The sequence below is a fragment of the Sphingobium sp. KCTC 72723 genome, assembly GCF_014280435.1.
Lineage (GTDB): Bacteria > Pseudomonadota > Alphaproteobacteria > Sphingomonadales > Sphingomonadaceae > Sphingobium.
The window spans coordinates 2,960,783-3,018,453 of the sequence record NZ_CP060388.1; the positions used below are offsets into that span (position 1 = coordinate 2,960,783).

At 62.1% G+C, this 57,671-nt stretch carries 47 protein-coding genes (2 of these 47 running past the window's edge); 19 read left to right on the forward strand and 28 right to left on the reverse strand.

Annotation, left to right across the window (positions count from 1 at the left end; all coding sequences use genetic code 11):
- On the reverse strand, nt 1-704 hold the 5' portion of the coding sequence (locus SPBM01_RS14595) for a LysR substrate-binding domain-containing protein (RefSeq protein WP_188062341.1). The gene continues 199 nt to the left of window position 1, outside the view; only the first 704 of its 903 coding nucleotides appear in the window; it begins with the start codon at nt 702-704; its stop codon lies off the left edge, out of view.
- A gap of 709 nt (nt 705-1,413) precedes the next feature.
- Here SPBM01_RS14595 and SPBM01_RS14600 point away from each other — a divergent pair.
- The 3 genes from SPBM01_RS14600 to SPBM01_RS14610 are packed head-to-tail and all read left to right on the forward strand — an operon-like array spanning nt 1,414 to nt 3,397.
- Complete coding sequence (locus tag SPBM01_RS14600; protein ID WP_188062343.1) at nt 1,414-2,529, forward strand: PQQ-binding-like beta-propeller repeat protein; 1,116 nt, start codon at nt 1,414-1,416, stop codon at nt 2,527-2,529.
- A gap of 32 nt (nt 2,530-2,561) precedes the next feature.
- Nucleotides 2,562-3,140, forward strand: a complete 579-nt coding sequence (locus tag SPBM01_RS14605; protein ID WP_188062345.1) for a PQQ-binding-like beta-propeller repeat protein — start codon at nt 2,562-2,564, stop codon at nt 3,138-3,140.
- On the forward strand, nt 3,134-3,397 hold the full coding sequence (locus SPBM01_RS14610; protein ID WP_188062346.1) for a c-type cytochrome: 264 nt from the start codon (nt 3,134-3,136) through the stop codon (nt 3,395-3,397). Before SPBM01_RS14605 ends, SPBM01_RS14610 begins: the two co-directional genes overlap by 7 nt.
- A 219-nt stretch (nt 3,398-3,616) precedes the next feature.
- On the opposite strand, the gene SPBM01_RS14615 is transcribed toward SPBM01_RS14610, so the two are convergent.
- The 8 genes from SPBM01_RS14615 to SPBM01_RS14650 all read right to left on the reverse strand — a co-directional run bounded on the left by SPBM01_RS14615 (nt 3,617) and on the right by SPBM01_RS14650 (nt 12,191).
- Complete coding sequence (locus tag SPBM01_RS14615; protein ID WP_188062348.1) at nt 3,617-4,726, reverse strand: Ca2+-dependent phosphoinositide-specific phospholipase C; 1,110 nt, start codon at nt 4,724-4,726, stop codon at nt 3,617-3,619.
- Nucleotides 4,726-7,356: a TonB-dependent receptor gene (locus SPBM01_RS14620; RefSeq protein WP_188062350.1), complete on the reverse strand. Its 2,631-nt coding sequence runs from the start codon at nt 7,354-7,356 to the stop codon at nt 4,726-4,728. The genes SPBM01_RS14615 and SPBM01_RS14620 overlap by 1 nt, the downstream gene beginning before the upstream one ends.
- A gap of 134 nt (nt 7,357-7,490) precedes the next feature.
- Complete coding sequence (locus SPBM01_RS14625; RefSeq protein ID WP_188065730.1) at nt 7,491-8,771, reverse strand: DEAD/DEAH box helicase; 1,281 nt, start codon at nt 8,769-8,771, stop codon at nt 7,491-7,493.
- Between the two features lie 229 nt (nt 8,772-9,000).
- Complete coding sequence (locus SPBM01_RS14630) at nt 9,001-9,750, reverse strand: DNA-binding domain-containing protein (RefSeq protein WP_188062352.1); 750 nt, start codon at nt 9,748-9,750, stop codon at nt 9,001-9,003.
- Nucleotides 9,747-10,586: a DUF692 domain-containing protein gene (locus tag SPBM01_RS14635; RefSeq protein WP_188062354.1), complete on the reverse strand. Its 840-nt coding sequence runs from the start codon at nt 10,584-10,586 to the stop codon at nt 9,747-9,749. The genes SPBM01_RS14630 and SPBM01_RS14635 overlap by 4 nt, the downstream gene beginning before the upstream one ends.
- A 60-nt stretch (nt 10,587-10,646) precedes the next feature.
- Nucleotides 10,647-10,916: a hypothetical protein gene (locus SPBM01_RS14640; RefSeq protein WP_188062356.1), complete on the reverse strand. Its 270-nt coding sequence runs from the start codon at nt 10,914-10,916 to the stop codon at nt 10,647-10,649.
- Between the two features lie 85 nt (nt 10,917-11,001).
- Nucleotides 11,002-11,661 (reverse strand): DUF1109 domain-containing protein, encoded by a 660-nt coding sequence (locus SPBM01_RS14645; RefSeq protein WP_188062357.1) that lies wholly within the window; start codon nt 11,659-11,661, stop codon nt 11,002-11,004.
- Nucleotides 11,652-12,191 carry a sigma-70 family RNA polymerase sigma factor gene (locus tag SPBM01_RS14650; protein ID WP_188062358.1) on the reverse strand — a complete coding sequence of 180 codons (540 nt, stop codon included), beginning with the start codon at nt 12,189-12,191 and terminating at the stop codon, nt 11,652-11,654. Before SPBM01_RS14650 ends, SPBM01_RS14645 begins: the two co-directional genes overlap by 10 nt.
- A gap of 208 nt (nt 12,192-12,399) precedes the next feature.
- On the opposite strand from SPBM01_RS14650, the gene SPBM01_RS14655 reads away from it, so the two are divergent.
- The 3 genes from SPBM01_RS14655 to SPBM01_RS14665 all read left to right on the forward strand — a co-directional run bounded on the left by SPBM01_RS14655 (nt 12,400) and on the right by SPBM01_RS14665 (nt 14,670).
- The gene (locus SPBM01_RS14655) at nt 12,400-12,666 is read left to right on the forward strand and encodes a DUF2282 domain-containing protein (protein ID WP_188062360.1); all 267 of its coding nucleotides are present in this window, start codon (nt 12,400-12,402) and stop codon (nt 12,664-12,666) included.
- 76 nt (nt 12,667-12,742) lie between these two features.
- Nucleotides 12,743-13,249, forward strand: coding sequence for a DoxX family protein (locus SPBM01_RS14660; RefSeq protein WP_188065731.1), 507 nt, complete (start codon nt 12,743-12,745; stop codon nt 13,247-13,249).
- Nucleotides 13,250-13,407: 158 nt separating this feature from the next.
- Complete coding sequence (locus tag SPBM01_RS14665) at nt 13,408-14,670, forward strand: aminotransferase class V-fold PLP-dependent enzyme (RefSeq protein ID WP_188062362.1); 1,263 nt, start codon at nt 13,408-13,410, stop codon at nt 14,668-14,670.
- 65 nt (nt 14,671-14,735) lie between these two features.
- Here SPBM01_RS14665 and SPBM01_RS14670 read toward each other — a convergent pair whose 3' ends face one another.
- Nucleotides 14,736-15,797, reverse strand: a complete 1,062-nt coding sequence (locus SPBM01_RS14670) for a tyrosine-protein phosphatase (protein WP_188062363.1) — start codon at nt 15,795-15,797, stop codon at nt 14,736-14,738.
- Between the two features lie 14 nt (nt 15,798-15,811).
- Entirely contained in the window at nt 15,812-18,376 is a 2,565-nt protein-coding gene (locus SPBM01_RS14675; protein ID WP_188062364.1) for a TonB-dependent receptor, read from the reverse strand.
- 333 nt (nt 18,377-18,709) lie between these two features.
- Here SPBM01_RS14675 and SPBM01_RS14680 point away from each other — a divergent pair, with 333 nt between their 5' ends.
- From SPBM01_RS14680 to SPBM01_RS14690, 3 genes are read left to right on the forward strand one after another with little or no spacing between them, the layout of a single operon-like run.
- Nucleotides 18,710-19,738: a TetR/AcrR family transcriptional regulator gene (locus SPBM01_RS14680; RefSeq protein WP_262504183.1), complete on the forward strand. Its 1,029-nt coding sequence runs from the start codon at nt 18,710-18,712 to the stop codon at nt 19,736-19,738.
- A 47-nt stretch (nt 19,739-19,785) separates the two neighbouring features.
- A complete protein-coding gene (locus SPBM01_RS14685) occupies nt 19,786-21,126 on the forward strand; it encodes an MFS transporter (protein WP_188062367.1) in 1,341 nt (446 codons plus the stop codon).
- A gap of 4 nt (nt 21,127-21,130) precedes the next feature.
- Nucleotides 21,131-22,645: an MFS transporter gene (locus tag SPBM01_RS14690; protein WP_262504184.1), complete on the forward strand. Its 1,515-nt coding sequence runs from the start codon at nt 21,131-21,133 to the stop codon at nt 22,643-22,645.
- Nucleotides 22,646-23,506: 861 nt separating this feature from the next.
- Here SPBM01_RS14690 and SPBM01_RS14695 read toward each other — a convergent pair.
- Together SPBM01_RS14695 and SPBM01_RS14700 are read right to left on the reverse strand one after the other, a co-directional pair.
- Complete coding sequence (locus SPBM01_RS14695) at nt 23,507-24,649, reverse strand: YdcF family protein (protein WP_188062369.1); 1,143 nt, start codon at nt 24,647-24,649, stop codon at nt 23,507-23,509.
- A complete protein-coding gene (locus SPBM01_RS14700; RefSeq protein WP_188062371.1) occupies nt 24,649-27,135 on the reverse strand; it encodes a TonB-dependent receptor in 2,487 nt (828 codons plus the stop codon). The genes SPBM01_RS14695 and SPBM01_RS14700 overlap by 1 nt, the downstream gene beginning before the upstream one ends.
- A 134-nt stretch (nt 27,136-27,269) precedes the next feature.
- On the opposite strand from SPBM01_RS14700, the gene SPBM01_RS14705 reads away from it, so the two are divergent.
- Nucleotides 27,270-28,382 (forward strand): ROK family transcriptional regulator, encoded by a 1,113-nt coding sequence (locus SPBM01_RS14705; protein WP_188062372.1) that lies wholly within the window; start codon nt 27,270-27,272, stop codon nt 28,380-28,382.
- A 7-nt stretch (nt 28,383-28,389) separates the two neighbouring features.
- On the opposite strand, the gene SPBM01_RS14710 is transcribed toward SPBM01_RS14705, so the two are convergent.
- Both SPBM01_RS14710 and SPBM01_RS14715 read right to left on the reverse strand, forming a co-directional pair.
- Nucleotides 28,390-29,205, reverse strand: coding sequence for a transglutaminase-like domain-containing protein (locus SPBM01_RS14710; protein ID WP_188062374.1), 816 nt, complete (start codon nt 29,203-29,205; stop codon nt 28,390-28,392).
- Between the two features lie 5 nt (nt 29,206-29,210).
- The gene (locus tag SPBM01_RS14715; RefSeq protein WP_188062376.1) at nt 29,211-30,149 is read right to left on the reverse strand and encodes a transglutaminase N-terminal domain-containing protein; all 939 of its coding nucleotides are present in this window, start codon (nt 30,147-30,149) and stop codon (nt 29,211-29,213) included.
- A 14-nt stretch (nt 30,150-30,163) separates the two neighbouring features.
- Between SPBM01_RS14715 and SPBM01_RS14720 the strand changes: the two genes are divergently transcribed.
- Nucleotides 30,164-30,937: an N-formylglutamate amidohydrolase gene (locus SPBM01_RS14720; protein ID WP_188062377.1), complete on the forward strand. Its 774-nt coding sequence runs from the start codon at nt 30,164-30,166 to the stop codon at nt 30,935-30,937.
- A 20-nt stretch (nt 30,938-30,957) separates the two neighbouring features.
- Here the strand turns inward: SPBM01_RS14720 and SPBM01_RS14725 are convergent, their stop codons facing one another.
- From SPBM01_RS14725 to SPBM01_RS14735, 3 genes are all read right to left on the reverse strand, one after another.
- Nucleotides 30,958-32,070, reverse strand: coding sequence for an alpha/beta hydrolase family esterase (locus tag SPBM01_RS14725; protein WP_188062379.1), 1,113 nt, complete (start codon nt 32,068-32,070; stop codon nt 30,958-30,960).
- A 174-nt stretch (nt 32,071-32,244) separates the two neighbouring features.
- Nucleotides 32,245-33,174 carry an electron transfer flavoprotein subunit alpha/FixB family protein gene (locus SPBM01_RS14730; protein WP_188062382.1) on the reverse strand — a complete coding sequence of 310 codons (930 nt, stop codon included), beginning with the start codon at nt 33,172-33,174 and terminating at the stop codon, nt 32,245-32,247.
- On the reverse strand, nt 33,171-33,920 hold the full coding sequence (locus tag SPBM01_RS14735; RefSeq protein ID WP_188062383.1) for an electron transfer flavoprotein subunit beta/FixA family protein: 750 nt from the start codon (nt 33,918-33,920) through the stop codon (nt 33,171-33,173). Before SPBM01_RS14735 ends, SPBM01_RS14730 begins: the two co-directional genes overlap by 4 nt.
- Nucleotides 33,921-34,050: 130 nt before the next feature.
- Here SPBM01_RS14735 and SPBM01_RS14740 point away from each other — a divergent pair, with 130 nt between their 5' ends.
- Together SPBM01_RS14740 and SPBM01_RS14745 are read left to right on the forward strand one after the other, a co-directional pair.
- The gene (locus SPBM01_RS14740; protein WP_188062385.1) at nt 34,051-34,785 is read left to right on the forward strand and encodes a FadR/GntR family transcriptional regulator; all 735 of its coding nucleotides are present in this window, start codon (nt 34,051-34,053) and stop codon (nt 34,783-34,785) included.
- A 72-nt stretch (nt 34,786-34,857) separates the two neighbouring features.
- Nucleotides 34,858-36,045 (forward strand): CaiB/BaiF CoA transferase family protein, encoded by a 1,188-nt coding sequence (locus tag SPBM01_RS14745; RefSeq protein WP_188062387.1) that lies wholly within the window; start codon nt 34,858-34,860, stop codon nt 36,043-36,045.
- Nucleotides 36,046-36,449: 404 nt separating this feature from the next.
- Here SPBM01_RS14745 and SPBM01_RS14750 read toward each other — a convergent pair whose 3' ends face one another.
- Both SPBM01_RS14750 and SPBM01_RS14755 read right to left on the reverse strand, forming a co-directional pair.
- Nucleotides 36,450-37,184, reverse strand: coding sequence for a hypothetical protein (locus SPBM01_RS14750; RefSeq protein WP_188062388.1), 735 nt, complete (start codon nt 37,182-37,184; stop codon nt 36,450-36,452).
- Nucleotides 37,185-37,416: 232 nt separating this feature from the next.
- Nucleotides 37,417-38,556, reverse strand: coding sequence for an acyl-CoA dehydrogenase family protein (locus SPBM01_RS14755; protein WP_188062389.1), 1,140 nt, complete (start codon nt 38,554-38,556; stop codon nt 37,417-37,419).
- 203 nt (nt 38,557-38,759) lie between these two features.
- Here SPBM01_RS14755 and SPBM01_RS14760 point away from each other — a divergent pair, with 203 nt between their 5' ends.
- Nucleotides 38,760-39,992, forward strand: a complete 1,233-nt coding sequence (locus SPBM01_RS14760; protein ID WP_188062390.1) for a LysR family transcriptional regulator — start codon at nt 38,760-38,762, stop codon at nt 39,990-39,992.
- Between the two features lie 7 nt (nt 39,993-39,999).
- On the opposite strand, the gene SPBM01_RS14765 is transcribed toward SPBM01_RS14760, so the two are convergent.
- The 6 genes from SPBM01_RS14765 to SPBM01_RS14790 all read right to left on the reverse strand — a co-directional run bounded on the left by SPBM01_RS14765 (nt 40,000) and on the right by SPBM01_RS14790 (nt 47,247).
- Nucleotides 40,000-40,218: a hypothetical protein gene (locus tag SPBM01_RS14765; RefSeq protein WP_188065884.1), complete on the reverse strand. Its 219-nt coding sequence runs from the start codon at nt 40,216-40,218 to the stop codon at nt 40,000-40,002.
- An 11-nt stretch (nt 40,219-40,229) separates the two neighbouring features.
- Complete coding sequence (locus SPBM01_RS14770; RefSeq protein ID WP_188062391.1) at nt 40,230-41,717, reverse strand: aldehyde dehydrogenase family protein; 1,488 nt, start codon at nt 41,715-41,717, stop codon at nt 40,230-40,232.
- 11 nt (nt 41,718-41,728) lie between these two features.
- Nucleotides 41,729-43,357, reverse strand: coding sequence for a GMC family oxidoreductase (locus SPBM01_RS14775; protein ID WP_188062392.1), 1,629 nt, complete (start codon nt 43,355-43,357; stop codon nt 41,729-41,731).
- Nucleotides 43,354-44,709: an MFS transporter gene (locus SPBM01_RS14780; protein WP_262504185.1), complete on the reverse strand. Its 1,356-nt coding sequence runs from the start codon at nt 44,707-44,709 to the stop codon at nt 43,354-43,356. Before SPBM01_RS14780 ends, SPBM01_RS14775 begins: the two co-directional genes overlap by 4 nt.
- 81 nt (nt 44,710-44,790) lie before the next feature.
- Nucleotides 44,791-45,723: a PDR/VanB family oxidoreductase gene (locus SPBM01_RS14785; RefSeq protein WP_188062393.1), complete on the reverse strand. Its 933-nt coding sequence runs from the start codon at nt 45,721-45,723 to the stop codon at nt 44,791-44,793.
- Between the two features lie 147 nt (nt 45,724-45,870).
- The gene (locus tag SPBM01_RS14790; RefSeq protein WP_223177707.1) at nt 45,871-47,247 is read right to left on the reverse strand and encodes a Rieske 2Fe-2S domain-containing protein; all 1,377 of its coding nucleotides are present in this window, start codon (nt 47,245-47,247) and stop codon (nt 45,871-45,873) included.
- A gap of 156 nt (nt 47,248-47,403) precedes the next feature.
- On the opposite strand from SPBM01_RS14790, the gene SPBM01_RS14795 reads away from it, so the two are divergent.
- From SPBM01_RS14795 to SPBM01_RS14805, 3 genes are all read left to right on the forward strand, one after another.
- Nucleotides 47,404-49,668, forward strand: a complete 2,265-nt coding sequence (locus SPBM01_RS14795; protein WP_188062394.1) for a TonB-dependent receptor — start codon at nt 47,404-47,406, stop codon at nt 49,666-49,668.
- Between the two features lie 65 nt (nt 49,669-49,733).
- Nucleotides 49,734-50,513: an SDR family NAD(P)-dependent oxidoreductase gene (locus SPBM01_RS14800; protein ID WP_188062395.1), complete on the forward strand. Its 780-nt coding sequence runs from the start codon at nt 49,734-49,736 to the stop codon at nt 50,511-50,513.
- A gap of 145 nt (nt 50,514-50,658) precedes the next feature.
- The gene (locus tag SPBM01_RS14805; RefSeq protein ID WP_188062396.1) at nt 50,659-51,702 is read left to right on the forward strand and encodes an aromatic ring-hydroxylating dioxygenase subunit alpha; all 1,044 of its coding nucleotides are present in this window, start codon (nt 50,659-50,661) and stop codon (nt 51,700-51,702) included.
- Between the two features lie 62 nt (nt 51,703-51,764).
- Here SPBM01_RS14805 and SPBM01_RS14810 read toward each other — a convergent pair whose 3' ends face one another.
- Nucleotides 51,765-53,255: an aldehyde dehydrogenase family protein gene (locus SPBM01_RS14810; protein WP_188062397.1), complete on the reverse strand. Its 1,491-nt coding sequence runs from the start codon at nt 53,253-53,255 to the stop codon at nt 51,765-51,767.
- Complete coding sequence (locus SPBM01_RS14815; RefSeq protein WP_262504186.1) at nt 53,252-54,874, reverse strand: GMC family oxidoreductase; 1,623 nt, start codon at nt 54,872-54,874, stop codon at nt 53,252-53,254. The genes SPBM01_RS14810 and SPBM01_RS14815 overlap by 4 nt, the downstream gene beginning before the upstream one ends.
- 147 nt (nt 54,875-55,021) lie before the next feature.
- On the opposite strand from SPBM01_RS14815, the gene SPBM01_RS14820 reads away from it, so the two are divergent.
- Nucleotides 55,022-55,672: a TetR/AcrR family transcriptional regulator gene (locus SPBM01_RS14820; protein ID WP_188062398.1), complete on the forward strand. Its 651-nt coding sequence runs from the start codon at nt 55,022-55,024 to the stop codon at nt 55,670-55,672.
- Between the two features lie 128 nt (nt 55,673-55,800).
- On the forward strand, nt 55,801-57,671 hold the 5' portion of the coding sequence (locus SPBM01_RS14825; protein ID WP_188062399.1) for a TonB-dependent receptor. Its footprint extends 550 nt past the window's final position; only the first 1,871 of its 2,421 coding nucleotides appear in the window; it begins with the start codon at nt 55,801-55,803; its stop codon lies beyond the right edge, outside the window.

Sequence of the window (57,671 nt, forward strand, 5' to 3'; positions counted from 1 at the left end):
CCGTTCGCGACGAAGGCGACGGCGGTTTCGGCGAAGCGGATATAGGTGTCCACCTCCAGTTCCTGACCCGACCGCGCAAACATGTCGGCGATGATCCTGCCGTGCGGCGTGTCGGGGCGGAAGGATTGCAGTTGTTCGTCGGCGATATCGGCGACCTCGATCTGTGCCCGGTCGGCCAGGCGATGACTGGCGGGGACAGCGCATACCATACGCCCCGCGCCGATCCGGCTCGACAGGATATTGGGATGGTCGATCGGAAAGACTGTCAGGGCATAATCACCGCGTTGCAGCGCCAGATAGTCGGATGCCTGTTCGACCGAAAGGATATCGAACTGGATGGTGAGGCCAGGATAGTTGGCGGTCAATCGCGCCAGCATCCGTGGGACAACCGAATGGCCAAGAGAGGGCGACGCACCGACACGAAACGTCCGGTCCTCGCCTTTAGCCAGCCGTTTGATGACGTGGCTGAGATCCTCGAATCCTTTGTAGATATGCTCGATCTCATCGAACAGGACGCGTGCTTCATGGGTGGGGACGAGCCGCCCGCGCGTGCGGTCGAACAGGCGGAAATGCAGCTTGTCTTCCATATGGCCGAGCATCCGACTGAGGCCGGGTTGCGCCGTGCCCAGCATCTGCGCGGCGGCACTGACCGTTTTTGCGATCATGATGGCGCGGAATATCTCAATTTGGCGCAGGGTGAGCATGGTTCCTCCCTAGCATCCTCTGTCGGTGTCGGCCACGGTCGCGTGCGAATCAAGCCATCGACGTCGATCGCCGATTGGTACGCCTCGAAAATCTTTGGCTGTAACTCTGCCTTAGACCCCCTGTGATCACGAGCGACAATGACAGTCTGTGGATTCCCAGCTCACGATGCTTGTGCGGTGGCAGACGGGCGGCAGCGCTTTAGATCGTGGACCGGGAGGACGGCGGAGATAGGCGGCAATACGCGCGATGTTGCGTACATAATTGCGCTGCGTCTCGCGGGCTGACCGGATCAAGGCGGTTCAGCTACGATCATCGGCTGAAGGCAGACCCTAACACAAAGCCGAGGTTCGCAGACCCCCCCTATGCCTAGATTACCTCTACATTCGCGCGCGCTGTGCAAGAGCGCTTGGGAAGAGGACAGGTAATGGCAAAAGAGCATTTTCTGGGGTGGACGCTGGCGGATTTCGATCCCCCGGCACGCGGGGATCCGATCACCGGAGAACGCTATTATTCGCAACGCTGGGCGCGCGCATCCGCGACTAACATCTTTGACAGAGGCGTAAACCGCCTATGACGGGCTATCACGCAGGGATAAGCGTGTCGGGAGGATATATGCCGCGTCATCAGGCCCTGGTTGTCGTAGCTTTCGCGGCGGCCACCCTGCTCGTTTCTAGTTGTACGCCCGCGGTCCGCGATACCACTGATGCGGTGCTCAACCCCAATGACTGGACGGGGTTCGGGCGGACCGGCGGGGAACAACATTACAGCCCGCTCGACAGCATCGACAGCGGAAATGTCAGCAAGCTGGGCTTGGTCTGGTCGATGGACCTGCCGCCGCAGAACAGCGTATCCGCGCCGCTGGCAATCGACGGGATCGTCTACACCGCCACGGGCTACACCATGGTCCGCGCGATCGATGCAGTGACGGGCAAGCTGCTCTGGGAATATGACAGCAAGGCGGCCGAAGTATCGGGCCGCAAGTTGCGCCAGGGCTGGGGCATATGCGGCCTTGCCTATGGCGAGGGCAGGATCTTCGTCGGCACTCATGACGGCCGCCTGCTGGCGATCGATGCGAAGACGGGCGGGCTCGCCTGGTCGTCGCGCACGCTGTCGATCGATAATGCCAGCTTCATCAGCGGCCCGCCGCGCTATTTCGCGGGCAAAGTCATCATCGGCTTCGGCGGCGGCGACGTCAGTTCGGTGCGCGGCTATGTGACGACCTATGACGCCAAAACCGGCAAGCAACTCTGGCGCTTCCATACCGTGCCGGGCAATCCCAAGGACGGGTTCGAGAACAAGGCCGTGGAAATGGCGGCGCGGACTTGGGCCGGGGATTGGTGGAAATATGGCGGCGGCGGGACCGTGTGGAACGCGATGACCTATGACGTCAGTACGGACTCCATCATCCTGGGCGTCGGCAACGGTTCACCCTGGAATCATAAGGTGCGCAGCGAAGGCACGGGTGACAATTTGTTCCTGGCATCGGTCGTGGCGCTGGATGCCACGACCGGCACCTATAAATGGCATTATCAGGTCAATCCGGGCGAAAGCTGGGACTATAATGCCTCGATGGACATGGAGTTGGCCGACCTGACCATCGACGGGAAGCTGCGTCAGGTCCTGATGACCGCGCCCAAGAACGGCTTTTTCTACCTCATCGACCGGGTCAACGGAAAGCTGATTTCCGCCAAAGCCTTCGTCAAGGTCAGTTGGGCCAAGCGCACCGACCTGAAGACCGGCCGCCCGGTAGAAGACCCCGACGCACGCTATCCCGACGGCAAGACATTCACCATGTGGCCCGGTCCGGTCGGCGCGCACACCTAGCTGCCGATGGCGTTCAACCCCAAGGCAGGCCAGTGTACATCCCGGCGATCGAGATGGCGACCAGCTACAATGACGTCGGCATCACGAAAGCCAATTGGGTGCGGGCACCCGGCAACGCGGTGGACGGCGCGGCTATCCCTAATTTCGTCGTCAAGGACGCAGGCTCCACCAACGCTACAAGCGCGCTGGTCGCCTGGGGTCCAGTGCGCCAGCGTGCGGCTTGGAAGGTGCCGACGCCGGGGCCATGGAATGGCGGCGTGATGACGACCGCCGGCAATCTAGTCTTTCAGGGGCGGATCGACGGCCAGTTCAACGCCTATGCGGCCGACAGTGGCAAGCCGCTCTGGCGTTTTTCGGCGCAGGCGCCCGTCACTGCGCCGCCGATCAGCTACGCGGTCAATGGCACGCAATATGTGACCGTCATCACCGGCATGGGCACCAGCGGCGCGGCATTTGGCGCGCTGCTGCCGGTCAGCATAGATTATCGCACACAGGCGCGGCGCATCCTGACCTTTGCGCTCAATGGCAAGGCAACTTTGCCCAAGTTCGATGCCGTGCCGCTTACCCCAGTTTCAGACCCAACCCTGCTGTGGAAGCGCGTGGTGTGCTGACCTACGCACGGCATTGCGCCGTCTGTCACGGCGTCGATGTTATCGCAGCCGGTCATGCACCCGATCTGCGGGCATCTGCTGTGCCACTCGATCCTAAGACTTTTGCTACTGTTGTGCGTGACGGCGCGCTGGTGACTAATGGTATGCCGCGTTTCGAGGAATTTGACGATACCGAACTGGTGGCGCTGAGCCAATATATCCGGCGGAACAATGCAGATTGGCTTATCCGTACCGCTCAAAAACCCACAGGGAAATAGCGGTAGCGCAAGGTTGGATTTTGCCAGCAGTCAGGCCGAGCCGGATCGCCTGTCCGCCACTGCGTCGGACATGCTTTGCAAGAGAGGCGTATATGGAAAGCCGCCGTTAGGCATCGACGAAGCGATCAGCGGCGGAGGCAACTTAATGCGCAACTGATGTCTATCGCGAACTTGCCCCGGTGCAACTTCGCTGGCTGGACGTCGGATTCATGAGGTTGCTCAAGGGTGGAGGCTACATCCGGCAGCCAGGCGCACGGGATTGCACCGCGCCATCTTTCCATTGGGTAGTGTAACGGTGAAACCCGTCTTCAACGGATCGGGCGCGCCGGGATAATAGTCGGTGCTGATCGCCTGCGCGCCACTTGCCATCGCCGCCTCCGCCTTGGCGTAGTCATGGGCGCGGGCCTCCAGTGTATTGGCATCCGTTCGGGTGCGCACGATCATGCCCTGTTGCACCCAATGCCGGATTTTCGCTCCGTCAACCAACGGATCCTGCACGATCTGAATGACGGCCTCCGGCGCGCCATCCGGATACCAGCCGAACATCGCCCGTCCTGCAAGCGAGGGGTGGCCGACGCGATAGGCATTCGAAACGGCGTCACGCACGTCGAGCAGAATGTAGATCCGGCCACGCGCTGAATCCAGGCTGGGCCAACCCCGTGTGCGCACTGCATCCCGCAGCGTTGCCGCATTGCCACGGACCTCATCAGGCGTGATGAGCCGCCCGTCCGGTAAAACCGATCGTATCTCTCCGTCCAGGGCGTCGAGCAGCCCGATGTCGTCCAGCGGGAGTGGATTGCTGATACCCTGCCGGTTCGATACCGTGTCCGCTGCGTTAAGCGTGATCATGATCGGCAGATGATCGGGATGCGCACGCGACCAGCTGTCGACTTCCTTCAGGCATTGGACAAGCGTCACGCAGCTGCTGAGATAATCGACATCGGGAATGTGCAAGGTCTTAAAGCCAGGCTTGGCCATCGCGGTATGATCGAAACCGGTCTTTTCGCCTGCGCTGCGTGCCAGTTCCTCACCCTTGGGAAAGGCATAGCGCCCACCTTGCGGATCAGCAAAAATGTCCAGTTCAAGCTGGCATACACCCGCATCAAGCTGCTCAGTAAGGGGGATGTGATAATAATCGAGGCCATCGGCCTGTTTCGGTTCCATCGCCCGGATTTTGGCCATTACCGCGTCGGGGATCTTGGTCTTGAAGCTATTGTGCGACCCCACGACCTGAATGTCGTTCATCGCCATTGGCTTGTCTGCCGGGGCCGCCGCGCCGATCAGAGTCAGCGCGGCGGTGGCAAGGGCAGTCAGGGCAATTCTGCGCATCAGAATTCAGTCCGAATGCCGAACAGGATCGTGCGTCCATAATATTGGATCTCATTATAACGCTGCTTGATCCCGTTATAGGAATAGGCCTTCGCGCCTGCGAGGTTGATGCCCTCCAGACTCACCAGTGTCTTGGGCAAAATGCGCAAGGACAGGTTGCCGTCGAGCGATCCGAACGGAGCGACATAGGCTTCTGTCTGGGTGGTGCTGCCATTGCTCGACAGGTAACGACCGCGCCATACATAGGACAGGCGCGCCGAAACCGCTCCCTTGTCGTAGAAGCCGACGAGGTTGTAGCTGTTCTTGGACAGGCCTATCAATTGGTTGACGATAGGGCGCGCGCCGGCGGTGTAGTTGGAACGCACGGAGGTGTGGGTGTAGGATGCCTGAAAACCCAGACCATCGAACGGTTCGGGCAGGAAGGTGAAGACCTGGTTATAGGCTGCTTCGATGCCATATACCTTGGCGTCGCCGCCATTGACCTGAGTGCTGAGCAAAACCGTGCCGCGCCCCGGAATGTCGATGTTGACATTCTGTGCGGTGATGTAATCGTCCATTTTCTTGTAGAAGACCGCGCCGGTCAGCGACGCATTGGAACGAAAATACCATTCCAAAGAGCTGTCCAGCTGGGTCGCCAGAAACGGCTTTAGATCAGGGTTGCCGCCGCTGGCCGTAGGCGCGTCGGTCGACACGCTGATCTGCGGTGCCGTCTGCGTCATGTTCGGCCGGGTCAGCACGCGGCTGGCGGCAAGGCGGCCGATCAGGTTCGGCGTCAACTCGGCGCGCAGGTTGAAGCTGGGCAACCAGTTGTTGAACGTTTGCGGGAAGCTGGCTGGTGTCGGTGTCGTTCCCAGTGTCAGCGTACCGCTCGCCACCTGATCGGTATGGACATAACGCACGCCCACATTGCCGCTGATGTTGATGTCGCCCAGAGGGAAGGCATAATCGGCGCGCACATAGCCGCCGATAATCTTTTCCGTGACGACATAGGATGCCCGCCGGTCGCCCGCAGTGAGCGGCGCGTTGGCGATCGCGTCGGTGAACAGCGTGTTGTAGAAGGCACTGGTGATGGGGACTGCCCAGCTGCGCGGAATATTGCCAGACACGCCCGACAGGAAATCGTCGAACGGCAACGCTTCATATCCGCCTGGCACGACCTGCGCGATGGGCGGATTGCCCGCGATGTTCACGTTGAAATCCCGACGTCTATAGTCGCGCTTGCGCCAATGATATTCGCCGCCTGCCTGTATCTTGGTAATGAAACCGTCCAGATCGCGGTCAACGTCCAGCCGGGTATAGCTATCCCAGTCCTTACTGTTCTTGGGTGCGATGTTGAACGGATAGAAGATGTAGTTGGCGGGATTGGTCACATTCGCTGGCGGGCTGATTGTCGGTGCGACCTTATATCCGCCCGAAGCATCATAGGTGAGGGGCGCTATGATCTGCATACGGCTGCGGACGGTGCCTTGTGCATAGCTGGGGTGGAAGCTGTGCGCATAGGACCAGTTCATGTTCGCCGCGACATGCCAGTCGCCTGGGTTCCAAAGCTGCTTCAGCCCGATATTTATCAGATCATGGCGGTTGAGGCTATATTCGCGCGAGGCCATGAACCGGACATTGTTGATCGTCGCGCGCGTCACGGTATCACCTACGACCGTGAAGGAGCCAGGGACGATCGTGGTGCCCGGATCGTCTGGATAGATGTCGAGGCCAAATTCGTCATATTCGACGTCGAGGCGAGTGACGGAAACGTCCAGCGTCGTTTCCAGTTCGGGCGATGGGCGCCACTGCGCCGACACTATACCGGACAGGCGCTTGCGTTCTTCGGTTTCTACCGTCGGGCGCGTGCGAGTGGGCGTGTAATAGCTGCCGCCCAGAGTCTGAGCAAAGCGGGGGACGAGGTTCCAGCCGGTGTTGTAGAAGCGGTCGTTGCGGACAGACTTGGCCCAATATTGCGCGCCGACCAATATGCCGAACTGGTCGTCCTTCGTCTTGAAGCTGCTCAGCACCGTGGCGTTTGGCTGCACCTTCTGGGTCATCGTGGTGTAGGTGCCACGCAGGTTCAGCGTCGTCTTGGTGCCGACTTCCAACGGATGGAAGGTCTTGACGTCGATGTTCCCGCCGAGCGCGCCTTCGGTCATGTCTGCCGTGGGCGTCTTGATCACGTCGATCTGCGACACGAATTCGGCAGGCAGCATCTCAAAACGGAACTGGCGGCCTTGGGCGCCGCCATTTTCGATAAGGTCGTTGATTGCGACTGTGCGTCCGTTGACCAATGTGCTCTGAAATTGCGGGCCAAGGCCGCGGACGCTCACATACAAACCTTCACCACGGGGGCGCGTGATGGCAATGCCTGTGACCAGTTGCAGCGCTTCTGCGACATTTTGCGTCGGAAATTTGCCGATGTCCGTGGAATTGATCGAATCCACGCCATAGGCCGCCTTGCGCTTGCTTTCCGTGGCCGCAGCAAGGCTGCGCGCATAAGTGCCGGTGACGATGATTTCACCCTCCGCCGCAGCGTCTGCGGGCGCAACAGCAGTCGGTGTCGCCGACTGGGCAAATGCAGGCTGCGCCAGCGCAAAAATGGCGAGCGGAAGCGGCGCGCAAAATATGCGCGAATGACGTGACATGTGGTGATCTCCCCTGTGGCTCTGAGCCGATAGGGAGCGGTTAGAAACTTGTTATTGCAATATCGTGGCGCGTATATTGCAGAAGCAATTTTCTGAAATAATAAGCATTTCTTCTATTCCCGATGGCCGTCCGCTCAGGCGGCTTTCGCAGCGTCCCGCGCTGCGAGCTTTTCTTCTTCGGTCCAGACTTTGCGCACGCGCTCTTTTTGCGGTTTGACTTGCTTGACCGGTCCACCACCCAGCACAGGCGCGCGCTTGGTCGAATGACGCGCGACTTCGCAATGCCATTGGTGATCGGCCTGAACCGTTAGGGGCCGACCGATTTCCCGTTCCACATCATGCAACCAGGCACGCTGCTCGGCATCGCACAGTGTGATGGCAAAGCCGCTGCGCCCTGCGCGACCTGTGCGGCCGATCCTGTGGACATAGCTTTCCGGCAGGCTGGGCAGGTCATGATTGAAAACATGTGTTACCGTATCGACATCAATGCCGCGCGCGGCGATATCCGTCGCAACCAGAACCTGCACGGTCCCGGCACGGAAGGCATCCAGCGCACGTTCGCGCTGACCCTGCGACTTGTTGCCGTGCAGCGCTTCGGCAGGAATGCCCGCTTCGCTGATGAAGGCACAGACTTCGTTGGCGATATTCTTTTGCAGCGTGAAGACGACGGCCTGGCCGATTTCCGGTGTTTGCAGCAGCGCCAGCAGTGCGGCCTTCTTGTCTGCGGCGTCGAGGAACATGACGGACTGTTCGATCCGATCGACGGTGGTCGATGGCGGGGCGATTTCCACACTGGCCGGATCGTTCAGCAGGCTTTCGGCAAGCGCGGCGATGGATTTCGGCATCGTTGCCGAAAACAGCAGGGTATGGCGATCCTTCGGCAGCGTTGCGACAATGCGCTCGATCGGCTTGGCAAAGCCCATGTCGAGCATCTGGTCGGCCTCGTCCAGCACCAGCGCCTCCAGCCCGGACAAGTCGCAAAGCCCCTGGTCGATCAGATCCAGCAAGCGCCCCGGTGCTGCCACGATAATGTCTACGCCATCCCTGAGCGCATTGACCTGATGGAACTGGCTTACCCCGCCGAAGATCGTTGTCACGCGCGGCCTGAGATGGCGGCCGAAACTCTCAAAGCCAGCGGCGATCTGGGATACCAGTTCGCGCGTGGGCGCCAGCACCAGAATGCGGGCGCCACCCTTGGGTGCGGGGCGAGGATCTGCGGCAAGGCGATGCAGCAGCGGCAGCGCAAAAGCTGCGGTCTTACCCGTGCCAGTTTGTGCCATGCCCAGCATGTCGCGGCCCTGCAACAGCATGGGGATGGATTGCGCCTGGATAGGCGTGGGGCTGGCATAGCCTTCCTCGGCGAGTGCCTGTAACAAAAACGGTGCCAGAGCAAGGTCGGCGAAAGTCATGGTCATCGTCACGCGGCGCCTCCAGCGCTGAGCAAGGCTGCGCCTGATCGGGCTTAGCATAATATAGAGAGGGCGCGCTGTTAGGTGCGATGCTGCACCGCGTCAATATGGAAAGCCGGAACGGTAGCAGTTTTAGGCGCGGTTTCTCGCCCCTGCGCCTAAAACGGGTCGACTGATTTCAACTTGGGACGATCGCATGATCGTCGCCTACGCCATCAGGGCTGGCACCGAAACTCTAACATGTTGCGCCTGTGACCAGCCCGTCGCTGAACCATTGTCCCAGAAATGCTGCCGCGCGCGCCAGGCCATCGGTTTCGTCCAATGCCAGCATCTGGGTCTGGCACAGGTCTGCGAACGTGGCACCGGCGCGGATTTGCCTGATCGCGTCTCTTTCCGGCGCGTCGATGGTGCGGAAACAGGGCGTGAAGTCCTGTCGCCATACGAGCAGGGTCTGGGGGACGGGCAATTGCTGCGCGACTGGTGGCATTTCGCCTGCCGCCAGCGCGGACCAGATCGCCGCGGCATTGCTGTGGGCCGGTGCCATGGTCAGCGTGGGGGTCAGGGTCAGCACGACATGATCCCAGTTGATTTGCGCGATAGCACGAGCCGTCAGCGGAGGAGCATCGGGCGCAGTGAAGGCCTGGGCCAGCGCTTGGTCCAACCATGCGATTTCGGCGACCTCTTGATCCTGTGGATAGAGGCGCGCCAGCGTATCGGCAAAACCTGCCCCATAGGCATCAAGCGTCCAGCTCGATGGCGGGGTGGCGTCGATATGCGCTGCCGCTGCCGCCACAAACGCTTCGTCGCCGAGCCAGAGATGTACCCGCTCATATCGTTCGGTGAGGCATTCGATCAGCGCTGCACGATAATTATTCTGGTAAATCAGCAGGCCCGGTTGCGCGCTCGCCGCGAAACGGGTCGCGGCTGCATCCGATCCGTCGATCAGCCAGTGGCGAAAATCGCTCTGAAGCGTGGCGAGTGTCATGCTGCCTGCCGGTGTGCGGCGGCACCGATCGAACGGGCGATCGCCAGTTCGGTCAGCAGTTCGTTCAGCGGCGGAATGGCGTCGTCTCGCTCGATCATGGTGGCGACCGGGCCGATCCGTTCGATCGCCTGCGCATAAAGCGCCCATACCGATGGCGGCACGGGCTGGTCATGGGTGTCGATCAGCATGTCCGCACCCCGACTATGCCCGGCCAGATGCACCTGACGAACGCGGTCGGCGGGGATGCCCGCCAGATAGGCTAAAGGATCGAACCCATGATTGGCGGCGCTGACGAAGATATTGTTGACGTCCAGCAACAGGTAACAGCCGGTTCGCGCGCACATGGCGTCGATGAAGGCCCATTCGGTCATTACCGAACCGTCGAAGGCGATATAGCTGGACGGGTTTTCGATCAGCATGGGCCGCTGCAATATATCCTGCGCATGGCCGATATTGGTGCAGACGATATCGAGTGCTTCAGGCGTGCAGGGCAGGGGCAGCAGGTCGTGGGAATTGAAACTGCCATGGCGCGACCAGCTGAGATGGTCGGACACGAAAAGCGGCTCCACCGCATCGACCAGCGCCTTGAGGCGAGCAAGGTAGGCCGGGTCCAGACCGTCGGCCGATCCGATCGACATTGACACGCCATGCAGCGCGACGGGGTGGCGTTCGCGCACACGGCGCAACGTGTCGGTGGGTCGCCCGCCATCGATCATGAAATTTTCCGAAATCACTTCGACGAAATCGACCGGAACCGTGGTTTCGAGGAAGTCGCGATAATGGTCCTTGCGCAGGCCAAGGCCATAGCCGGAAAAGGGCGGATCGGTGGCTGGCATGGGGGAGCCTTCGTGCAGGAGAATGCCCGGCCGCTGAATGAGCGGCCGGGCGGGGAAGGCTTATTTGGTTTCGGTCAGGCTACCGCCCGCCGTGGTGCAGGCCTTGGCAGTCATTTCCTTGAAACCATGACCCTTGCAGACGTTCATGCCCTTGCACTCGTTCGCGGCAGTCTTGCAGTCCGAGGTGCCTTTGCAGCTGTTGACGCCATAGCAATGGACGGTCTGCGCCTTGTCCGCCTTGGCAAAGGCGACGGTCGAAACGCCAGTGGTGCCGAGCGCGAGCAGAGCGGCGGTTGCGGCGAAACTGATGCTCGATGTGATGCTGGTCATGGGATGATCTCCGAAAATGGTGCCGGGTTGGCCTCTCCAGTTCGGACGCAGGGAGCAGGGCGTTACAAAGGACGCTATTTTCTTTTCACCAGCGCAGCAGGCGCGGACCCAGCAGCGCGCCAAAACAAGCGGCAAGCCCGATGCCAAACGTGTACCATGTCAGCACGAAGATCGCCGATACTTCCGGGCAATGCAGGCAATAGAGCGTGGCGGCGCACGCGCCGGCTGCCAGTCCCGCCGCCGCCCCGGCCGCGCGTAGCCGGGTCGGTGCGAGCCGCCGGAAGGACCAGAGCAGCCCGGTGAAGATCGGCGCGGACAGGGTCAGCACCATCCATGGGCATTTCTTCCAACTGCTCCCCAGCCACATCGACAACCATTCGCCCGAAGGCACCCGCGCCATTTCCATAGCGCCGATCGCGGCAAGCAACAGGACCGGCACGGCGAGCGGCCACAACCACCGCAATCGCCCCGCATCGGGCCGGGCCAAGCGCCCGACCATCACCAGCGCGGCGACAGCGAGAGAGACAGTATAAGCCCATTTCATCCAGAAGGCAGTGCCGCGCATCGCCAGCCCCAGATCGGGGCGAATACCCAATGCCAGAATGACCGCGATCGTCGTGACGAGGGCGCCCGCGACGATGCCAACGGCGATACGGCGGCCAACGGCATGGCGTGACACTGGCGGCACGTTCCGGGCCAGAGAGCGGATGAGGTCGTCGGTTTTATGTGGGGTATTCACTGCCATTCCCCCTTGATCCGCGCCGCCAGCGCCCTCAACCCGCGATGGACCGAAACCTTTACGTCGGACTCGGTCAAGCCGTCCGTGCTGGCCGCTTCTGCCACGCTTAGCCCGTCGATGCGGGTGCGGCGTATGGCGCGCGCCTGCTTGCCGGGCAATTCCGCGAGCAGACGATCCATGTCCATATGCGCATGGGTTGCATCCTCAAAGCCTTCGGTAGCCAGAACATCCTCCAGACCCTCGATCGGGCAGGTCGCGCGCCGTGCGCGAAAATGGTCGATCATCTTGTAACGCGCGATCGCAAACAGCCATGCGGTGAAGGCACGGTCGCGGTCATAAGTGGCGCGGCGAGTGTGAACGGCAATCAGCGTTTCCTGCACAAGATCCTCGATATCATCCCCGCCATCGCACATGCGGCGGCGGTAGAAGGCGCGCAGCAACGGAACGAGCGCCGCCAATAGCGCGGCATGGGCCACGGCGTCGCCATCAAGGCCGCCGATCATCATCGTCCTGAGCTGGTCTTCACTTGCCCGCATTCACGCTCCTGATCCGTCATTCGCTATCGGGGTGGCAAAGGTTACAGCAAGGCTACAGGAAAAATCTTGCGGACGGCATTGTAACCTTTGCATCTGCCTGCCCGAATTGTCTGTCATGACCCGGCCAGTAATGCCGCCATCGGGTCGCCCGGTCACGGCATGGTCATCGCCCCGCCACCGGGACGGCGCATTTTACAGGATAAGTTCCATGACAAAGACCCATGCCACTTTGGCTGCTGCACTTGCACTCTCGATCGCTACCGGCGCCACAGCCGCCCCGACCAGCAAGTCGACCGAAAAATGCTATGGCGTATCGCTGGCGGGCAAGAATGACTGCAAGGCCGGCGCCGGCACCAGTTGCGCAGGATCTTCCAAGGTCGATTATCAGGGCGATGCCTGGAAACTGGTCAAGGCTGGTACCTGCGTCAAGACCAAGACTCCCAAGGGTTTGGGATCGCTGACGCCCAAGGCCTGAACCTGCCCCCTCACGCATCCGGCTGAAGTCCCCCGTGCCGACGCCGGATGCGCCCCTCCATGCAGAGTTGATCGCCATGCCAGCCCTTAACGTGTCCGAATTGCACAATCGCTTTGTCGACATCCTTACCCGCCTGCTGCCCCAAAGCCTGCTGCTGCTGGTTGCGCGCGTAAGTATCGCGGCGATCTTCTTCCAGTCGGGACGAACCAAGGTGGAAGGGTTGCTGACCATTACGCCTGGCACCTATGACCTGTTCAGCAGCGAATATGCGTTGCCGTTCATTGCGCCGCATATCGCGGCGCAGGCTGCGACCTATAGCGAGCATATATTCCCGATACTGCTCATCCTTGGCCTGTTCACCCGGCCTGCGGCGATTGCCTTGTTGGGCATGACTGCGGTTATTCAGATATTCGTCTATCCCGACGCCTGGCCAACGCATCTGGGCTGGACGGCGATCCTGCTGCCGCTGGTCGGTCGCGGAGGAGGCGCCTGGTCGCTGGATCATCACATACAAAAGATGCCCGGCAGTCAGGCCGCCGGGCGCAAGAGCAGGGATGAGAACCGACCCACAGGGGAAGAGTAAAGTTTCCGAAGCAAAGGGTTCGGTTTCCGCCAGCCTCATGATCGACGTGCCGCCAAACCCGCCCGAACGATAATTGCGCGCAACGCCCCCTATGACACCGATGGCGGGCAATATTATGTCTGCTTGGGCCTGAGCTTCTGATCGGTTAGGGTCGGGAAATGGATTTCACGCGCAGGCAGATGATGGCGGCAGGAGCGGCAATGCTAGTGGCGGGGCGGGTCTCAGCTGCGCTGCCGACGGTCGCAGTGGTTCGGCCCGATGATGAGGCATATTGGGCCAGCGTGGCTGCCCAATACGATGTGACGCGCGACGTCATTCAACTGGAAAATGGCAATTGGGGCATGATGGCCCGACCGGTGCTGGCCCATTATGAAATGGCGGTGCGGCGGGTCAATCGCGACACCAGCTATTATGCACGCCGCAGCCTGACGCCAGACCTGATTGCGGTTCGCGATAGGGTTGCGACGAAGATGGGCGTGGCCCCACAGGAGATCGCTTTCACCCGCAATGCGACCGAAGCGTTGAAGGCGCTTATCGTTGGTTATAACCGATTACGGCCGGGGGATGCGGTTCTTCATGCCGATCTCGACTATGACAGTATGCAGGCTTGCCTTGCGTCGCTCAAGCATAGTCGTGGCGTTGATCTGCTGTCCATCGCCTTGCCCGAACCGGCGACCTATCAGGGTTTGATCGACGCCTATGAAGCCGCGCTCAAGGCCAATCCGAAGGTCCGTCTGATTTTGCTGACGCATCTGAGCCACCGGACCGGGCTGGTGCTGCCGGTTCGGGAAATCGTGGCGATGGCCCGCGCGCGTGGCGTCGATGCGATTGTCGATGCGGCGCATAGTTGGGGCCAACTCGATTTCCGCCCGGCAGACCTGGATGCGGATTTCATCGGTTTCAATCTGCATAAATGGTGGGGCGCTCCTTTGGGCGTCGGCGTCATCTATATTCGCAAGAGCAAGATCGACCTGATCGACCCGGACAGCGCGAATAGTCCGCCCTTTGCGGCCAACAGCCAAGCGCGGGTCCACACCGGCACCGTCGATTTCGCCGCGCAGTTGACTGTCCCTGCCGCGCCGGATTTTCAGGACGGGATCGGGGATGCCGCCCGTGCCGCCCGGCTTTCTTACTTGCGCAACCTGTGGACCGAAACGCTGCGGGGTACGACGGGGCTTGAGATATTGACCCCTGCCGATCCCCGGCTGCACGGGTGCATCACGTCTTTTCGTTTTGCGGGGCGGACCAGTGTGCAGGATAATGCTGCCATCGCCAAACGACTGCTCGACGAATATCGCATCTTTTCCGTTCATCGTGACGGGCCTGCGCGGGGCGCATGTGTGCGGATTACCCCCGCACTGTTCAACAGCGTTTCTGATATTCGCGCGCTTGAAAAAGCCATTCCAAAATTGCTGGGTTAGGCCTGGTTCGACAGGGTGCCGCTCTCCACAAGGCGGCACCCCGATGATCCATCCTTAGCGCATTTTCAGTCCAGCATCGTTGCCCGCAATGTGACGATGTCTGCGTCCGTCAATCCCAGCGCTTTCTTCATAAAGCCTTCAGATCCGCCATATTGCGCATCAACATAGGTGAAGAATTGCGCCAGATGCGACGCGCCGCTCGGCGTGTAGAGCGGTTCGGCCACCGTGCGTTTCTTCTCATCCGCCGCATAATAATATTTCAGGATCGGGTTGTTGGGATAGTCGGCGGGATTGACCTTGGGCATTTCCCATTGCGGGCGGCGCAGGGCGGTGGACATGTGATAGTCCTTCAGGATCGTGTCGCGATCCACGCCCAGCATGTCGTAAAGCAGCGCCGTCGCCATGCCCGTGCGATCTTGCCCCGCCGAACAATGGTAGATTACTGCCCCTTCATTCGCCTCGATCCGGCGATAGAGCGCGCGCAATTGCGGGACGAGCATCTTTTCCATGCCCTGATAGACATTTTCGCCATTGCCCTTGCCGAAATTCGCCATCAGGGGCTTGAGCGAATAATCATTGGCAATGAATAGCGCGCCGGTGCGATCGTCGACCAGATCCGGGGCGACTTCGCGCTCTTCGATCGAGCGGAAGTCGACGACCGATCCAATGCCAAGCTGGTCGATCAGGCTGTAGTCCGCCTCGCTCAGCAATGGCATCGCACCGGACCGATATGCCTTACCCCAGCGTATGGTGCGGCCATCCTTGGTCACATAGCCGCCTATGTCGCGGAAATTGCTGCCCTGTTCCAGCGGCAGAACCCGTTCGCCGACGACGTTGACATGGCCCTTACGGTCCTTGAGCAGGACATAGCGGCGGCTGTTGGCCGGGATGGCCAGCGTCAGCTTGCCGTCCTTGCCCGCTGCCTTGATCAGGCCCGGCTCGACCTGCTGGTCGGCCTTGTCGATCATGCCATCCTGGCTGATCCAGATCGCGACCGGCACCGTTTCGCCCCGGTCTAGGGTGACGTTGGCCGCGTCGATCCGGGTCAGGGTTGCAGCCTCCCGCGCGTTCGCCGGGGTGGCGATCGACGCGGCAAGGGCCAGCGAGGTGATTAGCGTGATGCGCATCTGTCTATTCTCCGTCAAAAGCTGAAGCGCGCGCCGAACAGGTAGCGCGAACCGATTTGTTCGACCTCCGTCGGCGTTGCCGTGGTGCCTTGATAGGCGATATATTTTTCGTTGGTCAGGTTCGACAGGTCGGCAAACAGCGTCAGATTTTCGTTGATGGCATAGCGCAGCGACACATCGAGATTTTCATAGCCCTTGCGATATTCGCCGCTGCCAAAGCCGCCCAGCGTGTCGAGCCAGTTGGAACGCCATTGATAGCTGGCACGAGCCGACAGGCCATATTTTTCGTAGAAGATGGAAGCATTGGCGATCTTCTTGGACATGCCCTGAAACGCGATACCCTGCTGCGTGGGCGTGTCGAAGCTGCCGTCCAGCAGAGTGACGTTACCCTGAAAACCGAAGCCATCGAGCGCGCCGGGCAGGAAGTCGAACTGTTTGAGCAGGTTGAACTCGACGCCGTAAAGCTTGCCGCTGCGCCCATTATAGGTGCCGCTGAGCAGGTAGGCGGAGCGATCGACCCCGCCAAAGTCGTAGAAATCGCTGCCGACCGCCGCCTGATTTTGATAGAGGACATTGTCGACCCAGCGGTGGAAGGCTGCGACCGATACCATGCCGTTACCGGGCAGATAATATTCGATGCTGGCGTCCGCGCCCCAGGTATATTCGGGCTTCAATGCTGGGTTGCCGCCGCCGATCGTGCCGGGGCTGTTGGTGTCGTTGATCGACGCGCCGACGCGGATTGCGCCATAGGCCGGGCGCGACACGCCGCGTTGGCCCGCCACGCGCAGAAGCAGATTTTCGGTCGCGGCATATTTGATGTTCAGGCTGGGGAAGAAATCGGTCTTGCTGCTTTCATAGACCAGCGGCGTGGCGACACCGCTGGCGACGACGGTGCCGCGATTGTCCATCAGATAGCGTTCCATGCGCACGCCACCCACGGCGGTCAGCGCGCCGCTTTCAACCTTGCCCATGACATAGGCAGCCAGCGTCCGTTCACGCTGGGCATAACGGTCGGCGTCCGGCACGTCGAGCGCCGGATTGTAACGACCAGCCGCTGTCAACCGGTCGAGCAGGCTGAGCGCATCGTCGCGAATGGCGACATTATCGACATAGTTGAGCGTGACGCCGAGCGGGAAGCCGGTGTCCCACGGCCGGTTCGTGACATAGCTGTTGATGTTGAAAGGCTGGCCCACCGACGCGCCCAGCGCACCAAGGGCAGCAACATTGGCGGTCGAGAAATTATTGCCCGCAATGTCACGATCGGCATAGAGGCCGCCCGCCGACAGCATAAGATCGCCGATTTCCTTGGAAAGGTCGAATTTTGCGGTGTAGCTGTTGGAAACTGTTTTTTGCCGCGCGGCGATCAATATCGTGCTGCTGGCCGAAAGCGTGGCCTGGTTGAACGCCCCGTTGACGTTGACGATGGGGAAATTGGGGGCGCTATTGTCGTAGCTGAGCGACAGATTGTTCGCCCCGCTGGTGGACGACTGGATCAGCGGCAGGAAGGTGGTGTTTTCGGTGCGGCTGTAATTGAACTTGAACGAAGCTTTCAACCCGTCATCGGTGGCATAATCGCCGCCCACCGTGCCGATATAGTTGCGGTTACGATATTCGCCGAAATTGAACGTTCCGCGCAACGGCACCCCGGTCAGGCTGCCGCTGTCCTGCGTGCGGGTGCCGCCAGTCGCGCGGTCCAGCCGGAATTCATATTGGTTGCGCTGTTCATTATCGTTGAATTCGGAAAAAATCGCCTTGGCATAGATGCGCTGGCCTTCTTCCGGGCTATATTCCACGCCGCCGAACAGGCCGTTATTCCATCGTTCGATCTCATATTGGCGCACGTCGAATTCGGTCGGCCCCTTGGCATCATAGGCGCCCACTTCGCGGTTGTCGGTCAACTGCTTGCGGCGATAGTGCGATCCGCCCACGACCACGCCGAACACATCGTTGGACCATGACAGGCGCAGCGAACCCTGACGCTGTTCGCCCTTGCCCAGGTCCATGAAGCCATAGCCTGCGTCGCCCGTTACATGCAGGCCTTTACGGTCCATCGGCGAATAGGTGCGCAGGTCGATGGTGGCGACGATGGCGTCGGCCTGAAGGTCGCTGGTCAGCGATTTGTTGATGACCATTTGCGACAGCAGCACGGCGGGGATCGCGTCGAAGCGGAAGGCGCGGGTGTCGCCGCCCTCGTCCACGCCGACCATCGGGATGCCGTCGATGCTGACCGAAGTCCAGCGATTGGGCGCACCGCGCACCTGAATATAGCGTTCCTGACCCTGATCGCGCTGCACGGCGACGGCGGGCAGGCGCGACAGGGCGGCGGCAGCATTCTGGTCGGGGAAGCGGCCAACCGCATCGGCGGCGGCGACATCGGACAGATTGTTCGCCGCGCGCTTGATCGCGATCGAATCCTGCTGCGCCGACAGGATGGATCCGGTCACGACGATCGCTTCGCCTTCATCGAACGCTTCAACCGCCGCAGGCGGTGCATCCTGCGCGGCCAGTGCTGGCTGCGAAACGGCGAGGATGCCGCAAAGGGCGGTGGTGCGTAATAGCAGGCGGCCAGGCAATGTCATGATCGGTTCCCCCAATTGGTTCGCCGGTCCGCTAGAACGTTCGTATGTAACTAATATGACGTTTGGCATGGTCATGAAAATGTCTGTATGGAGCGTCAGGCATCTCGTTCGGTGAACCCGACCTTGCTATGCTGCCTGTTCTACTACCCACGTTCATACCGGAAAATCATGCCCGAAAACTTAGAAAAATCATCCTATTTCAGGCTGATAGATGCCGTTCAGGAGCAATGGGAGCTTAGTGGGCATGACCGGATTTCCGCGCGGCTATTGTCTGCTGTTGCGTCCGTTCCGGTTTCATCCATCTACCATCATTTCGGTTCTCTGGAACAGTTGTTGGCTATTTCACAGGGGCAGGCGCAGAGGCAGGCGCGCTTGTGGTGCGCCGATCGGCTGGCCCAGCTGGCCGGGATGCCCTGCGATTCGCGGGCCTTCCCCGCTTTCTTCGCTGCCTGTGTCGATGACTGGGTGACGCAGCAACGCCGCCTCGCCTTTGCATGGCGCGAAGGCCAGTTGCTGCGCACCGATAGCCCGACGGCACGCAACCAGCGGATGCAATGGCAGGAATTGTGGAGCGCCTTCTGGCAAACGGCAATGGCATGTTTCGGGCTGAAAAAAGGGGCTGGCGTCGCCCATCGCCTGTTCGAAAATGAATCCTTCCTCCACATGATCGACTGGCGACGGGCGGTGGACCGCGCCGGGTTGGACGAATTCGCACGCGGGCTTGGGGCGTGGTTGACGGGGGAGGCGGTGCCGCCATCGCCCTGGCGCGATTTCGCGCGTGCGGCGGCGCTGGACGCCATGCCCGGCATTCCCGATCATGACGACATGACCGGGCGCATCGTTACCGCAGCGGCATCGTTGATCGAACAATCCGGGCCGGGCGGGCTGACCCATCGTGCCGTTGCAGAACAGGCGGGCCTGACGCTAGGTACCGTGTCGCATAAGGTGCGGACCAAGGCGGAGTTGATGCAGCTTGGCTATGAAGCGCTGTATATCAAGGCAGTATCGCGTCTGCGCGTGCAAACGGCGGCCTTGCCATCGGGCGGCCAGTCGCTTGGCGGCATTGCCGATTTCATCGCGGCATCGTCGGGTAGTGGTGGAGTCGATGCCCTGCACCTTGCCGTCGCGCGCGATCCGGCGCTGCGGCAATTTGGTCTGCAACTGCGCTATTTGCGCGGTGAAACGTCGCGTGCCTTGTTCGGGATGCTGCTGCCCCAACGGCCGGAGCCGGGGAATCTTGAAGCAGCGCTACTGTCCGCCTTTCTGGCATCCCTGTCGCGTAACCATGTGGATTGGACGACAGAGGAATCCCGCACGCCGATCCGCATGGAAATAGAGGGTCTGACGGCACTGTTCCAATAGAACGGCTGCTTCATGAAGCTGTCATAGACGCCCTGTACCGGCGCGTCATGCGACTGGGCCATCCCCTGCGAACAGATCAGCCGTCGTCGCCCGGCACGATGCGGATCAGCCGCGCCCGACTGGCTATCTTCACGATGCCGGTGCTGCTGTTTCAGGCCATCGAAATGGCATGGCGCGCTTATCTGCCCCGTTTCCTGACGCTGGACGTCGGCATCACGCTGGGTCTGGTGGGCGCGCTGATGCTGGGCGCTCGTCTGCTGGATGCAGTTGCCGATCCGGTGCTGGGCTGGTTGAGCGACACGGTTCGCACGCCACTGGGCCTGCGCAGGCCATGGATGCTGGCAGGCGCTTTGCTCGTCCCGGCCGGCGCGTTGCTATTATTCCTTGCCCCGCCCGGCACCGCGCTGGTCCAGATCGTGGGGGCCAGCCTGCTGCTGCATCTGGGCTATTCCTGCATCATCACGCCTCATGGTGGATGGGGGCTGGAATTGTCGGACGACAGCCATCAGCGCACGCGGATCATGGGCGCGAAAGTCTGGTTCGGGTTGCTCGGTTCGCTTGGCCTGATCGCGGTCATGGCCCTGATGGAACGCAGCTTTGCTATTGCGCGCGCGGGCCAGATGGAGGTGCTGGGCTGGGTCATCGCTGTCCTTGCACCCGTCACGGTGCTGGCGGTCATCATGATGTTTCGCGAGCGCCCCGACACGGACAGGCCATCGACGGCGGTGCGCCCGCTGGCTTTGTTTGCGGCCATCCTGCGGGATCGGTCCATGCGTGCGATCCTGTTCCTCTACATGGTGACTGGCATCATCGACGCAGCGGCCGCAGGCAGTTTCCTGTTTCTGGCCGAAGACGCGCTGGGTTTGAATGGCTGGGGCGCTACGCTGCTGCTGGTCCAGCCGGTGCTGGCGCTGGCGACGCTGCCGGTCTGGAGCCGCATCAGCGCCCGGATCGGTCGGCAACGGTCGTTGATGATCGCCTATGGCTGGCAAGCTGTCACCGCGCCGTTGATTTTTTTCATCCCCGACGGCCAGCCGCTTGTCTTCGCGGCCTTTCTTGCCATGCGCGCGCTGGGTTGGGGTGTCGATTATATGTTGTTGCGGGCCATGGTCGCCGATCTGGCGGACCGACCATCGCCGCGCGCCGCTCGGCTGGGCGGCACCTATTATGGCATGAGCAGCGTGACGCTCAAACTCGCCATGGGGCTGGGCGGCGGCGGCGCGCTCTGGCTGATCGACCTGATGGTCCGCCAATCCGGCACCGGCACGAGCGATGTCGCCATCCGCCTTGCTTATGCCCTGCCGGCCATGGTCCTCGCCCCGATCGCCGTCATGCGCTTGGGCGGGCATGACAGAAATACGCAGTCTGCCTCGCTGCTTGTGGCATAGGGCCATGGTTCAGCCCATGCTGCCGCATGTCGCCCGTGAGGGCCGGTTTTTCGCTTATGCTTCGGGTAATTTCGGCAAGGCGCTGATCTTTTCCGGCGCGGACGTGACGATCCTGTTTCTGCTGACCGACCTGCTGGGCCTTTCGGCGACGGCCGCAGGATCGCTGATGCTGGTCGCGCTGTGTGGCGATCTTGTGTTCGATTTGCTTGCCGCCCGGCTGGTCATTCGCTTGGCGCAGTCGGGTAAGGGCTATCGCTGGATGGTGATTGCCGCCGCCATCCCGTGCGGCATGGCGTTTGCGATGCTCTACGCCATGCCTGCGCTGGGCCTGCGCACGGAATGGATGCTGGCCTGCGCGCTGTTGCTGTTCCGCAGCGCTTATGCGGTGATCGACGTGCCGCATAATGCGCTGATGGCGCAGATCACCAGTGACAGCCGCGCGCGCGGCCGAGTGTCGGGCTATCGGCTGTTCTTCAGCACGGCGGCGGCGCTGGCGATCGCCACCATCCTGACGCCCCTGGTGCAGGAGGCCGGGCGCAGCCATGCGTTCGACCGGCTGGCGCTCACCGGGATTATTGCGGGCGCCTTGTTTGCTGTAACGATGATCCTGTGCGCCTTGACATCGGGCAGGGGCATCGTCCGCGCCGGTGCGGCAGCCCCGGACGGAGACGGAATAGGCATACCGTTGCGCGATCCGATGGTGATCGGCATGGGGCTATTGGCACTCATCACTGGCTTTGCCGCACCGACATTCGGGCGGATGCTGCTCTATATCGGCACCTATGTCGCCGATCGGCCTGGTCAGGTGCCGATGCTGCTGCTGGCGCTTACCCTGGGGCAGTTTGTCGGCGTCCTGATATGGACGGCGCTGACGGGGCGTTTCAGCAAGAGCCACCTGCTGGCCATGGGTCATGGCGTGGTTGCTGTCGGCATCCTGGCTTTTGCCCTGTGCCTGCATTGGCCCGTCGCCCTGCTGGCCTGCGCCATCCTGATCGGCTTTGGCTTTGCCAGCGTCTATATGCTGCCGTGGGGATTGCTGGCCGATGCGATCGACAGTGTCGCGTGGCGGCACGGTCGCCGGTTCGAAACGGGACTGTTCGCCTTCTACCTCGTCGTCGTGAAGGCCAGCGGCGCGGGCGCGACGGCGCTGATCGGATGGACTTTGGGATGGGTCGGCTATGCCCCCGACACGGCGCAGGCCATGCCGGTTCAGGCGGTAATGCTGGGTCTGGGGCTGGGCGTGCCGATCGTCGGATCTATTGCTGCGATCACCCTGATGCGGCATTTCGATATGGATCATCGCCGCCACGCGCGCCTGCTGACGGCTTTGTCCTATCGCAGCAGGCGCGCGGCGCGCAGTTCGGTTCAATCCGGCGCGGACCCCGTTTCCGGGTTGAAGGCGGGATTGGAAAATTCGGGCGGCGCAGGCGTGACTTTTGCAGGCGGCACGGCGCTTTCCGTCCATGCGCGACAGAACATGTCGCGTAGCATCGTTGCCCCGGCCGCGGCCCTTTCATAAACCAGCGCGCGCGCATCCTTATCGGCAAAATCGGCAAAGCCGTTGCGCTTTTCCAATATGTAGACCCTTTCCATCTTGTCGCCGGCGCTATCCAGAAAGGCCAGTACCGCGTCGAACATGTCGCCGCTGCGGTGGCCGGGCGCACCGATGCGCGGGGCGATGTCCGCGACGCTCAGCGCCATGCCATCGACCAGCTGGCTTTCGAACCGGCCATGGATGCTGCGTTCGCGCGTATAGTCTTTGGGATTGTCGCCGCGCCAGCCATCGGAATGTACCGAGTCATGCAATGGCTGTGCGCCATCGCCGATATAATGGCCCAACCGGATCGCCTGAAATGCGCAATGTTGATCCGGCACCGATGCGTCGCGGCCTTCGGCCTGCGCCTTGCGGACATAGCGCATACATACGACCAGCCGGTCATAGGCCTCGATCGCGGCATAGGGCAGGGTACCGGTCCAGCGGACATTGGTGCGCGCGGCGGTTTGCGGGTCGCTGTCCTTGATCGTGTCATAGCGCTTATAGAGCGCGAGGATGAATTCGTAGCGGGAGCGGGGGATCGGCTTTACGAAAGTAAACTGTTCGCGAAACCAGCCATGATTGGGGTCTTCCTCCATTTTCGAGAAATTTTCCGTGTCGCCGCGCCAGCTGTCGGGCAGCGATGCGGATGCCGCGATATAATCGGCATAGTGGCGCAGAAAGATCGGGCCATCGTCGGGAATCGCATCGATGGCGGCGCGGTCGATGACGGCATGGGCGGTATTGCCCCATGCGTGCGCGCTTTGCGGCGCCAGCGCCAGCACGCTGGCGATCGTGAGGGTAAGGGCAAAAGCGCGCATGGTCATGGTCCTTTGACGCAAGGGTTCAGGGGTCGAGCGGATCGCGCGGATCGACCCGCGCGGACGTGGCGGCGGGACGAAATTCCAGTTCGGTGGGCGACAGGCGCTGGCCCAGGATGCCGGGCTGATAACCCAGTTCGGCCTCGTTGCGCTTGACGAACTGAGCGCTGCCGATCGCCGCGCTCTGCCCCGGATTGCAAACGATCAGCGCATCGCGATTCATCGGCGCACCCATTGCCATCAACAACCGGCTGGCGTTGCGCAAATTGGTGGTGGTGTGCCGGGCATAGGGTTCGATCAGGATCGCGTCGGCCGGAACCCTATAGCGTTCGATCAGCGCGTCGCGCATCTCCTGCGCTTCGGTAAAGCGTGTCGCGCGCGGGTGCGCCCGCCCGCCGGTCACGATGATGAAGGGCGCTTCGCCCCGCGCAAAGCGATTGGCGGCCAGACGCAGATGATATTTGCCATAGGGGCTGATCGCCATATCGGCGACTTCCGGTCCCACACCGGTCACGATCAAGGCCGTGTAGCGATAACGCTGCCATTCCATCTTGCGCGCGCGCTGCATCGCGGCGGCATTGGCACCCGCGTTCAGCGGCTCGAACCCGATCGCATCGGTCCGGTCGCTCACGTCCAGCAACGCCAGCGCATAGGCGAAACTGAGGTCGATCGCCGGGGGCGTGCTTTGGCCCGGCGTGCGCGCGATCCATTCGGCAGCCTGCAATCGCGCCTGCCGTTCCAGCGGGTCGATGGTCCCGGCGCCGTCGATCTGGGCATAGGGCGGCACCTGCCCCAGTGCATAGGTGCGCAGGATGGCGTTGACGCCTTCCATCTCACGCCGCGCCTGCGCCGCTGCGCCGTCGTCGGGCAAAGGACCATGGGCTGGCACCCTGTCGGCCATCGCCGTCATCTCAGCCTGCGTCCACATCATCGCCTGCGCGCCGCAGACCAGATCGTCGCCGCACGCTGCTTTCCGGCCCCGTCGCGCATCCAGCATGGCGACCATCGCGTCATTGGGCTGCATCCTGTCGAACAGCGGGAACAGCCGTTGCGCCAGCCGTTCGGTCACCCCGTCGCGAACTGTCCCGGCATCTGCCGGGACAGTCGCACACAGCGCCGCAGCCACCATGACACCGACAGGTGTCAAACATGTCAGGCGGCGACCCATCACCAGGACTTGCTGATGACGAGGCGGAAGTTACGGCCGAAGATCGGACGACCATAGATCGCTTCCGCGCTACCCTGACCGCTCAGAGAGTCGGTGCGGGTATTGCCTTCGGTCAGGCCATGGGCATTGAACAGATTGTCGCCCACCACCTGCATCTGCCAGCTGCCATGACGCGCAGTCAGCCCTGCGCCGACCGTGCCATAAGCGGGCAGGGCAGTATTGTTATACAGGTCGACGAAGCGCTTCCCCATATAGGTGTAGCGGCCATAAACCGATATGTCCGTCTCGCCCGTCTGGAAGTCGAAGCTGGGGCGGATATTGCCATAGATTTTGGGCTGGCGGACGATCTGGTTGCCTTCGACCTGTTCCGGGTTCGCGCCAGTCGAACTCTGGAAACTCTTATATTTGGGGTCGCTGATCGTCAGCGCGCCGTTCAGCGTGAACCAGGGCGTTACCGCGACCGATGCGTCGAACTCTACGCCCTTGACCTTCGCCTCGCCGATGAAGGGAATGTTCACGTCATTGCGCCCGGTCGTCGGGTCAAATGCCAGGAACGAAGCATTTAACGGGTCGAAATTGGTATAGAAACCCGTGACATAGAGGTAGGAGCGACCCGATGCGAGTTTCAGCCCCGCTTCGAACTGGTCGGCGACGGTCGTGATGATCGTCGGGTTGATGCTCATCACCGTCTGAACGTTGGGTGGCGTTTCCAGATGCGACGCGCGGCCATAGATGCCGACATTGGCGCTGAAGTCGTAATTCGCACCGACCGTCCAGTTGGTGACGCTTGGCTTCAACTGCGCATTGACGATCGCCCCGGTAAAGGCGCGGGTCGTGTCGTCTGCCAGCGTCGTGGTGCTGCCCAGATTGGCCTGCGTGGTCAGCGCGGCCCAGCCCTTATAATCATAGCGTTCGTGGCGGATGCCCGCGTCGATACGCAGGCCGGGGATCACTTCCCAGGTGTCGTTGGCGTAGAGCGCGAACATCTTGGCATCCGCGTCACCCTGGCTCAGGGTCGCGGCATAGCTCAGCACGCCATTGTCGGTGACACGGCCCAGTTCCGTACCCGCTGCGTTATACGCGACCAGATCGAGTGTGCGCGGCTTGCCCGCCACTTCGATCAGGTAATTCTGGTAGGTTGTGCGGCTGCTTTCGCCATAGGCGCTGGCATAGAGGCCCAGCTTGATGTCATGGCTGCCAATGCCGGTGTCGAACCGCTTGGCGACCGAGAAATTGCCCTGCGTCGAATAATATTTGGAATGAATGTCGCGATACTGGCCCTGCATGACCAGGCCCGATGCGGCGGCGGGGTTATAGACTGTGTTGGTGCCGGCCAGCACATAGGCAAAGCGGCTGACTGCGCCGAATGCCGTGGTCGCACGGGCCAGATAGCCATTGGCGAAGCTGGTCGCGTCGGCCGGGTTGGTGGTCGAATAGAAAGCGGTGAAATCCAGCTGACCCTGGGTATAACCTGCCTTGGCCGACACCAGCCAGCCGTCGAAATCCGCTTCATATTGCGCGCCGATGTTGATCATCTGCATATGACGGCCATCGGACAGGTCGCTGGTTTGATTCTGTATCACGCCTGCGCCATCACGATATTTCAGGTTGACGTTGCGCAGCGCGGGCGAATTCATCGTGCCTTCGAAAAAGTCGATATAGGGGTTGAGCGACACGGCCGGATTGCGCGGATCGGCAATCGGGATCGGCAGATAGAACACATTGTGATCGTTGACATAGTTCAGGCTCAGCTTGATCGAGCCATTGTCCAGATCATGCTTGATGTTCGCGCGGATCTGGCCGCCCTTGTCGTTGGGAAAGCCATTGTCGCGATAGCCGTCATGCAGGCGCATGAAGCCGCCGATCGCATAATAGGTGTTCTTGCCAAGCGGCCCTGCCTGATAGGCGTCGAGGCGATAGAGGCCGGTATCGCCCAGCGTCAGTTGCGCCTTGCCACGCGGAGTGTCGCTGCCCGTCACCGTGATGGCGTTGATGATCGCGCCGGAATAGCTGGCATAAACGGGGGCCGGGCCGCCGCGCACGACTTCGACATGGTCGGTCATCAGATCTTGTTTCAGGATCGCGTCGCCACGGAAGAACACGCCGTCATTTTCGTGGAACAGCGGCAGGCCGTCCTGCTGGAAGCTGACGAAGCCGCCATCATTGGGCAGGCCGCGAATACGGTAGATATTCTGCACTTCGCCGCCGGTGATTTCGGTCTGGAAACCGGGCAACTGGCCGATCAGGTCAGCGAAGTTGACGGGCGCAATCTTTTCCACATCCTCGTTAGAGATTGTGTTGATCGCATAGGATACGTCGAACCGGCGCTGCGCGCGGGTGGATCCGGTGACGATGATGTCGCCCTGTGCTTCGCCCGCTTCGGCGGGCTGCTGCGCAGGGGCAACGTCCTGCGCGAAGGCGGGGGTGATGAAGGCGGAACAGAGCGCGGCAAAGGCCGTGCCGGTGGCAAAAATGGTCTTGGTCATGGAGAAGCCCCTCTCTGGTGGTCGAGCGGCCCGTGGTCTTTCTGTGTGACGTTTTTAATTATTGTTGTGAAAATAAATAATAGTACCTACCCGTCCCGCTACCCCATCTGCATCGAGGAAAAAGGGCGTGGTCCGTGCATTTTCCGACCTTTGAAAAGGACCAGCGGCGCATCCTGCACCTGCTGCGCAAGTCCGGTCCGTTGTCGCGGTCCGCGCTGGCGACCGCGCTGGAAATCAGCGGAACGGCGCTTACCCGCCTGTCGCGCGACTTGCTGGCGCTGGGCGTGGTGGAGGAAATGGCCGACAGCGAATCGCAGGGCCGGGGCCGCCCTGCCGTGCCGCTGCGGTTGGCGGCCAAGGGCGGCTATGCGGTGGGCGCGACGGCGCACAAAGGTCTGCTCGACCTGTCGCTGGTCGATTTCACCGGCGCGACGATCGCGACGCATCATGAAGCGATCGACCCGATAGCGCCCAAGGCATTCGCGCGAAAAGTGCGTGGCCTGACACATGAAATGGTCGATCGCCATGGCCTGCTGGGGCAACGGATGCTGGGCATCGGCATCGCCGTGCCGGGACCGTCGCTCTCGCTCGCCGGGGATAGGTGGAGCGTTGTCGATGTGTTGCCGGGATGGCGCGACGCGCCGCTGCGCGAGATATTTTCCGCCGAACTGGGTTGGCCATTATGGATCGAAAATGATGCCAATGCCGCCGCGATCGCCGAATATTATCTGGGCGGGCTGATGCGGGATTTTTCCACCATCGTCGTGCTGCTGCTGGGGTTCGGCATTGGCGCGGGCGTCATTGTCGATGGGCGTCTGGTGCGTGGTCAATTTGGCGTGGCGGGGGAAATTGGCTGCCTGTTTCCCGGCGACCAGCCACGCCCCAGTCCACTCGACCTTCTTGCCATACTGCGCGCCAGTGGCTGCGATATTTCCTCCGTCGCGCAGATAGACCTGGCCGCCCCGGATCAGGCGCCGACAATCGAAAACTGGCTGGACCGCGCGGCGCAGCAACTGGAAATCGTCGCCAACACGGCCTTCGCCTGGCTTGATCCCGGCGCGATCATGCTCGCTGGCACGCTGCCTCCGCCGATCCTGCATGGCCTCGCCGACCGACTCGATCGCGCAGACCTCGTCACCATGCTCGGCCAGCGTCGTCCCCCTGTGCGCGTGTCCATGCTGACAGGATCGCCGATAACATTGGGCGCTGCATTATTGCCGATCCACGCGCTTTCCGCAGAAATATAGGCTCGCCTCAATCGATCGACTGAACTTCGTCGGTATGCACGTCGAACCGCACCAGATTGGCCGTGCCAAATGCCGTGGTCAACGCGACATCGGTGGCGTCGCGCCCGCGCGCCATCAATATGCGGCCGATGCGCGGCTTGTTATGCCGTGCGTCATATGTGTACCAGTCGCCATCGATATAAACATCGAACCACGCGCTGAAATCCATCGGTGCATCCACCGGCGGAATACCGATGTCGCCCAGATAGCCGGTGCAATAGCGCGCCGGGATGTTCATGCACCGGCATAGCGTCACGGCCAGATGCGCAAAATCGCGGCACACGCCCTGCCGTTCCTGATAGGCGTTCCAGGCCGTCTTGTCCGACCGCGCGAAATGATAGCCGAACTGGATATGATTGTGGACGAAATCGACGATCGCATCGACCCGGTCCCGCGCCGACAGATAATGCGCAAAATTCCCCCAAGCGACCTGCATCAGCCGGTCGGTTTCGCAATAGCGACTGCCCAGCAGATAGGGCATGACCGCGTCGGGCAGATCCTCGACCGGCGTCTGAGGGCCATCGGGCGCGCGCACGTCCGGCTCGCCATCATCCTCGATCACGAAATCGCAGGACAAAGTGACGCCCCCTGCCGGAATGGCCAGTCGGGTGGCGACATTGCCGAACCCGTCCTCGAACTGATAAAGCGGTATGTCCGGGCTGGCCATCAACCGCTGGGGCGTGCGCAAATCCTGATGGCGCGAAGGATGCACGTTCAACAACGCCATCATCGCGGTCTTGGTGTCAGTAACGAACTGAATATCATATCCGCAGCGGATCAGCATTTATGTCACTTTCCTGAAACGCCGATGGCTCGGCTGTTGATGGCACCATGGTCGGTCGGGGAAAACAGGGCCGGGTCGGCGCGACGGACATCGACCGTTACGTCCATCCCCAGGAAACTGGCGGGCGGGCCAAACCAGGTGCCGGACATCGGCAGCGCCTGAAAAGGATCGCGCGCGATGGCGACGCGGATCAGGCCGCGATTGCCGATGATGCCGTTGGTCGGATCAAATTCGACCCAGCCCGATCCGGGCAGGAAGATGCGCACCCAGGCATGGGTATTGCCGCCCCCGACCACCCCTTCCGATCGGGACGGGTTGTAGACATAGCCTGACACGAACCGCGCGGCGAAACCCAGCGCCCGCACCGCCTCGATCATCAATACGGCAAAGTCGCGGCACGTCCCCTGCCGTTTCTTCAGCGTTTCGATCGGCGACTGGGTGCCTTTTTCATGGCGCGGGACATAAGTGAATTCCCGTTGGATGCCGGTGGCGATCTGCGTGAGCAGAGCGATCGTTTCGGTATTGCCGTTGTTACTGACGAACCCGCGCGCCCAATTGTCGACGATCCGTTCGGGGTCATGATATTCCCGTTCGATCGACCGCAGCAGGTCGGGCATGTCCTCCGACGAATAGGTGAAGGGGAACAGCCGGGCATAGGCTTCGACATCCACCTGCCTTTGCGCGATCGGTGCGTGGTCCAGCGTCATTTCGCTGGTGACGATCAGCCGCGATGCGCGCTGGTTGAACAAGGCGATCGCGACCGCGTTGCCAAAAACGTCGTGCAGCCAGCGCAACTCGCTGGGCGGCGGGTCGATGTCCAGCCGCGCCGACAGCAGGCGCTGGTCAAATGCTTCGCGCGGGCGCATCATGATGCGATGTTCACCCAAGGATACTGGCTGCTGATAACGATAGGCAGTGACATGATGAATGGTCAGCAACGGCATGGGGTCATGTCCTGATGGCCGGGCGCACGGCATATGGTCTGTTGGGTCCGAATGATCCGGCGCCGTTCGGGCTGTTCAACGCGCAAGGGCGCTCCCCGTTCCTGCTGATCGGCGATCATGCCGGTTGCGCCTTTCCCGCCGCGCTGGGCGACATGGGGCTGGATGCGCAGGACCGGGGCCGTCACATCGCGATCGACATCGGCATATATGGCCTGGGCCATGCGCTCGCCCGCTTGCTCGACGCGCCCTTCCTGCATCAACCCTATTCGCGGCTGGTGATCGATTGTAACCGCGATCCCCTGCACCCTGACGCGATTCCATCCATGTCCGATGGGACATGGATCGGCGGCAATGACGGGTTGGACGATGCGGCAAGGACCGCCCGGATCGCGGCGATCCATAACCCCTATCATCGCGCCATAACGGACCTGATCACTACCCGCGCCGCCGCCGGGCATCAGACGATCCTGCTGTCTTTGCACAGTTTTACGCCGGTCATGGCAGGCATCGCCCGGCCCTGGCATGTCGGGATCATGCATTGGACAGGCTATGTCCATGTCGCTGTCGCAATGCTGGCTGCGCTACGTTCCGATCCGGCCCTGACGGTCGGCGATAATCAGCCTTATGCGATGGATGCCACCGACTATACCGTGCCATTCCATGCCTCCGCCCACGCGCTGCCCTATGCGGAGATCGAGGTGCGGCAAGACCTGATCGGCGATGTCGCGGGGCAATCATCATGGGCGCAACGGCTTGCCGATGCGGCGCGACAAGCCTTGCCCGCTTGAGCATCCCGTCGAAAAGCGCATCATCGCCGCATAAGACCGGCCTTGCGCAGCGCGTCCTCGATAATCGCCGCAACCCCTGCGCCGTTCTTCGCCATGACGGACGGGTGCAAAGTTGGGTGCGCGGGCGCTGGTGACGTTCTATCCGTCTTGGGCGTATTGCCTCGATCCGCAGGGGCCGCCAGCCCCCACGACCGGGCAATGTGCCGCGTGGACGATATGCCAGCCTCCAGCATATAGGGTGCAGGCGTGCCGCATCCGTCCGGCCCCAGACTGCTTAGCGGTGTGCCATGCCCCATGCCCATGATGTCATAGGCTTCGACGACTGATCGACCCTGTGCATCGCGCCAGATCCGGCATGGGGTTCCGTCGACGATATGGCGTTCGGGTGCCACATCGGCAACGCCATGCACGCCCGTCCATTGCGCGACGATACGTTCTGCATTGGACGGCGCTACCGTCCGGTCCGCACTGCCCTGCCACACCGAAATGGTCGGCCATGGTCCGTCATGGTCCGATGCGTCACGGACCAGCGTCGTCAGTCGCGCGTCGGAAGGATAACCCTCCCCCCGCATCCGGGCAAAGGCATCGCCGACCGATGCTGCACTGCCGTGGGGCAAGCCGGCAATGATTGCACCACCGGCAAATATTTCAGGATAGCTCGCCAGCATGATCGACGCCATCGCGCCCCCGGCGGACAGGCCGGTCACGAATATTCGCCGCTCATCGATGTCGTGATTCGCGACCATCGTGGCAATCATCTGTGCGATGGAGCAGGCTTCTCCCTTACCCCGTGCCGAGTCAGCCGGGGAAAACCAGTTGAAGCACAGATTGGGATTATTGGCGCGTTGCTGCTCCGGCAACAGCACGGCAAAGCCCAGTTCATCGGCCAGTTGCGACCAGCCCGCGCCACGATCATAGCCGCCTGCCGTCTGGGTGCAGCCATGCAGCACGACGACCAGCGGCGCGCCAGCCGCCAGATCGTCCGGCAGATAATATCTGGCACGCAAGGCACCGGGGTTGGTGCCAAATGCGCTGATGTCGCTCAGACGGTCGGTCGATGCAGCGTCGCCGTCGGGAAAGGCAGCCGGGCGTAGTTTGGCCAGTTGCGCAATCGTGGCACTTAATCGGGTCATATCACGTCTCCAATGCAGGGCAGGAGCCTTCACCCCTCATCAACGCCCATCATGCACATATTGTTGCTGCACTGCACAATAAACATGGTTCTGCGAATTACCCTGAGAGTGATGGTCGCAAAAAAAGGGCGCGGCCATCGCTGGCCGCGCCCTTTCCTATTGCCCGACGCAGCCTTACAGCTTGGCGGTAAGCTCCGGCACGATCTTGAACAGATCGCCGACCAGCCCGATGTCGGCCACCTGGAATATCGGGGCGTCCTCATCCTTGTTGATGGCGATGATGGTCTTGCTGTCCTTCATTCCGGCAAGATGCTGGATCGCCCCGGAAATGCCGACCGCGACATAGACTTCAGGCGCCACGATCTTGCCGGTCTGCCCGACCTGATAATCGTTCGGCACATAACCTGCGTCCACTGCCGCCCGGCTCGCACCGACGGCCGCGCCCAGCTTGTCGGCCAGCGGGAAGATCACTTCCTCGAACGTCGGCCCGTCCTTCAATGCCCGGCCACCCGACACGATGATCTTCGCACTGGTCAGTTCGGGACGCTCCAGCTTGGCGATCTCTGCGCCGACAAAGGACGACAGTCCCTTGTCCCCGGTCGATGCCACCGCTTCGACCACGCCCGAACCGCCGTCCCGCGCCGCCTTCTCGAACGCGGTGCCGCGCACGGTGATGACCTTCTTGGCGTCCTTGCTGCGGACCGTGGCAATCGCATTGCCCGCATAGATGGGCCGCGTGAACGTGCCGTCGCTCTCGACCGACAATATGTCCGACAGCTGCATCACGTCCAGCAGCGCGGCGACACGCGGCGCGATATTCTTGCCATTGCTCGTGGCCGGCGCGACGAAAGCATCATGATGCCCCATCAGTTCCACGATCAGCGGCGCGATATTCTCCGCCAGCGCATGGCCAAAGGCCGCGTCGTCGGCGACATGCACCTTGCCCACGCCCGCAATCTGCGCGGCGGCATCGGCCACGCCGCCGACGCCTTCGCCAGCGACCAACAAATGCACTTCGCCCAGCTGCGAAGCAGCGGTGACGGCCGAGAGCGTCGCGTCCTTGACCGCGCCGCCTTCATGTTCAACCCATACCAGCGTTTTCATGCGGCTACTCCCATGGCCTTGAGCTTGGCGACCAGTTCATCAACATCGGCGACCTTCACGCCCGCCGTCCGCTTGGGCGGTTCGACGACCTTGAGCGTTTCCAGCCGGGCGCTGATGTCCACGCCATAATCGGCGGGGGTTTTCTGCGCCAAAGGCTTGGATTTCGCCTTCATGATGTTGGGCAGCGAAGCATAGCGCGGCTCGTTCAAACGCAGGTCGGTGGTGATGATCGCGGGCAGCGACAGCTTCACCGTCTCCAGCCCGCCATCGACTTCGCGCGTCACCGAAACGCTGCCATCGGCAACCTCGACCTTGCTGGCGAACGTGCCCTGCGGCAGGCCCAGCAGCGCGGCCAGCATCTGGCCGGTCTGGTTGCTGTCATCGTCGATCGCCTGCTTGCCCAGGATGATCAGGCCAGCGCCTTCCTCTTCCTGCACCTTGGCCAGCAACTTGGCCACGCCCAGCGGCTCGACATCCTCGTCGGTCTGGATCAAAATCGCCCGGTCGGCACCCATGGCCAGCGAAGTCCGCAGCGTTTCCTGCGCCTTCGCCACACCGATCGACACCGCAATCACCTCGGTCGCCACGCCCTTTTCCTTCAGGCGGATCGCTTCCTCGATCGCTATCTCGTCAAACGGATTCATGCTCATCTTCACATTGGCAAGATCAACACCCGTCCCGTCCGCCTTCACACGCGGCTTCACATTATAATCAATCACCCGCTTCACAGGCACAAGGATCTTCATTGCTTGCTCCATTGTTTTAATGGTCAGACCAATAAAGCCTGACGCGCGGCTGTCAATCCCGTTCGGTCCGGCCATTGCGCCTTTCGCGGCGGCGGCTATAGCTTGACCCGTCCCTTTCGGAGCGCACCCTATGGCATCGACCCCGTCCACCAAGCCCAGTTTCGCCCCCATCAAAACGCGGCGTGCGTTTGAAGTGATTTGCGAGCAGATTCGCGAGCAATTGGCCGCAGGCACGCTCAAGGCCGGGGACAAGCTGCCCGCCGAACGCGAACTCGCGGTGGAATTTCAGGTCAGTCGCAGCGCGTTGCGCGAGGCGCTGCGCAGTCTGGAGGTCGCGGGGATCATCCGCAATGTGAAGGGTGCGAAGGGCGGGGCGTTCGTGCAGACGGCCGAGCCGGACCGGATCGTGCAGGCGATGCAGGATTATGTCCATCTGGGCGACATTTCGCTGGGCGAACTGACCGAGGCGCGGTTGGCTTTGCAGGATATCATCGTCCGGCTGGCGTGCGCGCGCGCCACGGAAACCGACCTGGCCGAATTGGAGGCGATTGCCGAGCGGACCAAGCAGGAAACCAGCGTGGAGGCGCGCTATGCCTGCGCCGTGGAATATTATGCTGTGCTGGCGCGAGCGACCAAGAACCGCATCTTCGGCATATTCGTGGATTCGCTGTCGGCGATCCTACATGAATTTGTGCGCGGTCCCGATTATGAAACGTTGCAGCAATCGCTGATCGAGAGCCGGTTCAAGCTGGTGCGGCATTTGCGGGCGAGGGATGAGGAGGCCGCCGTCGCGGAAATGCGCAAGCATCTGGAGCGGGTGCATCGCCATGTCCGCAAGAATAGCAAGGCCGCCGCCAAGGGCTGATTGACCGCGCCGTCCCCATCGTGCAATAGGTAGGACCATTGAATATTTGGTCCGACAGGATGGGTTGAGGATATGGCGGAAAATTCCACGGCAGCGATGGGCGGCGCGCTGGACGGCGTGCGGGTGCTGGATTTCACCAGTGTCATGGCCGGACCCTTTGCCACCCGGATGCTTGCGGACCTTGGCGCGGAGGTCATCAAGGTGGAATCGCTGGAGGGCGATCAGGTCCGTGCGCGGCCGCCAAAGCGCGACGGATACAGCGCCTATTTCGGCACGCTAAACGCGGGCAAGCAGTCCATTGCCTGCAACCTTAAATCGCCCGAAATCCTGGCGCTCATCAAACAACTGGTCGCGACCTGCGACGTGCTGGTCGAAAATTTCCGGCCCGGCGTCATGGCACGTTTTGGCCTGGATTTCGCGGCGCTGGCGGCGATCAACCCGCGGCTCATCTATTGTTCCATTTCCGGCTATGGCCAGACCGGGCCGAAGGCGCTGCACCCGGCCTATGCGCCGGTGATCCATGCCGCCAGCGGTTTCGACATGGTCAATCTGCGCTATCAGGACGGGGCGGATCGGCCCGCGACCAGCGGCATCTTCATCGCCGACGTGCTGGGCGGCACGCATGCTTTCGGCGCGATCCAGGCGGCGCTCTATCAGCGGGAGCGGACCGGGCAGGGGCAGCATATCGACCTGTCGATGCTGGAAGCGATGGTCGGGATGCTGGTGTTCGAAACGCAGGAAGCGCAGTTTCCGGGCGACGCGCGGCGGCCGCTTTATACCCCGCTCAAGACCAGCGACGGCTTCATCATGGTCGCGCCGACCAGCCCGCGCAATTTCGAGCAATTGTCGGACGCGGTCGGCCATCCCGAATGGCGCGACGATCCGCGCTTCCTGACCAATGCGGATCGCAATGCCAATTGGGCGACGCTGCTGGCGCTGACCGAGGAGTGGACGATGGAGCGCAGCGCGGAGGAGGCCGAGGCGATCCTGTCGCGCCATGGCGTGCCATGCGCCCGCTATCGCGAGATTGGCGAGTTGCTGGACGACCCGCAACTGGCGGCGCGCGGCGCCTTTGCGCAGGTGCATGACGGCGCAGGCGCGTTCAAGGTGCCGAATCCGCCCTTCCGCATGAGCGGATCGCGGGTCGAGGCGCGGGACCATGTCGCGCGGCTGGGCGAGGATGGCGCGACGGTGCTGGCCGGGCTGGGCGTCAGCGCGGAGGTGGTCGCGGCATTGCGGGCGCGCGGCGACCTGGGCTGAACCGCGCCGTTGTGAAAGGTGCGAAGTTCACACCGTTGCAGGCCACGCATTTGCGTGGGCGCGGAAGGGTGGCGCGGATTTCGCAATAGGAGATTTTTTGCGAAGTTGGCGCGCGCGGGTTTGTGCGGATGGGGTGGCGTGGGGACGGACGGTTGGAAAGAGCCAAGGGTGAATATGGCATGGGGGCGGGGGTGTAGGACAGGGCGAGATGGCGATCATTGCCATTCCCCAACGTCATGCCGGACTTGACCCGGCATCCCGCTTTTCTTGGCGCAAAAAGCGGGACCCCGGATCAAGTCCGGGGTGACGATTAAGGCGATGTTGGATTTGGCCGGTAGCGGACTGTCAGGCCTTCGCAGCATTACTCTTAAAGCTGCCATCGGAATCTGCGAATGATATCGTCATTATGGCCGGTCCGTCATAACAGTAGCGTGCCCTACCTGCGTCCCGGCGAGAATTTGCTCCGCGGCCTTCACCCCTCCGAATTTCTGCACTGGATCGAAACGGAAACGGAGGAATAGATCGAGTGGGACGGACGCTACGTTGATCATGTGCGTTACAGCATCAATTCGCTTGTGAAACGCCTTCATTAAGTGTGCATCAGCGACAGGGATTTGGCGTTGCAGTCGTTCGAATGTGGGGACGTGGAATGATATGCGGTTTGAGCCGACCGCTGGCCTCCAGCCACGCTCGGCAAAATCGACTGCAAACACCACATCCTCGTGCCAGACATTATCTGCGATGGGGCTTTCGCGATAAACATGCGCGAATGCACGATTGCGGATGTCGAGCAAGATTGTGTGATCGACATGCTCCTGCGGCGCTAACTTCTTCGCATCGAGTTGAATCGAACCGCGCTCGCCCCTCTGCCCGCTTGTGCCAGTGGCTCGCGCATAGAGCATTACGCCTGTTATTAGCAGCGCGTTTTCTGTTGTCGCGCGAGAAAGTGAGCCTTGCTGCCGTGGACTACGCCGCAGTGAATTTAACGCTTCGCAAGCATCAGCAGATTGACGCAGATCAGCGTTGCAGGATTGCACTCGCCATACGCTCTCAATGCTGCGGCGCAAATCATCGAATTGTGCGTCATCTTTAAGCGCGAGTGCGATCTGGCGAAGATCGGTGAAGTCGGGAAAGCTCATGCATGAAAGTTTCGCGTAATAGTGCCCAATTGGCAACCAGGACTTCTGACCAGAGCAATATGACTGTCGCGCAGAGAATTATCGTCGGGCGCCCCTTTTTTTATTTTCCCTTTAGATGGTGTCGGAGAGCGGCAGCTATCCGAAACGCCAAATCGTGTTCTTAGCGACAATAAGTGGCGCAAACCAGAAATTCGGCGGGAGCAGCCTATACCCCTCCCGCCCGCACCCTACGTTACCGCAACAACTCCCGCGAAATCGTATTGCGCTGGATCTCCGACGATCCTTCGTAAATCCGCGTGATGCGGATGTCGCGATAGAGCCGCTCGATCGCGAAACCACGGCAATAGCCTGATCCGCCGAAGATCTGGACCGCCGTATCCACCGTGCGGCTGCCTGCTTCGGTGGCGAACAGCTTGGCCATGGAGGCGAGTTCGCGCTTTTTTTCGCCCTGGTCGTAGCGCCAGCAGGCGTCGAGCAGGATCAGGCGCGCGGCGCGCATGTCGGTCGCCATGGTGGCGATATAATGGCGGATCGCCTGGAAATCCGAGATGACACCACCGAAAGCGGGGCGCACTTTGGATTCCGCGATGGCCAGTTCCAGCGCATATTCGCCCATGCCGACGGCAGTCGCGCCTACGTTCATGCGACCCTCGTTCAACCCTTCGAGCGCATAGTGGAAGCCGCGGCCTTCCTCACCGATCAGGGCGTCGGCGGGCAACTGGCATTCGTCGAAGCTGAGTTCATAGACGCCGGGCGTCGCCGTCCCCATCAGTTCGATCGTGCCGGTGACGGCAAAGCCGGGCGTGTCGGCGGGCATCAGGAAGGCGGAAATGCCGCCGCGCGGCCCCGCTGCCTTGTCGGTATAGGCGTAGACGATCACATATTTGGCGTTCTTGCCGTTGGAAATATAGGTCTTGGAGCCGTTGATGACCCAGCCGTCGGCATTGCGGGTCGCGGTGGTGCGCATGGAACCGGGATCGGACCCGCTATTGGGTTCGGTCAGGGCAAAGGCGATGCCGATTTCGCCCGAACACATGCCGGGGATCAGCTGCTGCTTTTGCGCTTCGGATGCGTGGTAGACGATGTTGCGCGCACCCGGACCCATGAGCGGGCGCAGTTCGGTCCAGAATTGGGGGGGAAGGCGGGCAAGTTCGATCTGCACCGCCGCCTGCGCCAGCGCGCCGAGGCCCAGGCCGCCATATTCCTCTGGCAGGGAAAGGCCGAAATAGCCGTTTTCGATCAGAGTCTTGCGCACGATAGGCGGGACTTTGCCGGTCGCCTGAAATTCCGCTTCATAAGGGAGCAGGTCGCGCACGATGGCGCGGGTGACGTCACAAAATTCCTTGATGTCGTCGGGCAGTTCAAAGTCCATGGGGTGCCTCCTTCTTATCCGAATCCGTGGGGCGGCCATGCGCGCCTCTCAGTATTGGTCCTACCATTGCAATAATGGTCAGTCCATTAAATTTTCCGCTAATTAGGCCCAAGGGTCGCTGTCCTTTGGGGCAGTTGTCCTTTAAGGATGGGACCGCCCGATGACGCACAGCGCGCGGGCGCAGGGTAACAAGAGTAAGCGGCATGGCGACCGATCCATTCGACCTTAATCTGCGGCACCTGCGCGCGCTGCTGGCGATCCGCGAACATGGCAGCATCACGGCGGCGGCCGATGTGGTCAGCCTGTCGCAACCGGCGCTGACGCAGGGGCTGGCCAAGCTGGAGCGGCAGTTTGGCTATACATTTTTCGAGCGGCGGTCGGGCGGCATGGTGCCAACGCCCATGGGCGACATCGTGATCGAACGGGCGCGGGCGGCGCTGGACCATCTGTCGCAGGCGGCCAAGGGACTGTCGGGCGTGTTCCAATATCCTGAGCGGTTGATGACGATGACGCAGTTGCGCGCGTTTCTGGCGCTGGCGGAGGCGGGGAGTTTCGCGGCAGCGGCGCATGGCAGCACCCTGTCGCAGACGGCAGTGCATCGCGCGGTCGGCGACCTGGAGCAGATGATCGGCGGCAAGCTGGTCGAGCGGCGGGGGCGGGCGGTTTGGCTCAACCCGGCGGGCAAGCGGCTTGCGCGCGGCACAAGGCTGGCGGTGGCGGAGATTGTCGCGGCGCTGGCGGACATTGGGCGCGATAGCGGGAGCGGGAGCGAGCTGATCGCGTTCGGGGCGCTGCCATTGGCGCGACCCTATCTGGTCCCCGCCGCCATGGCACGGATGGCGCGGAGCGACCCGCGCGCCGCGTTCAAGGTGCTGGAGGGCAGCTGGCGCGAACTGGTCGAGCCGCTGCGCGACGGGGTGATCGACATGGTTGTCGGCGCGTTGCGGCCGTTCGAGATTGCGGACCTGTATCAATTGCCGCTGTCGGAGGATCGGCTGGTGATCGCGGCGGGGAGCCAGCATCCGCTGGCCAAGGTGGGCAAGCCGACGATGGCGCAGCTGGCGACCTATCCCTGGATCGTGGCACCCGCCAATTCGCCGCTGCGCGAACAGTGGGAAAAGCTGTTCGGGGCGGGAAAGGTGCCGGCTACCCCTATCGAGTGCGGGTCGGTGATGATTATCGGGCGGTTGCTGACCGAAGGGGATTTCCTGACATTGCTGTCGCCCGATCAGGTGGCGTTGCAGATCCGCAGCGGGCTGTTGACGCAGATCGGCCCGCCGCTGGAGGACAGCAAGCGCGTCGTGGGGATCACGACGCGGCGCAGCTGGCGCCCGACCGCGACCCAGCGCCGCTTCCTCGACATGCTGAGCGAGGCGGCGAAGGGCGAGCGGGTGGCGGGCGACCAGCCCGACCTGCGGGAATCGGGCTGGGTGTGACGGCGCGCTATGGCTGGTCGGGGACGCTGAGCGCGGCGATCCGGTCCGTCAGTCGCCCTGCGAGCGAGGGCCGGATCGGCTGCCCCGCCAGCAGCTTGCGCCATGTATTATAGCTGATCCCGAAGCGGGCGTTGAGCGCTTCGTCGGTGCGCCCGGTCGCCAGTGCCTGCATCTGGAGGATCATGCGCTCGTCCAGATGTACGCCGTTGCGGCTGCTGTTGTGCATGGCGTGGCCTTTCAGTCCAGCTTGATCCAGACCGCCTTGGTTTCCAGATAATCCTCGATATGGTGCGCGCCGGATTCCCGGCCGAAACCGCTCATGCGATAGCCGCCGAAGGGGATAGCGGGGTCGAGCATCTGGTAGCAATTGACCCACACGGACCCGGCGCGGATGCCGCGCGCCATGATGTGCGCAGTGGCCAGGTCGCGGGTCCACACGCCGCTGCCCAGACCAAATTCGGTCGCGTTGGCGCGGGTCAGCACTTCGTCGATCGTATCGAAGGTGAAGGCGGAGAGGACCGGGCCGAAAATCTCCTCTCGCGCGATAGTCATGTCGTCGGCGACATGGGTGAAGATGGTCGGTTCGATGAAATAGCCCGCGTCATAGCCCGCGCCGGTCATGCGATTGCCGCCGGTCAGCGGACGCGCGCCTTCGGCATTGGCGCTGGCGATGAAGCCCAGGATCTTGTCCATCTGCGGCGCGGAGACGACCGGGCCGATCTGGGTTGTCGGGTCGAGCGGGTCGCCGACCTTGATCGTGCGCGTGAAGGCAGCGAGCCGTTCCATAAATTCGTCGTGAATGGCGCTCTGCACGAACAGGCGTGTGCCAGCCGAACAGATTTGCCCGGCATTGGCGAATACGGCCATGGCGGCGGCGGGGACAGCCTTGTCCAGATCGGCATCGGCAAAGACGATGTTGGGCGACTTGCCGCCCAGTTCGACGGTGACGCGCTTCATCGTTCCGGCGGCGGCGTGGAGGATTTTTTCGCCAACCCCGGTAGAGCCGGTGAAGGCGATCTTGTCGACGTCCGGGTGGCTGGAAAGCGCCGCGCCTGCATCACCCAGACCCGTGACGATGTTGATGACGCCGTCCGGCACGCCCGCTTCCAGGCAGAGTTCGCCAAAGCGCAGCGCCGATAGCGGCGTCTGTTCAGCGGGTTTCATGACCAGGGTGCAGCCCGATGCCAGCACTGGTCCGGCCTTCCACACCGACATGCCGATCGGCCCATTCCACGGGTTGATTGCTGCGACCACGCCGATCGGTTCCTTGAGCGTGTGGGAGAGGACGTCGCCCATCGCGCTGTTGTCGATCGTGTCGCCCGCGATCAGCGTCGCCTGCCCCGCATAATAGCGCAGCAGCGCACCGGCGCGCGCCTTGCCCATGAAGGTGCGGCTGTATGGCGCGCCAAGGTCCAGCGTGTCGAGCATCGCCAGTTCCTCGAAATGCTGCTCCACCAGATCGGCGAGGCGCAGCATGATGCGCTGGCGTTCCACGGGTTTCATCCGCCGCCATGGCCCCTCGAACGCGGCGCGGGCGGATTTGACCGCGCGGTCGACATCTTCCGCGCCGCCCTGCGCTACGGTGGTCAGCAGGTCGCCAGTGGCGGGGTTACGGGTTTCGAACCGCTTGCCCGACAAGGCGGGAACACGCTGGCCGCCGATCAGCATGTCCTGATGCGGCGCGTCGAGCAGGGCGGGGCGGGGGGGGATGATGAGCTGTGTCATGGGAGCTTCTTTCAGGCGGCGATGTTGGATGTGAGGGCGTCTTGCAGGATGAATATCGCGGCGCGCTGCGCCATCATCATGGTGGGGGCGGACGTGTTGCCGCTGATGATGTCAGGCATGACGGAGGCATCCACGACACGCAGTCCCGACACGCCGCGCACGCGCAGGCGACTGTCGACCACGGCCATCGGGTCACTGTCCGGTCCCATCTTGCAGGTGCCGGTGGGGTGATAGGCCGTGTTGACGATCTTGCGCAGGGCATTGTCTATCTCGCTGTCGCTTTGACATTGCGCGCCCGGCTCGATTTCTGCGCCGGTCATGGCGGCGAGTGCAGGCTGGGCAAAGATGCGGCGACATTCGCGGAAACCGGCGATCAGCGTTTGCATGTCATAGGGATCGGCAAAGAAATTGGGATCGATGACCGGCTTGTCCTCCGGCCTGTTGCTGGCCAGACGGACAGAGCCGGTGCTTTTGGGGCGCAGCAACTGAATGAGGCCCATATAGCCGTGGCGGCGCGGCACCGAGCGCGCGTCGAGTTTGAGGCCCGCGAGAAAGGTGATCTGGATGTCCGGGCGGCCGGTGCCGTCCGTGCAGAGGAAACCGCCTGCTTCGGCAACGTTGGACGCCAGCATCCCTTCGCGTTTGGCGAGATATTTGAACGGGCTGGCGAGGATGCGGGGCAGCACCTTGGCCGACACGGCATAGGATTCTGCGGATGGATTTTCCATTGCGACATGGACGGTCGGATGGTCCTGCAAATGCGCGCCGACGCCGGGCAGGTGATGGACAATGTCGATCCCCATGGCGCGCAGATGATCCTGCGGGCCGATGCCTGAGAGCATCAGCAGTTGCGGCGAATTGGTCGCGCCCGCGCACAGGATGATTTCGCGGCGCGCGGCGATGGTGCTGCGCGCGCCGTCCTTCTCGATCTCCAGACCCACCGCGCGGCCCCGGTCGAACAGGATGCGGCGGACCATGGTTTCATCAAGAACGGTGAGGTTGGTGCGTTTGAGCGCGGGGTGGAGGAAGGCGCGGGCGCTCGACAGGCGGGTGCCGTTGCGCTGGTTCAGGTCATAGCGGCCAAAGCCGTCCTGCCGATCGCCGGCGAAATCGTCATTGCGGCGATGGCCCGCCTGTTCCGCCGCATCGACAATGGCGGCGCTGACCGGGTTCCAGTTTTTGGGCTTCTGCACGTCCAGTTCGCCGCCCTTGCCGTGCCATGGCGTGTCGGGACCGGCATAGTTTTCGACGGCTTTGAAGGCTGGCAGGACATCGTCATAGGCCCAGCCATCATTGCCAGCCTTGGCCCAGGCATCATAATCGGCCTTTTGTCCGCGAATATAGACGCCGCCATTGATGGCGCTGCATCCGCCGAACAATTTGCCGCGCGGGAAGTTGATGGTGCGGTTGTTGACGGCGGCGTTGCCGGTCAGTGCCTGTTTCCAGTTATATTTTTCGTGTGGCAGCAGGAAGATATTGCCGACCGGCATTGCGGTTTTCAGATTCACCGGCCATTTTTTGTCGGACGGCCCCGCTTCGATCAGCGCGACGCGGTTGGTGGGGTCGGCGGACAGGCGATTGGCCATCAGGCTGCCCGCCGAACCGGATCCGATCACGATATAGTCGAAGCTGTCGCTCATAGAAGTGCGTCCTTGGCGGTGAGGCGGGGAACATGGCCCCGCACGGCAATGAAACCCAGGGCGTTGACCAGCATCAGGGCGGCGAGCGCGCCGAAGAAGCCGAGATTGCCCCAGTCGATCAGGACCGCGCCCGCCACCGCGCTGACGATCGCGCCGACCCGGCCCGCCGCGCCCATCAGGCCAAGGCCACGGGCGCGCAGGCCGGTAGGGAAGGCGTGGGCGCCGACCGCGAACATGGCCGATTGCGCTGCGCTCGCGAACAGGCCGAGCGCGCCGAGGCAGGCGAGAACGGCGGCTTCGTTGCGCGCGCCGCTGATGGGGAGCAGGGCGAGCGTGGCGCATACGGCGGCGCCGACGATCGCCATCAGGATCAGCACCGGGCGGGAGCCGAAGCGGATGATGGCGAGGCTTGCGATCATCGCGCCGATCGTGCCGCCGATGTTGAAGCTGGTGAGGCCGAGGCTGGCAGTTTGCAGGCCGAAGCCTGCGCTGGTCAGCATTGTGGGCGCCCAGTTGAACATGAGGTAGATCATGAACATGCCGGAGAACATGGCGACGGCCAGCGCCAGCGTGTCGCGCAGCAATGCCGGGCCGAACAGGTTGCGCATCGGTTCGTAGCGGGGGGCTTCCCCGGCGGCGAGGGGGACATGGGCGACGGAGGCGGGATCGGGATGGCCGATGCGGCGCAGGATGCGGTCCAGCTCGGCGGCGCGATCGGGCCGTTCGGCGAGATAGCGGGGGGATTCGGGCAGGACCGACCAGAGCCAGGCGACGAAGATCATCGTCACGGTGCCGCCGATATAGAAAAGCCAGCGCCAGCCAAGGCCCGGCAGGATGAGCGCAGCGGCGACCCCGCCCAATATGCCGCCGATCGACACGCACACCACGCCGAAGGTGACGGCGACGCTGCGCCAGCGGACGGGGGTGAACTCTGCGATCATGGCGCTGGCGGTGCCGGGGACGCCGCCAAGGCCGACGCCTGCCAGCGTCTTCAATGCGGCGACCTGCCACAGGGCGGTGGAAAAGCCAGTGAGAAGGGTCGCGACGCCGAAGATGGCGACGCCGATGATGAGCGCGCCGCGCCGCCCGAAGCGATCGCCGACCCAGCCCGACGTCAGCGTGCCGACAGCCATGCCGACGAAGCCGAGCGCGAAGACGGAGCCGAGCGCCGCGCGGTCGATGCCCCATTCCTTGAGCAGCGACGGCGCGGCGAGGCCGAGCATCTGGTTGTCGAGGCCGTCGAGAATGACGGTCGCGGCGATCATCAGCACAGACCAGATCTGGAAGGACGACATGGGTATGTCGTCCAGCATCCCTTTTGTGCTGCTGCCTTCTATCGTGGCGACCGCCAAGACATTCTCCTCATCTTCGGGCCGTTTGCGGCCGCTTCATTCATTTGCCGGTGTGAAATAGGAAAACCGGAATATCGCTTTTTACAGGTCCAGCACGAGGTTCGCGCTTTTCGATCCCGAACAGCAGACCATGATCGAACGGTTGGCCGACTTGTCCTCGTCGCTCAGAAAATGGTCGCGATGGTCGGGGATGCCGTCCAGCACCTTGACCTCGCACGTGCCGCAAATCCCTTCGGAACAGGCGAAGCCGACATTGACCCCGGCGCTCAGTAGCGCGTCGAGCATCGTTTCGCCTTCCTCGACGGCGATGGTCTTGCCGCTCTTGGCCAGCTCCAGCGTGTAGCCGCCCTCGGTCGCCATTTCGGTTTCGGCGGAGAAATATTCGATATGGGCGTGGCCCTTGGGCCGGTCGCAGTTGATCGCGACGAAGGCGTCGAGCATTCCGCCCGGACCACAGCAATAGAGATGCGCGTCGGCAGGCGCGGCGGCGCAGATGGCTTTCAGGTCCAGGCGGCGGCCGCCGGGGATGCCGTCATAGGCGATTTCCACCCGATCATAATCGGATAGGCGATCGACATAGGCGGCGCGATCCGGGGAGGCGGCGACATAGTGCAGCTCCCAGCTTTTGCCGAGCTTTTCGAGGCGCGCGATCATCGGCAGCATCGGCGTGATGCCGATCCCGCCGCCGATCATCACGGTATGGCTGGCATCCTCCACCATCGGGAAGTTGTTTTTCGGATCGGAGATGTCGAGAATATGGCCGACCTGCCATTTTTCATGGATGTGGCGCGACCCGCCGCGACCGTCGATCGCACGATGGACGGCAATTTCATAATAGCCCCGGATCGCGGGATCATTGACCAGCGAATAGCTGCGCGCCAGGCCGGGCGAAAGTTGCACGTCGACATGGGCGCCCGGATCGAAGGCGGGCATCAGGCCGCCATCGACGGGTTCGAGGATGTAGCTGTTGATGCCTTCGGCTTCCCAGCGGATATTCTTCAATCTTGCGCGCATCACCCTCTCCGTCCGGTGCGATGCGTCTCTTGGCAGGGCCGGGGCGCCATGGATCGGCGAACCGGACAAACCGCAATGCGTTTCGTCACCTCTATCATCCTTGTCTGAGGCACCGGGGCATGGATCGCCCCGGCCCTTGTCGTCCTGTCACTCAGCCGCTTCGACCTTGTCGGGCCAACGCACCGCCTTGGCCAGCGCCGATTCATAGGCATTGGCGAGCGTGTCGCTGGGGTCGTGCAGGAACGACCCGGCGCGCGCGCGGTAGAAGATGCTGGGGTCTTCGATCCCCGGCGGCAGCGTGCCTTTGTTCGCGAGCGCGCGGGCGGCGAGCAATACGCGGCGGCGGACGCGGGCGATCATCTGGTCGGTCGGGGCCAGATTTTCGAAGCTGTGGTCGGTGATCGGCCCCATGCTTTCGGTCACCGCCTGATCCTGCATCGTGATGTTGGGGATGCCAGTGAACTGGGTGCCGTTGCGCTGGGAATCGCGGTCGATCGCCCAGTCGTTCGCCTGACTGTCGGGCGAGCGCCACCGGCCATACCAGTCAGTGGTGGTCGGCGCATATTCGAGCGGCGCGAACAAGGGCGTACCGTCCTTGAGCGTCGAAGTATAGGCCGGGTTGCCCGCGTCCACGCCGCAGGTGATGTCGAACAGCATCGAATGTTCGTCGTCCATCGGCACCCAGGCGCGGGCAATGGCGCGGGTGTGGAAGCGGTTGTTGGGCGTCTGAGTCCAGAAAGGGAACATATAATGGGCGACGCGCCAGCTCATCTGGCCATCGTCGTTCGGGCGATAGCCGCCATACATGACGCCCCAGTCGGCCTGCGCGACTTCATAGTCGGGCGCGCGGTTGAGGACGGTCGGGCGCATCGGATGATCGTCATCCAGATCGTCCGCCTCGATCGAGCCGACATGGAGGAAACCGACATGGCTGGTGTCGATGTCGCCTTCCAGCGCCTGGAGCCAGTTGCAGTCGCGTTGCAGGCACCAGATTTCCGCGTCCGGGTGCATCGTCGCTTCGATTTCGGGGATCGGCGGCGGGGCGGACTGATTTTCGCCCATATAGACCCAGATCAGGCCATTGGCTTCGTGCGTCTTATACGCCTTGGCATGGACCTTTTCCTTGAAATCCATGCGGGCGGGGACGGACGGCATGTCGACGCACTTGCCATCGACGTCGAACTTCCAGCCATGATAGACGCAGCGTATGCCGTTTTCCTCATTGCGGCCAATGAACAGCGACGCGCAGCGGTGGGGGCAGCGATGGTCCATGATGCCGACCCGGCCAGAACTGTCGCGGAAGGCGATCAGTTTTTCGCACAGGATCATCAGGCGGACCGGATCGCCGTCGGCCTTCACTTCGGAAGACAGGACGGCGGGCATCCAATATTGGCGCATCATTGTGCCCATGACCGTGCCTGGTCCTACCCTGGTCATGTCGGCGCTATCCGTGGACTGCATGAGTTTTTCAGCCTCTTCCTTGCTTGTCGTTATCAGCGCGGCTTGAATCGATGCCAGCGCCATTCCCTGATCCCTGACTAGAGGGTCGCGGCCACACGCCCCAATCGGAATGTGGTCGGACCATTCAATAATCGGGACGATACTATTGCGCCTCGATCCTTTTTGCTGCTTCTCGCCCCCAGGCGGCATCAAGCCGTGTTGTCAAGGGAGAGTCCGGGAATGCCTTTCAGCTTCAAAACATCATCTGCGCTGGGCGCGATTGCGGCCATGATGGTGGTCACGCCAGCCAGCGCGCAGGCCGATCAGGCGGCCCCCGCCGCCCCCGCGCAGGACGCCGCGCCCCAGCCGGTCATCTTCCCCGAAGATATTGTCGTCACGGCCGAGCGCCGCGAATCGACGGTGCGCGAAGTGCCTTTTTCCATCGCGGCGTTCGGTGGCGAATTGCTGCGTGAAGCGCAGGTCTACAGCCCCGCCGCGCTGACGCAGCAGATGCCCGGCATCACCGTCAACACCGCCGACAAGTCGCTGTCGATTGTCGCGATCCGTGGCAATGTGTCCACGTTCCGCACCGCCACGCTGGACACGCCGGTCGCCTATTTCATGGACGACGTCTATTATGTGTTCAACAACGACCTGAACGCCAACTTCTACGACACCAACCGGGTCGAAGTGCTGCGCGGGCCGCAAGGCACCTTGTTCGGGCGCAACGTGGTGGGCGGCGCAATTGCCGTCATCACCAACAATCCCGATTTCAAGGACGATTATTATGGGCAGGTGAGCGGCGGCAATGGCGGCTTCCTGCGCACCGAAGGCATGGTCAACGGCACGCTGGTCGATGACAAGATCGCGGCGCGTTTCGCGTTCAGCACCGACCATAGTGACGGCTTGATCGACACGCCCAACCAGTCGGGCAGCTATGGCAAGTCGGACAGCTATTCCGCGCGCGCCAAATTGCTGTTCCAGCCGACTGATACGCTCAAGGTCGTCCTGTCGGGCGACTATAGCTATACCAAGGGCAAGGGCGGCGCGATCCAGCTGGGCATTGGCGGGGTGCAGCGGATTCCCGCGACGTTCGGCAATTTCGACGACGACAAGTGGACGAACAATGATTTTGTCGCGTCGCCTTATCGCCAGCGTTTGCGCGGCGGCTATCTGCGCGGTGACCTGGACGTGCTGGGCGGCACGCTGACGTCGATCACCGGCTATCGCATGAACGACAGCCGCGCGATCAACGATGACGTGCCGGTGGCGACCGTGGTTCCAGTGTTCGACCGCCGCCAGGTGGTGAAGAACCGCAGCTTCACGCAGGAAGTGCGCTTTGCGTCGGCTCCGGGCCGCTTCTCCTATGTGGTGGGTGCCTATTTCCTGTCGGCCGATGTTTCGACCACCAACATCTTCTTTTACAGCCCGCTGCCCGGATCGGCCGTTAACGCGACCGTGCGGCGCAATCCGCTGGTGACCAACATCACCCGCGTGCAGGAAGGCAATGTGCGCAGCCTGGCGGTGTTTGGCGAAGCGACGTTCGAAATCACCGACAATCTGGCTGTCGTGGCCGGTGGCCGTTACACGTCGGATCGCAAGAAGATCGACTATCGCGCCTTTTCGACCACCGATGCGGGCGCGATCCCCGGCTTTGGTTTCCCCGGCACGGTGACTGCGTCGGGCGGCAAGACGTGGGATGCGTTCACGCCGCGCTTCACGATCAAGTTCGAGCCAAGCGACCAGATCAATATGTATGCGACCTATGCCAAAGGCTTCAAATCGGGCGGCTTTGTCGACAATGCCTATCGCGACCCGACCATTCCGCTGGAACCGGAAAATGCCGAAAATTATGAAATCGGTGCCAAGTCGCGCCTGTTCAATAACAAGCTGGATCTCAATGTCGCGCTGTTCCAGCAGACGACCAAGAATCTCCAGAATTTCTCCGGCGCGGGCGGTATTGCGCACACCTATAACGGCACGCTGAAAATGAAGGGGATGGAGGTCGAATCCGTCGTCCGCCCGGTCGAGGATCTGCGCCTGACCGCCAATTATACGCATCTGGTGGGCAAATATACCGACCTGCGCGATCCGCTGGTGAACCTCGATTACTCGGGCAATCCGGCCAAGTTCGCGCCGCGCGACAGCTTCACCGTGGGCGCGGCCTATACCGGCCGTCTGGCCAATGGCGCGACGTTGACGCCGCAGGCGGACTTCAATTTCTCGACCCGCATTTCGACCGACGACGCCAACACGCTGCGCCTGTACGACAATCTGCACAGCGATACGCGGGGCCGGACGCTCAATGCGCGGCTGAATTATGAGACGGCGGACGGCCGTTTTCAGATCGGCCTGTGGGGCAAGAACCTGACCAACAACTATCAGATCGTGAATGCGGACGACATCACGGCGTTTCTGGCAGTGCCGGGCAATGGCACGACATATTGGAAGATTTTCACCAACACGCCGCGGACCTACGGCCTGACGCTGTCGTTCCGCCACTAATACCCTGGGGCGGGGAGGGCGATGCCTTCCCCGCCTTTTTCTTTTGCCAGTTTCAGGACGGACATATGACCGAACAATTCACCCTTCCCGCCAATGGCAGTTTTTCCTTTGCGGGGCGCACCGCTCTCGTGACGGGCGGCGGGCGCGGCGTGGGCGCGGCCGTTGCCCGCGAAATCCATGCCGGTGGCGGGCGCGTGGCGGTGAGCGACGTGGATATGGACGTGGCGCAGGCGGTCGCGGCGTCGCTCGATCCATCGGGCGAGACGGCGATCGCCCTGACGCTGGACGTGCGGGAGAAGGATCATTTCCTGGCCGCGCGGGACAAGATTGTGGGCCTGTGGGGCAAGGTCGACATCGTGGTGAACAATGCCGGTTTCGCCAAGCGCACGCCGACACAGGATATTTCACCCGAAGAATTTGACGCGATCGTCCAGATCAACATGCGCAGCGTGTTCCTGAGCTGCCAGATATTCTCCGAACATATGCGCGAACATGGCTATGGCCGGATCGTCAATATCACTTCGCTCGCCGGGCAGAATGGCGGGACGGTGGCGTCCCCCCACTATGCCGCGTCGAAGGCCGGGGCGATCATGCTGACCAAATATTTCGCCCGCTATCTGGCCGGGACTGGCGTGACCGTGAACGCCATTGCGCCGGGACCGATCGACACCGCCAAGGCGCGCCTGTCGGCCGAACAGATTGCGCGAGTCGAGGGCGAAGTGCCGGTCGGGCGATTTATGGAAGTGGGCGAGATCGCGGCGGCAACGGCGCTGCTGGCGTCGGACCGGGGCGGGTTCTTCGTCGGCGCGACGCTGGACATGAATGGGGGGCTGTATTTGCGGTGATCCCGCTTTGCCGCATCCATTTCCCGTTTTTCTTATGGCTTTATGGGATTGCGATTGGCGCTGGCGCGTGGCCCATCCATAATCAGGCCCAACAATAGGGTAGCGTCGGAGCGATGAACCGCCCGGCCGGATACTGGAGAGTAGCATGTTCATTTACAACGCATGGTATGTGGCCGCCTTTGCCGCCGATATCGAACCGGGCAAGACGCTGGGGCGGAAATATCTGAACAAGGCAGTCGTGCTGTTCCGCACCGAGAGCGGGGAGATCGCTGCGCTGGAGGACCGGTGCAGCCATCGCGCGATGCCGCTGTCCGCCGGGCATGTCGATGGCGATGTCCTGCGCTGCTGCTATCATGGCGTCGAGTTTAACGGGAAGGGCGCCTGCACCCGCATCCCCAACCAAGCGCGCATCCCCGCATCCGCCAATGTCCGCCATTATCCGGTGGTGGAGAAGGACCATCTGATCTGGATCTGGATGGGCGAACCGGCACTGGCCGACCCTTCGATCATCGTCGACAGCCCGGAACATAATGATCCGGCCTGGACCTGGCGCCCGTATAATTTCCCGGTGAAGGCCAATTGGCAGCTTATCATCGACAATATCATGGACCTGACCCATGTGCCTTACATCCATGCGCGCACGATCGGCGGGAACCCGGAGCAGCATTATAACGCCGACACCAAGGTCGAATTTGACGGCCGCAAAGTGACGTTGCTGCGCAAGATGCCCAATTCGGTGCCGCCCAAATCCTATATCGACGCGGGCGGTTTCAAGGGCCGGGTCGATCGTTGGCAGGAAGTGCGGTTCGAGCCGAGCATCGGCATGACCTGCCGCGTCAATGCCGGCGGGTGCGAGGTCGGCACCGGCGCCTATGAGGGCAAGCGCGACAATGGCTTCATGCTGGCCAACAATCATTTCATCACGCCGGAAACGGCCACGACCAGCCATTATCTGTGGACCATCTGCACCACTGCGCCCAAGGAAAGCGGCGTCCCCGATGTGCTGTTCGACCAGTTTTTCGATACCATCACCGAAGACGAAGTCACGTTGCAGGCGCAGCAGGCGCGGATCGATGACGAGCCGGAGCGGGCCTTTGTGGGCATCGCCAGCGACGGCGCGGTCAATCAGGCGCGGCGATTGCTGAGCGTGATGCAGGAGGCCGAAGAAGGGGCCAAGGTCGCGGCCTGACGGGGCAGTTGCGGAGCGACAGCAGATAAAGGCTGTCGCCCCGCCTTGTATAATGGCCGTGGTTACAGGCCGACGGGATAGAATATCGATTTCTGGTTCTGATATTCCTGCAACCAGTCGGGACCATATTCGCGCCCGACGCCCGACCGCTTATAGCCGCCGATCGGAGCATAGCTCATGCGTCCGGTGCCGCCGTTCAGCATGACGCTGCCCGACCGGATTTGCAGGGCCATTTCATAGCCCGTGGCGGCATCGGCGGTTTCGATGCCGCCATTCAGGCCATAGCGGGAATCGTTGGCGATGCGGATCGCTTCTTCGTCGGTGTCGAAGCCGATGATGCAACCGACCGGGCCGAACACTTCCTCCTGCGCAATGGTCATCGCGTTGTCGACATCGTCGAAGATCGTGATGTCGGTGAAGAAGCCCTTGTCCAGGCCCGCAGGCCGCCCGCCGCCATGGACGATTTTCGCGCCTTCTTCCCGGCCGATGGCGATCAGATTTTCGACCTTCGTGCGTTGGGATTCGCGGATCAGCGGACCCATCGCCACGGTGGGATCGGCAGGGTCGCCGATCTTGAACTGGCCGGCGACGGCGCAGGCGGTTTCTACGAACGCTTTGCGGATGTTGTTGTGGACGACCAGACGCGTGAGCAGCGCGCAACCCTGACCTGCATTGACGGACAGGACGGCGACCGCCATCGCGGCTGCGCGGGCGACATCGGCATCGTGCCGCACGATCAGCGCGGATTTGCCGCCCAGCTCCAGATGCACACGCTTGAGCGTCGGGGCCGCCTGCGCCATGATCGCCGCGCCGACGCCTTCGGACCCGGTGAAGCTGACCAGATCGACGCGCGGGTCGCTGGTCAGCATCGTGCCGACTTCCGGTCCGCCGGTTATGACGTTCAGCACACCCTTGGGCAGGCCGATCTCGTCGGCAATCTCGCCGAACAGCAGGGCGGAGAAGGGCGTGAAGGGCGATGGTTTCAGCACCAGCGTATTGCCCGCCAGCAGCGCCGGGACGATCTTCGCCAGATTGATAAGGAAAGGGAAATTATAGCCGGTTATGCCCGCCACGACGCCAACGGGTTCGCGCACGACGGTGGTGCCACCCATTTTCCGGGGACCGTCGGGGTCGAAGGGGTTGGGGGTGATGTCGATCGGCAGGCGGACACTGTCGTCGCGAGTCGAATGTTCCAGCGCGGCGAGCAAATGGTCGAGCGGATTGGCGACCTGCATCCCGTGCGTGACACCCTGCGCGCAGCCGACTTCCGCCACGATCAGCGCGACGATCTGCGGCCTGCGCGCGTCCAGCGCCGCGTGCATCCGGCGCAGATAGGTTGCGCGTTCTGCCATTGCCATGCGCGGCCATATGCCGGTGTCGAAGGCGTCGCGCGCCGCCGCGATCGCTGCTTCCGCCGCTGCGGCATTGCCCACCGGCGCGTGGCCGATGACGGCTTCGGTCGCCGGATTGATGATGGCGTCGCGCTCATGCCCGGCGGAAACCCACGCGCCGTCGATATAGAGCTTGTCGATTGTGGTGAAGGGGACGGTCATCGGCTAGGTTCCTGATTGGGCCGCAGGATCATCTCTGCGGCGTTGAGCGCTATGGCCATGGCGGGCGCGTTGGTATTGCCCGACACGATGGTCGGCATGATGGACGTGTCGACCACGCGCAGGCCAGTGACGCCGCGCACGCGCAGTTGGGGATCCAGCACGGCCCCGTCGTCCACGCCCATCCGGCATGTTCCGCAAATGTGGAAGGTCGTGCCGCCAAGGCTGATGGCACTGGCCAATATGTCCTCGTCCGTTTCGATCCCCACCGTCTTGCCCGTTTCCGCGATGATCCAGTCCTTGAGCGCAGATTGCTTTGCCAGATTGCGCAGCCAGCGGAACAGGGCGACGAAGTGGGTCCGGTCCGCATCGGTTGCCAGATGATTGGCGTCGATGATGGGGGGGACATCTGGGTCGGCGGAACTGATCCGCACCTGACCCTGGCTATCGGGGCGCAGATAATAGGCAATGACGGTCATGCCGGGATAGGGATCCAGCGCGACGGCACCCTTCGCATCGGTATGGAAGGAATAAAGGCCCATGCCGATCTGTGCGTCGGGGCGATCGGGTGAGGCGAGCGTCTTGATGAAGCCGCCCACTTCATGCGCGGCATGGGTGAGCGCGCCCTTCGATCCGAAGAGATAGCGCAGCGCCGATCCGATGAGGCCTAGGCCGGACAGCTTCTGGTTCAAGCTGTTGCCGCGCATCTGGTAAGTGAAGGAAAGATAGCGATGTTCGCGCAGATTGGCACCGACGCCGGGTGCATCCACGATGACCGGGATGCCCAGCGATTCCAGCAAGGCGCGGGGACCGATGCCAGACAGTTGCAGCAGTTTGGGACTTTGTATCGCACCGGCGGACAGGATGATTTCGCGCCGCGCGGCCACTTCATGCAATCCGTGTTTGTTGCGCAGCAGGATGCCGCAGGCCCGCTGCCCGTCGAACAGGATGCGCTGGACATCGGTGTCCGGCACTACGTCCAGATTGGGTCGCCCCCGAACCGGCTTCAGGAAAGCGCGCGCGGCGGAAAAGCGTTTGCCGCGATGGGTGGTCGTCGGCTGGTAACCCATGCCGCCTTTAGTCACGGCAGGCATGTCGTTCATGTCGTCGACCCGTGGCGTTCCGGCCTGTACGGCGGCATTGATGAACGCTTCGCAGAGCGGATCACCGGCGGGGTGGACGCTGACCTTGAGCGACCCGCCCGTGCCGCGCCAATCCTTTGCGCCCAGCACATGATCTTCCAGCGCAACAAAGTGCCGGCCCATCCGGTCCCAGCCCCAGTCGGTGCAGCCTGCCGCTTCCCATGCATCATAATCGGCAGGTGCGCCGCGCACATAGACCATGCCGTTGATCGAACTGGACCCGCCAACCGCGCGCCCTTTCAGCCAGACTTCCTGCGGCGCATTGCCGCCGGGAGATACGGCATAGTCCCATACATGGGGATTGCCTGGTGCCAGCAATTTGCCGATGCCACGCGGCATCGCGATGAGCGGGCTGGTGTCGTCCGGCCCGGCTTCGACCAGCAGGACGCTGACGGTCGGATCGGCGGACAGGCGGTTGGCAAGGACGCAGCCGGACGACCCTGCGCCGACAATGATATAGTCATAGGCTTTTTGCATCATGCCGTCCCGGTTCCTCGCCATGCCGCTACAGACCACAGACGCGCCTATGGTCCCACCTGTCCTATGATAGGTCGCGGGAGAGGATGGGTGCGACGCTGACGACATTTCCGCTTGGCTTGTCGGGGCGGGGTTGCCATGCCATCGGGGATGAAAGCCAAACTGGAAGATTATGGCCCCGGCGCACAGAAATTGCTGTTGGCCGCAGAGGAAATCATTGCCGAGCGTGGTATCGAAGGGGCGTCGATCCGCGAAATCCTGCGTGTTGCAAAGCAAGGGAACAATTCTGCCATCTATCGCCATTTCGGGTCGAAAGACCTGCTGATCCGCGCGATCTATGATGTGCGTCAGGCAGAGGTCGAGGATTGCCGCATGTTGCGGATGCAGCGGTTGCCGCATTTGCCCGGCGACATTCGGGGCTTGCTGGAGCTTTTTTTGCTGCCGGTGCTGGATGCATTCAAGGGGCGGCAAAGATGGATCTATTCCCAGTTCATTCTGCATCTGATCCTGAACGACCCTTTCGACGACGCCTTTGATTCGGTCCGCGAGGGACCGGCCGTTCGTGCGGTGCATCAGGCCTTGCGCGCGCGCTGCGCCGCCATGTCGGATCAGGTTTTCACCATGCGCCTGTCGGTTGCCGTGACCAATTTCCTGATGGGGGTCAGCTATGGCGATCGCGTCGCCAACCTTACCGGCGGGCGATACCCGCGATCCGACCAGTATCTGGAAGATCTGATCAGCACAGGTTGCGCCTTGCTGATGCTGCCGCCCTTTGCCGATGGGCAGGATGCGCCCGCATAGCGCAAGAAAATTGCCTGCCCTCTCCAACGATAGGCATGGCTAAGACGATCGTCTTATATCCCCTCCCTGGCACTGGCAAAGGTCAGGCTTGCGAAAGCACGCGGTTCAGCCGCTAAGGGAGAGAAGATATGCGCCCGATTTTCACCGCGCGTTTTGCGGTTCTTTTGACGTCCGTTGCGCCTTTGGCCTTGCCGGCACTGGCGACTGCACAAACCGCCCAGCCACAGATTTCCGCGACGATGGACGACATCGTCGTCACCGCCCGCCGATCTGAAGAAAGCATCCAGTCGACGCCGGTATCGGTCACCGCCTTTAACGCCGACATGTTGCGCGACGCCAATATCGCGACCACCGCCGACCTGATGATCAAGACGCCGGGCGTCTATCTGTCCGGGTCGGGTGGCCGTGAAAATTCGGTGTTCCAGATTCGTGGCCAGTCCAAGGCGCTGAGCGGTTCGAACGCGCCCGCCGTCGTCAGCTATTTCGCCGATGTGCCTGCGCCGACGTTCGGCAGCGGCGTTGCCACCTATGACATGGCATCGGTTCAGGTTCTGAAAGGGCCGCAAGGCACGTTGTTTGGCCGCAATACAACGGGCGGCGCAGTCCTCTATTATCCCGCCGCCCCCGAATATGCGTTCGGCGGTTATGTCGAGGCGGGCTATGGCCGTTACGACCGCAAACAGCTGGAAGCTGCGCTGTCGATTCCGATCGTGGACAACAAACTCGCTGTGCGGGTTGCGGGTCGATATGAAAAGCGGGACGGCTATACCAAGAATATCGGCCTGGGTGGCGATCTGGACGACGTTAATTCGCGGGCCTTTCGTGTCTCTGTGCTGGCCGAACCTGTCGATGGCTTCAAGAATTTGACCATCCTCGACTGGTATCGCAACAATTACACCGGCGACGCGGTGCTGCTGACCAGCCTGTTCGACAATCCCAGCCTGATCGACCTGCTGGGCCTGCGCAGTGCAATGGTGAGCGCACTGGCAACGCAAAAGGCGCGCGGTCCCCGCGTCATCGACAGCGATGTATCACCTGCGATCAACCGCACCCGCCGCTGGGGCATCACCAACCGCACCGATATCGACCTGGGCGACAGCGGGGTCAGTTTCACCAATATCTTTGGCTATCGCAAAACCTATGTGAACTATAATATCAATACCGATGGCGTGCCGTTACTGGTGACGACTGGCAATCCTGCCGCCGGATTGCCCGCCGGACTGCCATTGACCCTGCTGAACGCGGGTGCGGTCAACCATGTCGAACAATATACCAATGAAGTGCAGATCAAGGGCAGCGCGCTTGACGACCGGGTCGACTGGCTGGTCGGCGGCTTTTATCTCAAGAGCCAGCCCTATGGCCCGACCGGCAGCGGCAATTCGATCGCGCAGGTGGTGCTGCCGCCATTCCTGCCGCCAGAAAATTACGGCACCTTCCAGTATAATTTCTACACCGAAAAGAGCAAAGCGCTGTTCGGTAACGTCAATGTGAAGCTGGACGAAATTGCGCAGGGGCTGCGTTTCAATGCCGGTTTGCGCTATACCTGGGACAAGGAAACGGCCTGCACTGCGACCGACAATGTCACCCAGGGGACAGTGCAACCCGGTGATTGCGTGGCCACCAACCCGATCCTGATCGGCGCGACCACCAACTTTGCCAAATCGAACGCGCCGACATGGACCGTTGGTTTCGACTGGCAGGTGACGCCTGATCTGTTCACCTATATTTCGACCCGGCGCGGCTATCGCACGGGCGGCATCAATACGCCGACCTTCGGTGGCCGACTGGCGCCCTATCAGGCGTTCGGGCCGGAACGGGTTACCGATCTGGAACTGGGCGTGCGATCCGACTGGACGCTGGGCGATGTTCGCATCCGGTTGAACCTGTCGGGGTTCGTGGGCTATTATGACGGCGTGCAGATTGCGCTGAGCGGCTTATTGACTCAGCCAGGTTGCGTTGCGGGTCATCCGGTATTTGGCGAAGCGCCCTTTTCGCCCGA

What these genes read in the sequence shown, in the direction of transcription:
- SPBM01_RS14625 (WP_188065730.1), bottom strand. Translation starts at nt 8,771, where the DNA reads ATGACCATGACTTTCGCCGACCTTGCTCTGGCACCGTTTTTGTTACAG.
- SPBM01_RS14810 (WP_188062397.1), bottom strand. Translation starts at nt 53,255, where the DNA reads ATGACCGTCCCCTTCACCACAATCGACAAGCTCTATATCGACGGCGCG.
- SPBM01_RS14735 (WP_188062383.1), bottom strand. Translation starts at nt 33,920, where the DNA reads ATGAAGATCCTTGTGCCTGTGAAGCGGGTGATTGATTATAATGTGAAG.
- SPBM01_RS14790 (WP_223177707.1), bottom strand. Translation starts at nt 47,247, where the DNA reads ATGGCGCTGGCATCGATTCAAGCCGCGCTGATAACGACAAGCAAGGAA.
- SPBM01_RS14650 (WP_188062358.1), bottom strand. Translation starts at nt 12,191, where the DNA reads ATGCGGGCAAGTGAAGACCAGCTCAGGACGATGATGATCGGCGGCCTT.
- SPBM01_RS14670 (WP_188062363.1), bottom strand. Translation starts at nt 15,797, where the DNA reads ATGCGCATCACGCTAATCACCTCGCTGGCCCTTGCCGCGTCGATCGCC.
- SPBM01_RS14695 (WP_188062369.1), bottom strand. Translation starts at nt 24,649, where the DNA reads ATGGGTCGCCGCCTGACATGTTTGACACCTGTCGGTGTCATGGTGGCT.
- SPBM01_RS14820 (WP_188062398.1), top strand. Translation starts at nt 55,022, where the DNA reads ATGAAAGCCAAACTGGAAGATTATGGCCCCGGCGCACAGAAATTGCTG.
- SPBM01_RS14815 (WP_262504186.1), bottom strand. Translation starts at nt 54,874, where the DNA reads ATGATGCAAAAAGCCTATGACTATATCATTGTCGGCGCAGGGTCGTCC.
- SPBM01_RS14675 (WP_188062364.1), bottom strand. Translation starts at nt 18,376, where the DNA reads ATGACATTGCCTGGCCGCCTGCTATTACGCACCACCGCCCTTTGCGGC.
- SPBM01_RS14635 (WP_188062354.1), bottom strand. Translation starts at nt 10,586, where the DNA reads ATGCCAGCCACCGATCCGCCCTTTTCCGGCTATGGCCTTGGCCTGCGC.
- SPBM01_RS14795 (WP_188062394.1), top strand. Translation starts at nt 47,404, where the DNA reads ATGCCTTTCAGCTTCAAAACATCATCTGCGCTGGGCGCGATTGCGGCC.
- SPBM01_RS14640 (WP_188062356.1), bottom strand. Translation starts at nt 10,916, where the DNA reads ATGACCAGCATCACATCGAGCATCAGTTTCGCCGCAACCGCCGCTCTG.
- SPBM01_RS14775 (WP_188062392.1), bottom strand. Translation starts at nt 43,357, where the DNA reads ATGAGCGACAGCTTCGACTATATCGTGATCGGATCCGGTTCGGCGGGC.
- SPBM01_RS14755 (WP_188062389.1), bottom strand. Translation starts at nt 38,556, where the DNA reads ATGGACTTTGAACTGCCCGACGACATCAAGGAATTTTGTGACGTCACC.
- SPBM01_RS14630 (WP_188062352.1), bottom strand. Translation starts at nt 9,750, where the DNA reads ATGACACTCGCCACGCTTCAGAGCGATTTTCGCCACTGGCTGATCGAC.
- SPBM01_RS14655 (WP_188062360.1), top strand. Translation starts at nt 12,400, where the DNA reads ATGACAAAGACCCATGCCACTTTGGCTGCTGCACTTGCACTCTCGATC.
- SPBM01_RS14785 (WP_188062393.1), bottom strand. Translation starts at nt 45,723, where the DNA reads ATGCGCGCAAGATTGAAGAATATCCGCTGGGAAGCCGAAGGCATCAAC.
- SPBM01_RS14660 (WP_188065731.1), top strand. Translation starts at nt 12,743, where the DNA reads ATGCCAGCCCTTAACGTGTCCGAATTGCACAATCGCTTTGTCGACATC.
- SPBM01_RS14805 (WP_188062396.1), top strand. Translation starts at nt 50,659, where the DNA reads ATGTTCATTTACAACGCATGGTATGTGGCCGCCTTTGCCGCCGATATC.
- SPBM01_RS14745 (WP_188062387.1), top strand. Translation starts at nt 34,858, where the DNA reads ATGGCGGAAAATTCCACGGCAGCGATGGGCGGCGCGCTGGACGGCGTG.
- SPBM01_RS14720 (WP_188062377.1), top strand. Translation starts at nt 30,164, where the DNA reads ATGGCCGGGCGCACGGCATATGGTCTGTTGGGTCCGAATGATCCGGCG.
- SPBM01_RS14645 (WP_188062357.1), bottom strand. Translation starts at nt 11,661, where the DNA reads ATGGCAGTGAATACCCCACATAAAACCGACGACCTCATCCGCTCTCTG.
- SPBM01_RS14665 (WP_188062362.1), top strand. Translation starts at nt 13,408, where the DNA reads ATGGATTTCACGCGCAGGCAGATGATGGCGGCAGGAGCGGCAATGCTA.
- SPBM01_RS14685 (WP_188062367.1), top strand. Translation starts at nt 19,786, where the DNA reads ATGCGACTGGGCCATCCCCTGCGAACAGATCAGCCGTCGTCGCCCGGC.
- SPBM01_RS14730 (WP_188062382.1), bottom strand. Translation starts at nt 33,174, where the DNA reads ATGAAAACGCTGGTATGGGTTGAACATGAAGGCGGCGCGGTCAAGGAC.
- SPBM01_RS14725 (WP_188062379.1), bottom strand. Translation starts at nt 32,070, where the DNA reads ATGACCCGATTAAGTGCCACGATTGCGCAACTGGCCAAACTACGCCCG.
- SPBM01_RS14715 (WP_188062376.1), bottom strand. Translation starts at nt 30,149, where the DNA reads ATGCCGTTGCTGACCATTCATCATGTCACTGCCTATCGTTATCAGCAG.
- SPBM01_RS14760 (WP_188062390.1), top strand. Translation starts at nt 38,760, where the DNA reads ATGGCGACCGATCCATTCGACCTTAATCTGCGGCACCTGCGCGCGCTG.
- SPBM01_RS14615 (WP_188062348.1), bottom strand. Translation starts at nt 4,726, where the DNA reads ATGCGCAGAATTGCCCTGACTGCCCTTGCCACCGCCGCGCTGACTCTG.
- SPBM01_RS14710 (WP_188062374.1), bottom strand. Translation starts at nt 29,205, where the DNA reads ATGCTGATCCGCTGCGGATATGATATTCAGTTCGTTACTGACACCAAG.
- SPBM01_RS14740 (WP_188062385.1), top strand. Translation starts at nt 34,051, where the DNA reads ATGGCATCGACCCCGTCCACCAAGCCCAGTTTCGCCCCCATCAAAACG.
- SPBM01_RS14700 (WP_188062371.1), bottom strand. Translation starts at nt 27,135, where the DNA reads ATGACCAAGACCATTTTTGCCACCGGCACGGCCTTTGCCGCGCTCTGT.
- SPBM01_RS14770 (WP_188062391.1), bottom strand. Translation starts at nt 41,717, where the DNA reads ATGACACAGCTCATCATCCCCCCCCGCCCCGCCCTGCTCGACGCGCCG.
- SPBM01_RS14690 (WP_262504184.1), top strand. Translation starts at nt 21,131, where the DNA reads ATGGTTCAGCCCATGCTGCCGCATGTCGCCCGTGAGGGCCGGTTTTTC.
- SPBM01_RS14620 (WP_188062350.1), bottom strand. Translation starts at nt 7,356, where the DNA reads ATGTCACGTCATTCGCGCATATTTTGCGCGCCGCTTCCGCTCGCCATT.
- SPBM01_RS14765 (WP_188065884.1), bottom strand. Translation starts at nt 40,218, where the DNA reads ATGCACAACAGCAGCCGCAACGGCGTACATCTGGACGAGCGCATGATC.
- SPBM01_RS14800 (WP_188062395.1), top strand. Translation starts at nt 49,734, where the DNA reads ATGACCGAACAATTCACCCTTCCCGCCAATGGCAGTTTTTCCTTTGCG.
- SPBM01_RS14750 (WP_188062388.1), bottom strand. Translation starts at nt 37,184, where the DNA reads ATGAGCTTTCCCGACTTCACCGATCTTCGCCAGATCGCACTCGCGCTT.